Annotated in this window: 33 protein-coding genes; 16 read left to right on the forward strand and 17 right to left on the reverse strand. The window is 59.8% G+C overall.

Annotated elements, in window-relative coordinates:
- Positions 1 to 606 precede the first annotated feature (606 nt).
- The 13 genes from G1C98_RS09390 to G1C98_RS08295 all read right to left on the reverse strand — a co-directional run bounded on the left by G1C98_RS09390 (position 607) and on the right by G1C98_RS08295 (position 28582).
- On the reverse strand, positions 607 to 1638 hold the full coding sequence (locus G1C98_RS09390) for a class C sortase (RefSeq protein WP_417852311.1): 1032 nt from the start codon (positions 1636 to 1638) through the stop codon (positions 607 to 609).
- A 1037-nt stretch (positions 1639 to 2675) separates the two neighbouring features.
- Positions 2676 to 3542 carry a hypothetical protein gene (locus tag G1C98_RS08240; RefSeq protein WP_169080747.1) on the reverse strand — a complete coding sequence of 289 codons (867 nt, stop codon included), beginning with the start codon at positions 3540 to 3542 and terminating at the stop codon, positions 2676 to 2678.
- Positions 3543 to 3872: 330 nt separating this feature from the next.
- On the reverse strand, positions 3873 to 5852 hold the full coding sequence (locus G1C98_RS08245) for an isopeptide-forming domain-containing fimbrial protein (protein WP_169080748.1): 1980 nt from the start codon (positions 5850 to 5852) through the stop codon (positions 3873 to 3875).
- Between the two features lie 131 nt (positions 5853 to 5983).
- Positions 5984 to 11161 carry a SpaA isopeptide-forming pilin-related protein gene (locus G1C98_RS08250; protein WP_169080749.1) on the reverse strand — a complete coding sequence of 1726 codons (5178 nt, stop codon included), beginning with the start codon at positions 11159 to 11161 and terminating at the stop codon, positions 5984 to 5986.
- 805 nt (positions 11162 to 11966) lie between these two features.
- Positions 11967 to 12923 carry a class C sortase gene (locus G1C98_RS08255; protein ID WP_169080750.1) on the reverse strand — a complete coding sequence of 319 codons (957 nt, stop codon included), beginning with the start codon at positions 12921 to 12923 and terminating at the stop codon, positions 11967 to 11969.
- 140 nt (positions 12924 to 13063) lie between these two features.
- The gene (locus G1C98_RS08260) at positions 13064 to 14125 is read right to left on the reverse strand and encodes a Cna B-type domain-containing protein (RefSeq protein WP_169080751.1); all 1062 of its coding nucleotides are present in this window, start codon (positions 14123 to 14125) and stop codon (positions 13064 to 13066) included.
- 351 nt (positions 14126 to 14476) lie between these two features.
- A complete protein-coding gene (locus tag G1C98_RS08265; protein WP_169080752.1) occupies positions 14477 to 16096 on the reverse strand; it encodes a SpaH/EbpB family LPXTG-anchored major pilin in 1620 nt (539 codons plus the stop codon).
- 121 nt (positions 16097 to 16217) lie between these two features.
- Positions 16218 to 20153 (reverse strand): SpaA isopeptide-forming pilin-related protein, encoded by a 3936-nt coding sequence (locus G1C98_RS08270; protein ID WP_169080753.1) that lies wholly within the window; start codon positions 20151 to 20153, stop codon positions 16218 to 16220.
- Positions 20154 to 20941: 788 nt separating this feature from the next.
- The gene (locus tag G1C98_RS09490) at positions 20942 to 22636 is read right to left on the reverse strand and encodes a DUF3027 domain-containing protein (RefSeq protein WP_169080754.1); all 1695 of its coding nucleotides are present in this window, start codon (positions 22634 to 22636) and stop codon (positions 20942 to 20944) included.
- Positions 22637 to 22650: 14 nt separating this feature from the next.
- Positions 22651 to 23040: a cold-shock protein gene (locus G1C98_RS08280; RefSeq protein ID WP_003825066.1), complete on the reverse strand. Its 390-nt coding sequence runs from the start codon at positions 23038 to 23040 to the stop codon at positions 22651 to 22653.
- 577 nt (positions 23041 to 23617) lie between these two features.
- The gene (locus tag G1C98_RS08285; RefSeq protein ID WP_417852308.1) at positions 23618 to 26173 is read right to left on the reverse strand and encodes a sensor histidine kinase; all 2556 of its coding nucleotides are present in this window, start codon (positions 26171 to 26173) and stop codon (positions 23618 to 23620) included.
- Positions 26170 to 26901, reverse strand: a complete 732-nt coding sequence (locus G1C98_RS08290) for a response regulator transcription factor (protein ID WP_169080755.1) — start codon at positions 26899 to 26901, stop codon at positions 26170 to 26172. Before G1C98_RS08290 ends, G1C98_RS08285 begins: the two co-directional genes overlap by 4 nt.
- 190 nt (positions 26902 to 27091) lie before the next feature.
- Positions 27092 to 28582 (reverse strand): TPM domain-containing protein, encoded by a 1491-nt coding sequence (locus G1C98_RS08295; RefSeq protein ID WP_169080756.1) that lies wholly within the window; start codon positions 28580 to 28582, stop codon positions 27092 to 27094.
- A gap of 354 nt (positions 28583 to 28936) precedes the next feature.
- Between G1C98_RS08295 and G1C98_RS08300 the strand changes: the two genes are divergently transcribed.
- A complete protein-coding gene (locus G1C98_RS08300; protein WP_169080773.1) occupies positions 28937 to 29227 on the forward strand; it encodes a WXG100 family type VII secretion target in 291 nt (96 codons plus the stop codon).
- A 303-nt stretch (positions 29228 to 29530) separates the two neighbouring features.
- Here G1C98_RS08300 and groL read toward each other — a convergent pair whose 3' ends face one another.
- Positions 29531 to 31156, reverse strand: coding sequence for a chaperonin GroEL (gene groL, locus G1C98_RS08305; protein WP_169080757.1), 1626 nt, complete (start codon positions 31154 to 31156; stop codon positions 29531 to 29533).
- Between the two features lie 357 nt (positions 31157 to 31513).
- On the reverse strand, positions 31514 to 32200 hold the full coding sequence (locus G1C98_RS08310; protein WP_169080758.1) for a LytR C-terminal domain-containing protein: 687 nt from the start codon (positions 32198 to 32200) through the stop codon (positions 31514 to 31516).
- Positions 32201 to 32443: 243 nt separating this feature from the next.
- Here G1C98_RS08310 and G1C98_RS08315 point away from each other — a divergent pair, with 243 nt between their 5' ends.
- From G1C98_RS08315 to G1C98_RS08370, 12 genes are all read left to right on the forward strand, one after another.
- On the forward strand, positions 32444 to 33142 hold the full coding sequence (locus G1C98_RS08315; protein ID WP_169080759.1) for a uracil-DNA glycosylase: 699 nt from the start codon (positions 32444 to 32446) through the stop codon (positions 33140 to 33142).
- A 140-nt stretch (positions 33143 to 33282) separates the two neighbouring features.
- The gene (locus G1C98_RS08320) at positions 33283 to 34353 is read left to right on the forward strand and encodes an AAA family ATPase (protein WP_169080760.1); all 1071 of its coding nucleotides are present in this window, start codon (positions 33283 to 33285) and stop codon (positions 34351 to 34353) included.
- 116 nt (positions 34354 to 34469) lie between these two features.
- Positions 34470 to 35402 carry a DUF58 domain-containing protein gene (locus tag G1C98_RS08325; RefSeq protein WP_205831957.1) on the forward strand — a complete coding sequence of 311 codons (933 nt, stop codon included), beginning with the start codon at positions 34470 to 34472 and terminating at the stop codon, positions 35400 to 35402.
- On the forward strand, positions 35399 to 35977 hold the full coding sequence (locus tag G1C98_RS08330) for a hypothetical protein (RefSeq protein WP_169080761.1): 579 nt from the start codon (positions 35399 to 35401) through the stop codon (positions 35975 to 35977). The genes G1C98_RS08325 and G1C98_RS08330 overlap by 4 nt, the downstream gene beginning before the upstream one ends.
- Positions 35977 to 37041, forward strand: a complete 1065-nt coding sequence (locus G1C98_RS08335) for a vWA domain-containing protein (RefSeq protein ID WP_169080762.1) — start codon at positions 35977 to 35979, stop codon at positions 37039 to 37041. Before G1C98_RS08330 ends, G1C98_RS08335 begins: the two co-directional genes overlap by 1 nt.
- Positions 37038 to 38120: a vWA domain-containing protein gene (locus tag G1C98_RS08340; protein ID WP_169080763.1), complete on the forward strand. Its 1083-nt coding sequence runs from the start codon at positions 37038 to 37040 to the stop codon at positions 38118 to 38120. The genes G1C98_RS08335 and G1C98_RS08340 overlap by 4 nt, the downstream gene beginning before the upstream one ends.
- The gene (locus tag G1C98_RS08345; protein WP_240944980.1) at positions 38117 to 38803 is read left to right on the forward strand and encodes a DUF6466 family protein; all 687 of its coding nucleotides are present in this window, start codon (positions 38117 to 38119) and stop codon (positions 38801 to 38803) included. Before G1C98_RS08340 ends, G1C98_RS08345 begins: the two co-directional genes overlap by 4 nt.
- Before the next feature lie 100 nt (positions 38804 to 38903).
- A complete protein-coding gene (locus tag G1C98_RS08350; RefSeq protein WP_169080764.1) occupies positions 38904 to 39236 on the forward strand; it encodes a hypothetical protein in 333 nt (110 codons plus the stop codon).
- Positions 39236 to 40852, forward strand: coding sequence for a PGAP1-like alpha/beta domain-containing protein (locus tag G1C98_RS08355; RefSeq protein ID WP_470287746.1), 1617 nt, complete (start codon positions 39236 to 39238; stop codon positions 40850 to 40852). The genes G1C98_RS08350 and G1C98_RS08355 overlap by 1 nt, the downstream gene beginning before the upstream one ends.
- Before the next feature lie 178 nt (positions 40853 to 41030).
- Positions 41031 to 42176, forward strand: coding sequence for an ATP-binding protein (locus G1C98_RS08360; protein WP_169080765.1), 1146 nt, complete (start codon positions 41031 to 41033; stop codon positions 42174 to 42176).
- Positions 42177 to 42269: 93 nt separating this feature from the next.
- Positions 42270 to 43634 (forward strand): bifunctional phosphopantothenoylcysteine decarboxylase/phosphopantothenate synthase, encoded by a 1365-nt coding sequence (locus G1C98_RS08365; protein ID WP_169080766.1) that lies wholly within the window; start codon positions 42270 to 42272, stop codon positions 43632 to 43634.
- Between the two features lie 121 nt (positions 43635 to 43755).
- Complete coding sequence (locus G1C98_RS08370; RefSeq protein WP_169080767.1) at positions 43756 to 44523, forward strand: type III pantothenate kinase; 768 nt, start codon at positions 43756 to 43758, stop codon at positions 44521 to 44523.
- A gap of 125 nt (positions 44524 to 44648) precedes the next feature.
- Here the strand turns inward: G1C98_RS08370 and G1C98_RS08375 are convergent, their stop codons facing one another.
- The gene (locus tag G1C98_RS08375) at positions 44649 to 46112 is read right to left on the reverse strand and encodes an ABC transporter substrate-binding protein (RefSeq protein ID WP_169080768.1); all 1464 of its coding nucleotides are present in this window, start codon (positions 46110 to 46112) and stop codon (positions 44649 to 44651) included.
- A gap of 179 nt (positions 46113 to 46291) precedes the next feature.
- On the opposite strand from G1C98_RS08375, the gene G1C98_RS08380 reads away from it, so the two are divergent.
- The 3 genes from G1C98_RS08380 (at position 46292) to G1C98_RS08390 (ending at position 52038) form a co-directional block, all read left to right on the forward strand.
- Entirely contained in the window at positions 46292 to 48190 is a 1899-nt protein-coding gene (locus G1C98_RS08380; RefSeq protein WP_169080769.1) for a DUF4422 domain-containing protein, read from the forward strand.
- A gap of 84 nt (positions 48191 to 48274) precedes the next feature.
- On the forward strand, positions 48275 to 49297 hold the full coding sequence (gene rfbB, locus G1C98_RS08385; protein ID WP_169080770.1) for a dTDP-glucose 4,6-dehydratase: 1023 nt from the start codon (positions 48275 to 48277) through the stop codon (positions 49295 to 49297).
- Between the two features lie 131 nt (positions 49298 to 49428).
- A complete protein-coding gene (locus tag G1C98_RS08390; RefSeq protein ID WP_417852310.1) occupies positions 49429 to 52038 on the forward strand; it encodes a sulfatase-like hydrolase/transferase in 2610 nt (869 codons plus the stop codon).
- An 84-nt stretch (positions 52039 to 52122) separates the two neighbouring features.
- Here G1C98_RS08390 and G1C98_RS08395 read toward each other — a convergent pair.
- The coding region (locus tag G1C98_RS08395) for a UDP-galactopyranose mutase (RefSeq protein WP_277347569.1) at positions 52123 to 52298 on the reverse strand (176 nt) is incomplete at its 5' end.

The raw sequence follows: 52298 nt of genomic DNA on the forward strand, positions 1-52298 counted from the left end.
CGCGAACGAATGGTCGAACCGCCGCTACCTGGACATGTCCCGGCTCGATGACAACCTCGTGGAAGCGAACTGATCATCGCGCCATGGACGGCCATGATCCAAAGTGCGCAACTTTTCGGGCACTACCGGCGAAAATCGCAACAACTGTGACCCAGTGACAATAACTGTGACTGGAGTGACGGAATCTGTCACCCTGGTCACAGTTGCGGTCACGATCACCTCGTGTTGTTGTCACTCCGGTCACAGTAATCCCCGGCCGCAAAGGCAACCGTCGCAGAGACAACCATGCAACCGCAGCAACCGCAACCCCGCGTCCAATACATCCAGTCGGGACATGTCCGTTACGGGGGGGCACGTCCGTTACGGGGGCACGTCCATTACGGGGCACGTCCATTACATCCAGTCAGGCCATACCCGTTACAGCCAGTCGTCAGCGTCCGTTACATCCAGTCGCCCGCACGCGTCACACACCGCGCTTCACCCGCACGCGTCACACACCACCTGTCACATCCAGTCGGGTCGTACCCATTACAGCCAGACAACCACAACCGCGCGTCCATTACATCCAGTCAGGCCGTCCATTACATCCAGCCGCACCCGCGTCCGTCACAGCCAGTCGGGCCGGCTTCCGGCGTGCTGGATCAGCATCCAGCGGTCGCGGTTCGGGGCGAGGCAGCCGAGCCACAGCCACACGGCCAGCACGCATCCGCCCGCGACCAGCGCCACGCGCACGGCGATCGCGCGCACGTCTTTGGGTGCGGCGTCCGGGTCGGGGATCGGGTGCGGGATTTTGCCGCGCAGCCCGGAGACCAGCAATCGGTGCGTGTTCACGCCGTATGGGGTGCAGGTCATGAGTGTGATGCGGTCTTTGCCGGGTTCCACTTTGAGTTTGCTCACGTCGCTGGGTTCGATCACGCTGATGCGGTCGACTTTGTAGCCGAGGGTTTCACCCATCACGTCGATGTAGATGTAGTCGCCTTTGCGTAGTTCGTCGAGACGGGTGAACAGTTCGGCGTTGACGAGGCCGCGATGCCCGGTGAGTACGGTGTGGGAGTTTTTGCCGCCGGCGGGTAGTGAGGTGCCGTAGAGGTGGCCTACGCCGCGGGCGAGCGCGTCTTCGCTGGTGCCGTGGTAGATGGGGAGGTTGACGGAGATTTTGGGGATGCGTACGGTGCCCATCACGCCTTCGCCGGTGTCGAGCAGGCTTTGGTATTCCTTGTCTTTGGCGGCGAGGGAGTCGTCTTCTTTGGAGGTTTTGCTGCCGCCGCTTTCGCTGGCGAAGGGGTCGTGGGCTTCGCCGATGACGCTTTGGCTGGTTTTGGCGAGCCGCTGGTTGTAGGCGCGGGCGGCGGCGAGGGCTTCTTTGGCTTTGGGGTAGGGCCAGCCGGCGACGGTTTTGGCGGATTGGCTGGAGACGTTGTTGGCTTGGTGTTGTTCGGAGGCGCGCATGGCGAATGGGGTGCCGATGACCAGGGCGGATACGGTGATGAGCAGGATGGAGAGGATGCCGAAGAAGTTGGAGCGGCGGGTTTCGCGGCGTTCGGCTTTGCGTTCGGCGAGGCCTTCCTGGTCGGTGCCGGTGATGTGTTCCCATGTGGTGAGGGTGAGGGGTGTGGTGGCTGCCGGGTTGGGGGTGATGGTGGCGGTGAGTGGGAGTGGCGTGTAGAGGGATGGGAGTATGGGGCCGTTGGGGTTGGGGCTGTGGTCGGGGTCGGGGGTGGTTGGTGCGGCGATGGGGTTGATGGGGGTACCAGGCGCGCTGAGTGTGCTGGGTGTGTTGTGGTCGGATGGGTCAGTTAGGTCGGCCGAATCGGATTCGGACGGGTCGGATTCGGACGGCTCATCATCAACAAACGTTGATGCAGCAGAGGCGTCGGAGCTGGACTCGGCGGAGCTGTGCTCAACAAACGTTGATGCTTCATTCCCAGCGATTCCAACGGTTTTCGAATCGCGCTCAACAAATGTTGATGCTGCGGCAACGCCAACGAGCGGCTCAGCGTCACGTGATTCACCATCAACAAACGTTGATGGTTCGGCACTGCGTTCGGCGTCGTCTGCATCAACAAACGTTGATGCGGCAGGCTTGGAAGTCACATGACCGGCCGCGTCCAGAGCGACCTGGGAAGGCATATCGCCATGCAAGTCATCGCGCAACCCGCCGCGCACATCACCGCGCGAATCAGCCGAAGCGCCCGAAACATCCAGGCCAGCCGAGTCGCCTGAATCAGTTGGCGAATCCGCAGCGGCGGATAATCCCGGCACGAAGCGTGCAAGCAAACCGCACAGGCGAGATGCCACGTCGCCTACGTGGCGCGTACGCTTGCCGCTCATATGCACTCCTCTGCGGTGTGTTGCGCCGCCTTCGCCGGCCGCGCTCCTTTTCCCATGCACCAATCTAGCGCACGTTCCTTGGCGCTCCGGCAGATGGCGCGCACACCCGCGACAAATTCGCCGAGTCCGACTCGGTGCCTACGCCCTCACTTGAAGAAGCACACTGGTGAACACAAAAGCCTGCCTGCATTGAAAGTCGGCTTCATGTCGTCGGGGACTCAGTCCCCTTAGGTGTAGAGCGGGCTTTCGCTATATCTTCTTCCACTCTTCTTCCGCCATAACCAAGCCGTCTAGTCGGCATTACCAATGGCGACCAACAGCAACCTACAGCTATCAGACAACGACTAATACGCTCTGGGAATCGGATTCTCCGTCAGGTTTCTGAATCGTCGAGCGAGAATATCGATTTGCTTGTCCATAGCCGTGGTATCGCACGACTGTTTCGTAGTGCCGTCCCGCTTGGTGTCGCCGCCTCGGCGTCTATTTCTAAAGGAGGCGTCGAAGAAACGCATATCGGTTTTTGTGTAGTCGCTCACGGCCCGCTTTTCACGCAGCAAACTGTATGTACAGAGCAGATCTGCTACTTGGAATAGTTTGTATTGGGATGGGCTGACTTTTTCTTTGAAGACGAGCTCATCTTCGACAACGTTACGGTTGAACGATTCGTGGATTAAATCGCCCAACCATTTCTGCCCGTTATCGTAATACACCTTTATGGTGTCGAAGGTACGCAGGCTGTCACGATTGTTGCAGATGAAATCGTCGAGCCAATCCCGGATTGCGTCCTCCATGGTTTTACGCCCTGATTCCGGCATTTGGCACTCGCCGTTGCGCGCGGGATTGGGGTCGCAGTATTGCCGGCGATCAATAATGCAGATTCTTCCAGATATGCCTACTTTTGCACAGGCATTTGCAAAATCAACGGTTTTGTTGAACAGCTTTCGCCGCTCCTGAAGACTAAGCGGCTGGTACGGGCGTTCGCCTCTGATCAGGTTGTACGAGTGCAGGGCATGGTTCCTGGAAATGCATGGGATTTTCATGTTTTCCAGTCCGTAATTCAATTGATCTACCAAACCGGAGATATCAGCATGCTGGTTGTGGAACACCAAACTGACCACATAGAAGGCGTCCTTGCAACTGTTCAGCTGGCATGGCGCTGAAAGTTCGCCGGACTCATCGATGAAGATGCTAAGCTCGCGGTTTTTAGTCATAGATAGAAAGTATATAGGGCGGGGATATACCCCGCCCTTGGAGGGACCGAAAGATCAGCCCCGGATTCGTAACTTTTTGCAAAAATGAATTAAATGTTCAATAAGCAATAAACAAAGTATACGAACAGTTGCTAATTATTCCATAATTTTGAAATACCGCAAATCGTTCCGGCGAGTCTTTGGTGTTCAGCCGTCTTGCTTGCTCGGGGTGAGAATAGACGCACGTGTTGGTGACTGAAATGAAGCGAGGGGTGGAGACGGCGGTCTCCACCCCTCACGGGTTACTGGTGAGCTAGAGGGGTGCCACCGTGGTGACACGGCTCCGGCTTATCAGATGCGCACGGCCCTGGAGTTGGACTTGCGGGAACGAACCGCAGCAGCCACGCCAGCGCCAGCCAGCAGCACGCCGGCCGCGATCACGGCCACCAGACCCGCACCACCGGTCATAGGCAGCTCGGTCAGGTTCTTAGCGTTCTTCACGTTGATGGTGAAGCTGTTGCCATCTTCTGCCTGATCAATACGGGTATCCGACTTTGCGTCAAGGCTGACCTCTTCTTCAGTCAGCTCATAGTCACCCCAAGTAGTAGCACCATTCGGCTTGCTGGAAGTGTCCTGCTGATACACGGGGGTAATGGTGATGTCGAAGCTCGGCAGGTCAAAGTTGGTGTAACCAGTCGCGGCCGAGGTTTCCTCAACCGTGTAGGTTCCCTGCTTCAGACCGTCGAAGCCGGTGACATTGCCATCCTTATCGGAAATGAACTTGGTCGCCTGGTCTTTGTTTGCAGTTGTGGTCCATTCGCCCGAGTCCGACTTGACGAGATAGTTGCCATCCTTTTCCGACACCACGAAGGTGGCGCCGTGCCAGTCGTCGCCAGCACCTTCAGGCTTGGTCAGAGCGGTACCGTCCATGTTGGTCTTGTTCAGCTTGAACTTGAAGGTGTACACGTTGACTTCGCCGCCGGGAATAGTCTTCGCGTCATTAACATCGTCGAACTTGTTGGAGTAGGTCAGCTCGACCTTGTTCTTGTTCGGCACATTACTGGTCGGAGTGGAGATCTTGGCGTCCTTGTTGAGCTTGGCCTTGACAATGATGGTCACGGTTTTGCCGTAGTTGTTAGCAACAGCATCAGAGTTGACATATGCGCCCAGATCGATAGTGGTCTTGGTTGCATCGGCTGGGTTGCTATCGTCGGCAGTCTTGCCATCATAAGTAACCTTTGTGGAGCTATCTGTGCTGTATTTTTCACTGGTCAGAGGGGTATCACCGACCTTCACGCTTTCCACTCCCTGAATAGTCAAGCCCTTTTCAGCGGTATCGGTCACGATCAGCTTGCGGCAATCCGCATCACCAACGGAATACGTGGAGCACTTGGCGTAGGAAGTGTAGTCCGGGATGACGGTGGTCAGCTCGTAGTAGATGTCGTCACCGATGTTGTAATCCGGATTGTCGACGGACTTACCCTTCGCGTCCACGACCTGCTTGGCGATCTGCGGCTGGCTGGACTTGAGGCTGACCTTACCGACCTTGTCGCTCTTCACCGAATCCTTAGTTGAGTCAAGCATCGCTTCGTTCGGAATGGTGGAGGCGACCAGAATCGGAATGGACTGCGTGGACTTCGCGCTGGACGGGTCAGCAGTGGAGGCGGTTTCACCGGCATTAGTGGAGGCCAAATCGGTGGTCTCAACCAGCAAGTAATAGCCCTGATTGACAGGGTTCGAATATCCCGTCGAAGAAGACTTCAGAGGAGTCTTACCTTCTGCAGTAGCATATTCCGGATTCGTCAGATTCTTCTTCAGCGCGTTGGCCAGCTGGCGCAATGCGGTACTGTCCTGCTTCGACCAGTCCGTCAGCTGAGTCTTGCCACCCGTGGTCTTGTCGGACACGTTCGCCATGATCCAACCCATCGGATTGTTCTCAGCGGTATCGTCGGCGCTGACGAAGTAGTTATTATCCTGCGAATACAGTTCATACAGGCTCTTATCCGTATGCACATCATCCTTCACCTCCTTCATCGCCGCTTCGATTTCACTGGTGTGCGCCGGATCGGTCGCCATCTGGTAGGTGAAGCCGGCTTCGGCCTTCGTGTCAGAAGCCGCGGCATAGAACCAGCCCAAGTGGTAGCCGCTGAACTGGTGTTCAGCGGTATCGCCGCCAGCGTTGGTAATGGTGATGGTGCCTTCAGCCGTTTGGGCTTCACTTGTTATTTCACCGCTGCCGCCACCGTCAGCAGCCCAAGCGGAGCTGGCGCCGAGAGCCATGCCGCTGAGTGCGATGCCCAGGGCTGCGAGCCCTGAGATCACTCTCTTCATGTTCGTGTTCATTTCTTTTTCCCTTTCGTGTACGCCGCGCGTTCAACGTGTTCTGGTCATCGCACGGCTGGTACTACATCTCTTGACGCTTTGGGGGGTACCCCCCGCGGCATCGTTTACTGTATTGCTGTTCATAGACGAGGCTGTGCATGTGGTATTGCCTTCCGCCGTGAATGCTTCCGCGCCATTGCGCAGATGCCGGCGAGCAGAGCAAGCCCGCCGCCCACAGCGAGAATGTCCCTACCTGTCCAATCACCTCCCGTCATTGGAATAGCGGTTGCTATTACGGTCTTCTGGTTCACGATGCCGCCAAGGCCGATCACAAGATTGACCCGCTGCATCGCTCCCGAAGAAGTCTGGTTGTGTGCCGCATCACCGGTCTCGGCCTTCGTTGGCCCAACCGTGAATGCCGTCTCTTCCGCTTTTGGAGTATACCCCCTTGGCGCGGCGGTTTCCACAAGCGTGTACTCGCCCCACGGAAGCTGCCTCAGCGTGAACTTGCCAGGCGTGGGATCCGAGTCGTTCCAAGTGTTTTTGCCATCTGTGCCGGTGTTTGCGCCCGTGCCGCACAGCGATTGCATGCCACTTGTTGTGCAATCGATAACATCATACGTTTGCTCATTTGCAAGCTTTACGTATACGCCTTCCGCGGTATCGTATGCAGCTTTTTGCACAAGTCGCCATTGGGAACCGGCAAGCAGCTTGGTTTCGTCGTCACTACCGACCTTCTGCCACGTGACCGTGCCGAGCGTACGCGCGTTCGCAATATCTCCGATAGCGAACATGAAGACCTGCTGGTCGTAATCGACCTGCTTGGTGGAGATCGTCGCGCCGGCGGTCGTGCCTGTGGCGCCGGTGGTTGTGCCAGCAGTCGTGCCGTCCGCATCGCCGACCGTGTTCTGATACCACTGGCCGGTCGTATCCGCACCTTCTGCGGGACCGAACGTGAACGTGCGTGTGGTGGCGTCAACCGTGTAGCCTTCCGGCGCTGTGCTTTCCTTAAGCTCATACACGCCCCAGCCCAGGCCGGTTACGGTGAACTGGCCCGCCGCACCATCCATATCCACGTATGGCGTGGCCTCTGTGGCCAATTGCGTGGAGCAGTCGTTGATGACGGCGCCTTGTGCGTCCGTGCTTTGCCCGTTCACGCAGTCGGTGATGGCGTGCGCGACCTTATCTGCATCGGCAATCTGCGAATACGTGGCTTTACCGTCCGCACCCCACGCAAACGATTTCACCTTGGTGATCGACCACTCCGTACCGCCGAGCTTCACTGTCTGCTCGCTGCCGCCCGCGGTCTGTTTCACCTTCGTGACCTTGTTCCACGTGACCGTGCCGGTCATACGCGTATTCGGCACCTTATTCACGCCCGACGTGCTCCCCGATTGCAGTGCCGGATCCCATGTTGTGGAGCCGTCCGCCTTGATGGTGACGGTATAGCTTGCCGCTGTTCCCGCGAAACCATTCGGTTCCACGACCTCGGTAAGCGTGTACGTGCCCGCTTCCAGATCCACAATGCGGAAGCCGCCCACGGTGGCGTCCATGTCGCACCGGCCATTGGTGTCACCGCACGAGTAGATGGTTTCCGTGGCAGTATCGCCTGTAGTGCTTGTACTGCCAGTGGAACCCGTGTTGTCTGCGGTGACGGCAGCGCCGGCAGCGCTGGTGCCGCCCTCCCCCGACTGTACGGCCGTGCCCTGCGCCGACTTGCGCTGTTGCGCCGTAGCCTGCGCAGCGGCCTGCGTTGTGGTCTTTGTCGTGGTCTGTGCAGATTTCTTCGCCGTAGCCTTCGCGCGGGTCTTTGCGGCGCTCTTCGCTGTACTCCTCGCGTTGCTCGCCTCGCATCCGCTTGGCGCACTCGTCTGCTTCGTGCTGTTGCTTTCCACGCGCAAGCTCGTGTAGCTGCCGCCCGGGAACTGGAACACGTCGCCATTCGGATCCACACCGTTGGAGCCGTACCACCGGCGATTATTATCCAGCCGCCCGTTGTCGCGGAAGTAGTAGCCGTAGTTCTCCTGCACCTGGTCGCGCGGAATAGTCGCCACCACATACTCGCTGTTGCAGACGGCCTGAGTCATCTTCGCTGTGGCATAGTTGCCGTTGCTCTTCTGCTGGTAGGCGAGCCAATATTCGCCCCACGAATTGTTCACCGCACCGGTTTTGAAATACACGGTCAGCTGCGAGCCGTCACGCACCGTCACCGTGATGCTCGCCGTGGCACCACCCGCCGTGCGCACACGAATAGTGGCCTTACCAACCGCGAGCGCCTTGAGTGTGGCCGTGGTGTCGGTGCTACTGTCGCTGCCTTTTGCCGTGACCGTGGCGACGCTGGTGTTGCCGCTCGACCAGGTGAGCGTGGTGTTGCTCGGCGTTTTGTCGGCCGCGAGCGTGCGCGTCTCGCCTTTGTTCATGCTGATGGACGTGGTGGAAGGATTGATGATCCGTACCGTTTCCTGCGTGGTGGGCGGGGTGATGGAACAGCCGGAAGGCATGCCATTGGTGAGGGTGCCGGCGGAGATATAGCTGTCGTAGTTCACACTACCGCTCAACGTGAGTTCGGCGGCATAGTCGTGGGAATAATTATGCGGGTCCTTGTTGTTGTTATCCCACAAACCATTGGAGGAATACACATCAAATTCAATGGCCTTCTTGTCCGGATTGCTGAAGGTGATCTTCCACCACTCGTTGCAGCCGGAGGCCTCCATGGAAAGACCCTTCACCCACGTTGTTCCGCCGTCCAGCGAATACTGGAACGACGGCGTGGTGTTCTCCCCAAACACACTCTTCGGGTAGTACACCGTGGTGGTGGCTTTGGTTTCTGGCCTGCTTTCACCCGTAACCGTCACCGTCATGCTTGCGCACTTCGTGACGTCCATTACCGAGCATGCCTTGATGGTGGTTGTGCCCGCCGCGATCGGTGTGACCAGTCCGCTGTCCGCGTTGACCGTGGCCGCGCCCGCATTCGAACTCGTCCATGCAACCCTTTGCGGCAAGCCATCCGTGGAACCGTGTGCGTCGGTTACTTCAGCGGTCAAATCGGCGATATCCGTAGTCTTCAGGTCAATACTGGCCACGTCTTTACCGTTGTACTTGATCGTCACCTTCGCCGCGCTCTTGGTGGTGTCGGTGATGTGGTAGGCCACGCTGCTGCCCTGCCTCTGCAGCTTCCACACCGAGCCTGCGAGCGTTTTGCCCGTGGCGTCCTTGTCCACCTTCGACCAGCTGAGCTCAATGCCCTTACTCTCGTTAATGATCTGATCGTTCGTGCCGGCGCTCTGCGTTGTGACCAGCAGCTTCTTGGACACGTCCGTGATCTCCGTGCCATTCGAGTCGTAGACCTTCGTGATCTTGCGCGCAGTAACGCCCTCCATGCCGGCATTGATGGCGTAAATGTTGCTATTGAGCCGATGCTGTGTGTCGTTCGTAGCCACCTCGCGCAGATAATACGTGAGCGTGGCGGTAGAGTCGGACGGGTTGAGACCGCTCACCTCAAAATGGCCGTCATTCTGATTATCCTCGTCGCCATACTGGCCGTCCGTAATCCTCTTCAACGCCTGCGTCGGGTCGTTGCTCTTAGCGGCCTCCAGCGAACCGTACACCGCCCACGTAGTGCCTGCGAGCAGCGTGTGGCTCGTGTCGTCCTGCACCTTATCCCACGCCAACGTGGCGCACTGCGCCGTGTACGAGCCATTCCACGGCAGATTATGACGCTCCTGATCCATATCAATCGCCGACGCGGTGTGGCTGCGCTCGATATTGACGATTGGAGTACCGTTTTGTTCCACGGTCGTCGGGTTGTACATGGAGAAATCCCCGCCAACCCACACGCGGCCGTTCGTGGACACATGCGATTCGAAACTGCCGTTCGGCACGAGAATGCTCCCCAGGAAGCCCGCCGCAGAATCGTCGGTCATGGTCAGGTTGGCCTGACTCCAAATGCCCTCACTCGTCTGTTCATCCAAAGTCGGCGTAACAGTCATATGCCCCTGCGCTTGGCCACCGTAAATGGTAAGGCTCTGCGCATCGGCGAAATTCCACATGATCTGCTGCGCATGCTTAGCGTAATCATTGCTCGTGTATTCGCCGCCAATGTCAGTGTTGTTATCACCCCAGAAGAAACGCCACCCGTTGTGGAAGGAAACAGTACTGCCCGTCACATTGATCACCACGGACGCGGTGTCGGGAATATTCACGAACTTGTAGCTGATGCCCTGATTGCCCGACAGATCACTCGCCGGAACGTTGAACACCTGCAACGCCGCCTTACCATTGCCCGTGAAAGTGATCAGCTTCTCGCTCACACTGCTGGCCGTGAACGTATACGTTTTCTTGTTGGTCTCATAGTCGAACTTATGGCGTTCAAGGTTGCCGTTATATGTTCCCGTAGTAACCGTGCCGATATACCGGTTAGTGTCCGAAGGGTCGGTCGAGCCTTGCCCCACAGTCACCATGTTCTTCGACATGGTCTTGATGGTCTCGCCGAACCCCATGAACGTTTCGCCCGTGGAGCCGATGGAATCATCGGTTTTGCCGTACTTGACATTGGATTTATCCACCGTCGTGCCAGTCGGGCTCTTGCTGTAGTCGTATACGCTAATACGCTGATTCCAACGGATCTTATTGACGTTGCCGGAACGCTTCCCATAGAAATCATTCGACGTGCCGCCCCACAGCGTGGTCGTCGCGCCGGCAATATTGGCGATATAGGACTTGTCGTCATCCTCCATCTTGCCGATCCAGCCGGCGTTGCCCCACGCCTGCACACTGTTGGCATCGCTCAAACCAGTGTCAGTGCTGTCGCCACGAACCTCCAGCACCGACTGGCCCTCCTTCGGGCGGAAATTAGCACCAAAGCCCACCACACCGAAACGAAAACCCTTGTAATTCGTGGCTTTGCCGTTCTTATCATATTCGGCCCACGCGTTCTTAATCGGATGCAACAACAGCTTGCCCTTCACCGCCGTCAAACCCTCGGCCTCCACGGCATACGAGCCATCCGGCCCGTTCGTGGACATCATGTGGTCGTTCTTCTTGCCCACGTACATGTTGCCGCCAACATACGTGGCAATACCATCATCAACAGTGCTGGAACCGGTACTCGGACCAAGCGGCATGGTCTTACCCGTACACAAGCCGGTGGTGGTTTGCTCGTTGGCGGTGGTGACAGTGCCGTCATTGGCAAGCGTGGAAATGGCATTGGCGGCGAGCGCGGGGGCGGCGATCAGCGATGCGGTCACCCCGAAGGCAATGATGGCAGCACAAAGCGAGCGAACGCGCCTGCGCAATGGCTGGCTCGCGTTCGCCGGCATGGCAAAGCCTTTCGGCCGGTCTGCGTGCTTCATGGTTCTCTTCCCGCGCGCACACTATTGTGCGCTGTTGTATACTCCTGGCTGCCTTCCCCACGTGGGTTGCACATGGGGCGCATGCTGTTATGTTCTGCTACTCTGTTGTGCTCTGTCTTCTGTTGTCGCGTCTCTCCTGTTGTGCCTTTCCATGCCGCATCAACATCCCCGTCTCCACGAATCACCACCTTGCAAATTCGCGCCGGCAATGATGTTGGCGCATCATCAAAAAGGCACAATCCAGCTTAAACGCTTTTCCATCTTTTGACAAAACAACATGCGCCACAACGGGGGTGCCGTTCGGGGGTATAAGCAACAAAAGTGCCAAGGCCGCTCATCTGGCCGGTTTTCATGACGCATTGACGAGCACCGCGCGGCCTGCTCTTAGTGCGTTAGGGGGAAGCCTTCGGGGGTGCTCGGAAGAGGAGCGGCAAGCGTGGAATTTGTTGAGGGGCAGTGGGAAGACGATTACTGCGGGTAGCGTGACAAATTCTGTGACGGGAACAACAACCACTGTGACCAGTACGACAAAATATGTAACCTCCGTCACAGAAGTCGTTACTAACCACGCAGAAAACGAATCAAGGGGCCAAAACGAGACCAAAGCGAGACCGAATAATCCGATGATCAGGCAGGATCAACCGGTTCCAGGCCGTCTAAGCCACCCAGTCCAAACAGTCCAAACAGTCCAAACAGTCCAGACAATCCAGACAATCCAAACAGTCCAGACAGTTCAGACAGGCCACCTCGACCCCTCGGACGCTCCACTCACCTAGCGTTTGCTGCGATGCTTGGGACTGCGATGCGTGGGACTGCGATGCTTGGGGCGTGACTTGCGGTAGGCGCGCCCGGAGTTGTGCGATCCGGTGGATTCGCGGGCACCGCGGCTGCGCACGAACCAGGTGCCAAGCGCGATCAGGGCCGCGAGCACCAGCAATGCCACGATGATCGTGGTGAACACCATGGTGGTGGGATCGTCGTAGCGCGTGTTGTCGGGCGTGGCGGGGTTGGGGATGCGATGCCCGCGCACGAGCAGTCGATGCGAGTTCACGCCGTATGGGGTGCAGGTGACGAGTGTGGCGAAGTCAAGCTGCGTGCTGATGTTGAGCGCGGTCAGGTCGCTGGGCAATACCACTTTGATCTGGTCAACCTGGTACGTGTAGGTTTCGTCGAGCACGTGGAAGGCGAAGGTGTCGCCTTTTTTGAGTTCGTCCAGGCCGGTGAACAGGCGGGCGGATGGCAGGCCGGTGTGGCCGGAGACCACGGCGTGCGTGGTGGGGCCGCCGACCGGCAGCGAGCTTCCCGCAAGATGACCAACCGCGACCTGCAGCACGCCTTCGTCGGTGCCGTGGTAGATGGGGAGTTTCACTTTGATGCGCGGCACGGTCACGTAGCCCATGATGCCTGTGCCGGTGATGTCGAGCGTGTTGTTGTACTGCTCTTGTTGGGTGGCGTTCATGTGCCAGCGGTCGCTGGCGGCGGCGAGTTTGAGATTGTAGGCGTGGGCGGCGTCGAGGAGTTTTTTCTTCTCCGCTTTACTCATGTCGTTGGTTTTGGCCACATAACCGGCCACCGCGTAGGACTGGTGCATACGATTCCACCAGTCGGCCACGGATGGGTAGGCGATGAGGCCAAGTCCGCCGATAAGCACAATGACAAGGAAGCCGATAAGCATGTTCAGGCCGAGGTTGTCTTTGTTGCGCTTTTTGCGGCGCTCCACGCGGCTCATGGTCGCTTCAGGAGATTCAGAAGATTCGGAAGACTCGGGGCTTTCCGGGATTCCTGTAAGTTCCGGGGCTTCCGAAATTCCAGTGGGTTCCGTAGGTTCCGACTGGTGTTTGTCTGCGTGGCGGTTGCGTGGTGTGAACATCACTCGCTATCTTGGCTCGAAGCGGGCTGGTTCGCAACCGACTGATCGCCGTTCACGTTGCCGTTCGCACCGTTCACACCATTCACGCTAGCGTCCGCAGCATCGGCGTCGTCAGCGCTGTTCTTCCTGCGCACTACCACGCTGATTGCGATGCCGGCGATGGCGAGCACAATGACGATGCCAGCAATGATGGCAACGTTCGCGCCGGTTTTGGCGGATTCAGGCTTGGCTGTGTTGGTGACGGTGTAATCGTTGTTCTCGCGGTCTACGAGCGCGTTGTAACTGCTGGGCACGCTGGCTTCGACAACGTTGTATTCGTGGCCGGTTTCAAGCTTGGTCCACGTGTGCTTCCAGCCATTGGCCGCGTTGAGCACGATGGAATCGTAGATTTTGCCGTCTTGCAGCAGGTTCATCGTCACGCTTTCGGGGCGCTTGGACTGATCCTTGTCTTTCCACACTTTGGTAACGCTGATGGTGTCGGTGGGCGGGACTGCGCAGTCGGCTTTCGGTTCGATACTGAGGGTGCGCTGTTCGGCGGCATCCTTGTGCACATTCGGCAGGGCGACGAGCATGGCGGCGGTCTGGCAGGTGAGCACGTTGCCCTGGTAGGGGGCGACGACGGCGAGGTAGAGGCCGTCGCTCAGCTGGTTGAAGGTGGTGACGCCGGCGCTGTCGGTCTGCTGGGTGCTGGCTGTGGCGGGCTTGTTTACAGCGATGTAGCCGGCCATGGTGTTGGCGAAGTCGCGCAGGGTTTGCTGGTCGGCGTTGAGGATATCCCAATCCACCGGGTATGCGGTGTGGTTGGCGAAGTCGCCGGTGGGCGTGTAGCCGCCTTTGCTGGACCAGTCGGCCAGTCGGTACAGGCTGATGCTGGCGTTGTTGAGTGCCGCGTCCTGGTACTGGTAGGTGATGGTGATGCTGCCTTCGGCGCCGGATGCCGTGGTGGCGGTGTTGTCGGCGGCGGTGGCGGTGGGCGCGTTCAAGCCGATGGTTGCGAGCATGAGCGCGAACACGCAGCACAACGCCGTGATGATGCGATGTTTCGCCGTTCTGTTTGTCATCTCTGCCCTCTTGGTTTGGCTTGTCATTTCTTTCCCCTTCGTCGGAAGTTCCCTAGTTTTCCTGGGTCAGGGTCCTTAGGATGCGGACAACTGGCAACCGTGTTGGTGCGTTTGCTGGCTATTCGTAACGTAAGGACGTTGCCTCGACGTGTGCTGTTGGGCACTGACGGCCGGATCCGGTGCGTAGCCGGATCCGGGTCATGTGCATGTTGAATTGTGTGGCTTTCGCCGTGGGCTGGACTGTTGCGTGGGCCGCAGCCGCACTGCGATCGCTGGTGCGGTCGCGGCGCGTATGGGCTGCGGCGTTACGCTTGGCTCATGCCCGTGCCTTAGTTGGCGGCATGGCTACGCTCAGCGAGCGTTGCGACGACGGACAGCGAAGGCGATGCCGAAGGCGGCAACCAGGACGATGGCAGCGCCAGCAGCGTACAGGATCGTGGTGCCCATGCCACCGGTGGACGGCAGGGAGGAACCCGGAACGTTCTTGATGACGATGGAACCGGTACCCGATGTAATGTCACCGGTGCCTTCATCGCCATCAACCGTAACTGCAATATCAGTCAGAGCCGTCTTCGGGATTCCGTTCCAGTCTTGGCCATTTGCGGTCTTTGCGGTGAGCTTGATGGAGAAGCCCTTGGCAGGAAGGTTGTATCCTTCAGGAGCCTTGGTTTCCACGAGGGTGTACTCGCCATCATCGAGGCCAGTAACACCAAAATTACCATTCTCATCAGAGGTCAGTGTAGAACCGGCTTCCTGGCTGTCAGCCCATCCAGTGACCTTCTTGTTTGCATCAAAGGTAACCCACTTGCCGGCAGCGTTCTGAAGCTTGAACTCAGCGCCACTCAGCTTCTTGTCAGTATTCGTGGAATCAACCTTGGCACCGTTGAGACCATAGGTAAAGACGATGACCTTATCGTGAGGAGTGTCGTTGGTGTTGTTGTCACCAGTGCCGGACTGATCAGGCTTGTTGGAGTAAGAAAGGAATGCCTCATTCTCGTTGCCAGGCAGACCAATCTCAGCAGAAGCATTCAGCTTAGCAGTGTAGGAGACAATTACATACTGGTTATGAGCGGATGCATTAACGCCCGGAACCGTCTTCAGGTCGTTGGTCGAAACAGTGAAGGAATTAGCCAACGGGTTGGAGATGGTGAAGGAGGAGGTGATGTCGGAATCCGAGTCATCAAGCTTCTGATCGTTAGACAGGTAAACCTTGACGGAAGTCGGTGCGTCGAATCCGTTGCCCAAAGTATCGGAGAACGTGTACTTGTAGGTCTCGTACTGGGACATGTCCGGCACGGAACCGATCAGGTGGAACGGAACCTCATCGCCGATATTGTAGTCGGCCACATCGTTGAAGCCATCACCATAAGTCTTATCGGCAATGTTCTTCTTGTTCTCCTGGACCTTCTTCACGAGAGACGGAACGTCAGTCTTGTCGCTGATGGTGATGTCGCTGGTGATAGCGAGCACGGCCGGGTTGTACACGGTCTGGCCGTCAGCGGTCGAATCGACGATCAGGTAGTAGCCCTTGGCCAAGGCGTTGGCTCCGCTGGCCAGAACGGTGCCATCAGTCGTCTTGTTTGCCAGAGCAAGCTTAGCGACGATATTGGTGTTGCTTCCATTGGGCGGGAAGTTGGCGCTATTACCGAGAGCGGCGACAAACTGGTCGGAGGTCTCCACATTCGTGAAGTACTGGCCAATGGTCTTGTCTGCCTTCAGCGCTGCAAGGAAAGCATCCGCATCGATACCGGTGCCCCAAGTAGTGGAACCAAGTGCACCACCGGTGGTCGCCTGGCTACCAGTAAGAATCTGGTATGCAGTGTAGGTGTGGCCCTTCAGGTTTTCGGAAGTAGGAACTGTGACGTTCACAGTGTTCTCGGCCGCAGTTGCGCTGGCGGCGCCGGCGAAACCGGCAACGGCCATTGCCGCGGTGGCCGCCACGGCAACAAGGCTCTTGAATACCTTATTCATTGTGTTTCTTTTTCCTTTACTTTGTTGGTTATATCTTCCCTGATATGAAGTTGTAAGCCCTGGGAAGGGCGATCATGATAGACCAGCTACGGGCCGCCCTCCCCTCTCACAGAGTCGATATTCATAGCTGCCGCCTCCTGAGGCTCAGGGCCAGACCGGCCACGGCAACCGTCACTGCGAGCAGGCCCGCAGCGTAAATCTTGTTCAGTCCCTCGCCGCCCGTGCCAGGCAGCACGGCGCCGGGAGTGTTGGTGATGGATCCGCCCTCAACGGTGAATGCGGCGGACTCCTTGTAATCGGCGGTAGTCTCCGGCTTGAAACCGGAAGACGTGTACCACTTGCCCTTCACGTTCGCGCCTTCAGCCGGGCCGATGCGGAATACGTGCGGAGTCTTGTCGATGTTGTACCCGTCGGGAGCCTTGGACTCGACCAACTGGTATTCGCCCCAGTCAAGGCCGACGAGCTCGAACTTGCCGGCTTCGCCGTTGCGATCAGCGTACTGTTCCGTTTGAGTAGAGCAGGTCATCTCGCTGGTGTCAACGCAATCCTTGATAGTTGCGATAGGCGTAGTGCTGTCGCCATCCTTGTATTCGGCGTTACCGTTGTTCCAAGTGAAGCTCTTGGTCTTGTACAGCTTCCATTCGGAGCCGGACAGCAGCTTCGCATCGCTCGAATCGTCGGTCTTCTTCCAGGTCACCTTACCGGTAAGACGCGGGTTCTCGACCGCACTGGGAAGGTCGGAACTCGTAATCTGCCCGTTCGTGATGACGATGGTGTAGGTCTTCGCCTTGCTGGCGTCGAAACCATTCGGCGCTCCCGTTTCCTTCAGCGTGTAGGTACCGTCCGTAAGGTTAGAGACCTTGAACTGACCGGCCTTCGGATCTTCGTCCGGCAACGTGCCGGCAGCCTTGGCGGTCGTGTCTGCAACGGCACGCACCACGGGCTGGTCGTAGAACACCGCGTTCTTCACAGCGGAACGACGGGAACCGTTCTCCACGTATGCGCTGGTCGCCGCGCAACCGGAGGGAACAGTCGAACTCTGGTAGTTGTTGTACGCTTCCACTACCTGCACGGAGTTCCCAGTGAACTTAAAGTTAGTTTTGTTCGTTGCCTGATAGATATTGTCTGATGTCAGATTCCACCCCTGGGCATTCCCGAGATAGAACTCATAATTAGCAACAACCGAGCTCTTCGGCAGCTGGAAACGCACGTAGTCCCCGCAAGCGCTGGAACTCTGCACGTCACCGCTCCAGCCAGAACCATCCGTGCTCTTCTTATATTTCAGCCAATACGCGTTCCAAGACACATTCGTCTTCTTGAAGTACACGGAGACCATCGGCTCGGTCACCTTGATCTTCAGAGTGGCTTTCTCCCCGCCACGCGGCTCGGTCGCAGTGATGGTCACGTAACCTGAAGTCACATTCTTGGCGGTCACGGTAACGGCAGTGCCGGTTGCGGGGCTTACGGAAACGTCATCCGTGTTGCTTGACGTCCAGTTCACCGTGTTACCTTCGGGAGCCACAGTGGCGTTCAGCGTCAGGGTCTTACCCTGTTCCAAGCTGATTTCCTGGCTTTCCGTGTACCCGTTGATGCGCACGGAGCTTTCGACGGTAACGCCGCTCACGGTGACGGGGAAGGTCAGCGTCTTGTCACCGGCCGTAAACACGATATTCGTGTTGCCGTTGCTGTACGGACGCAGCGTGCCATCGGCGATGCCGGCAACCGCAGGATTCTCGGACTTCCACTCCACCTTTGTGGCGAGCTCGTTGCCGTTCTTATCCACGGCAACATAGGTAATGCTTACAGGAGATGCATCAGTGAACTTCCACGACGTTGCTTCCTGACCGTTAACCATGACCTTGATTCGCGCGATCTCGCTGTCGGAATCGTCATCGGTAATGGTCCACGACTGATCCGGATTCCCCTGAGTACCCTTCTTGGTCAACTCCCAAGTGGAACCCGCAAGCAACGCGTTCTGGTCTTCTGCATCAACCTTCGACCATGCGATGGAGGTGCCGGCACTCACGTTAACAATGGCGCCCTTGTGCAACTGTTTGGCGGTGTCATCGGTAATCTCAGCACCAGCAGCGGTGTACACCTTGTCGATGGTTGAAACAGTATCCGTGCTGTCTTGAGTAACAATGCGATAAATGTTCGTGTTCAGCGCATACTGGCTGCTGCCAGTGCCGCTTTCCCTCACATAATATGTGGCGTTCTTCGCCAAGCTACCCAGGGTGACACTGCCGTTATCAGCATTATCCGCATCATTCCAGCCGCCATCGGCAACCGTGGTGATGGGGTTCGTGCCGCTTACAGCGTTATCCTTCGTGCCGTATACGGTCCACGAAGTGCCTTTCAGCGCAGTGCCCTCAGCATCGACCTTATCCCACTTGATCGCGGCGCAGGAAGTGGAGTACGAGCCGTTCCACGGCAGGTTATGCCGTTCCTGGTCCATATCAAGAGCCGAAGCGGAGTGGCTGCGCTCGTAATTGACAAACTCGTAGAATTTGCCATTTTGGCCAGTATTACCGACTGCAGCCGGGTTGTACATAGCATAATTACCACCGACCCACACGCGGCCGTTGGTGCTTACATGCGATTCGAAACTACCATTCGGAACAAGAATGCTGCCCAGCATGCCTGCAGCCGGATCGTCATTCGTCGTCAGAGGGAAAGAACCATCCCACACACCATCTTTTTTCTCCGCAGCGGAGTTTGCATCCTTACGTGTTGTTGTGCCCGAACCCTGGCCACCACGAATGGTCACACTGCTGGCATCGGCAAAGTTCCACATAATCTGCTGAGCACGCTTGGCGTAATCACCGTCAGTGTACGAACCGCCCAATTCCTTCGTGGTGTTATTCGTGTCGGTCCACCAGAACCGCCAACCGTTGTGGAAATCCACTTTCCCACCGGTCACGTTAATGACCACGGAAGAAGTGTCCGGAATCTTCTTGAACGAGAAACTAACACCAGTATACGAAGAAGAATCATTGAGCATGTTTGCCGGCAGATTGAACACCTGCATGGAGGATGTGCCATTGCCCACGAATTCGATGATCTTCTCGTGCCCGCTGCTGATCTTGAAGCTATATGTGCCATCGAATTTGGCGCGTACCAGATCGTTGTAGTACTCGCTGCCGGTAGTTGTCTTAGCGTCAGCCACATAGACGCTCTCCGACTGCTGCTTACTGAGGTTGCTCAGGTTGCCCGACAAGGTCTTGATATACGAGCCGAAACCATCGAACGTCTCGCCTGTGGAACCAATCTGATTGTCATTCTGTTCCCAGTTGACAGTGCCTTGTGTACCTTCCGGAACATACACGGATGCACGATCGTTATACTTGTACTTGTTCGTATTACTCGAACCCGAACTGTTGCCGAGAATATCATTTGACGAGCCGCCATATACCGTGGTCTTTTTGCCAGCGATATTAGCCGTGTAATTCGGCTCCTTGAGATTAGTCTGGCCAATCCAGCCGGCGTTACCCCAAGACTGCGCACCGCCAACCCAGCCGATGCTGCTATCGGAGCTGTTGCCTCTCACCTCAAGTGTAGAAGAACCCGTTTTCGGACGGTACTGGCCACCGAAGCCCACAATGCCGAATCGGAAGCCCTTGTAATCCTTGATATAGCCGTTCTTCGCGCCATCTTTATCCGTGTAGTACGAAGTCCATAGACCCTTAAGCGGGTGCATGAGCAGCTTGCCGTTCACTGCGGTCAGGCCTTCGGCTTCAGCAGCATATGAACCAGCAGGACCCGAGGTGTTGTTCATGTCGCCAGAAACCTTCTGACCCACATACATATCGCCACCTGCATACGTGGCGATGCCAGTATCTTCCGTTCCAACGCCGGTGTCTGTCCCCAAGCTCACGGACTTTGGCGTGCAGATCGCACCGTTATTGTGACCACCGTCGGCGTTGGCGGTGGAGGAGCCGAGGACGACGGAACCGGTCACCATCATGCCGATGGCGACGAATGCCGCAGTCAGTGCACGCGCAGGCTTGACCCCCTGTCTCAGCGCTACGTGCTTCAGCCGTTCCACCTGATGCCTCATGTCTAATGCTCCTAGTTCCTGTCCCTATGCCATCGTTCCCATTAGCACCCCTTCGGCAACGCTTTTTCACGTCTTTTGGGGATGACGGCGCTAGTTATCCACAAACTTAAAATACAAGATTATAGCGTTCGTTTGCATTGTGCAAATCGACCAACCGGCAAGTTGAGCGGGTTTACCCTGCATCCTGGTTTATTGCTTGCACCCACCCCCGCCCCACAACGGCACAGCAATGTGTTTTCGTTGGAAATTCGCGGTTTTTACCGCCTTATAAAGCTGTTTAGCAGTGTTATTTTTCTTGGGTTCACCGGAAAAACAATAGATAAATTGTACCTATTTGTCTATATATTCATCACTTGCATCCAACAACTATTGACGTTTTGCCTATTTTTTTTATAGCGACTTTTTACCACCAAATGATAGCGTTGTCATCACCTATCCTCCACCCCCCCCCCACCAATTCCCCCGTCACACACCACCCTTCACCTCCTGCAACAGGTTCGCACTCCCCCGTATTGCAGCACACTCCCCCAGCCCGCACCCGACCACACCATCTACGCTCTACAGCCGCGCCACATAGCCGCATACCTATGCGACGCCTGACCGCCACTCATGCAACGCCTGCCCAGCAACCTGCCCGGCAACCTGCCTATGCCTATGCAAAAGGTCGCACCGAATCATCACGATTCAGCGCGACCCACTACGCCACATGCCACAAACAACGCCAATCCCCGCACGCCAGCAGGCAGAGACAAACCACCGTTACGCGCAGTATTACTTGCTCGCAGTATTTACTTATTCAGCTTGTCAGATTCGCCCGGCTCGTCAGGCTCAGCAACTTCGGCTGGCTCAGCGGGCTCAACAGCTTCAGCCGCAGCCGGTTCGACCGGTTCGGCATCTTCAGCCGGTTCAGCAGACTCAGTCGATTGGGCAACGGCCTCCGCGGCCTCAGCAGATTCCTCGGATTCGCCGGCATCCCCGGACTCGCCCGATTCGGCAGACGCCACAGACTCTTCCGACTCTTCCGGCTTCACCGACTCCCCGGCGTCGCGCGGCTCTCCGGTCTCAGCAGTTTCTTCAGTCTCAACGGGCCCAGTAGGCTCAATAGGCTCAGCAGATACCTCGCCCTCAGCACCCTCAGCAGATTCAGCGGTCTCTGCGGACTCCTTAGCCTCCACAGACTCCTCGCCCTCATTCTCGTCCGAATCGCCATCGCCTTCGCCAACGGCAATCACAGCCTCCAACTCGGCGGAAGCCTCCACGCCGGCAGGCTGGGTCTCGTTCGGCTCATCATCACCGGTGTCCGGCTCGGTGTTGGCCAGAATATCCTCTTCCGTAGCCTCATCCGAATCCTGCGCATCCTCATCCAGCTGCTCGATGGCCTCGACCGCGCCACGCTCGTCACGCGGCTTCTGCGCAATCACATCGATATGGAAATCGTCGTATGCAGGCTTCGACTGCACCCACAGATGGGTCGGCTCCGGCGGTTCGATCTCGGAATGCTCGCCGCACCCATGGTCGATCGACACCACGCGGCCATCATCCGGGCTCCACTTGTTCGCGCACACGCCGAACATACGATTCAGATCGCCCTGCAACGGCACGAAGAACCCGCACGTGGAGCACAGGTTGCCGTCCGCGGTCTTGGTGGACATCGCCTTCGGACCGCGCGGGCCCTCATACCAGCGCTTCGCCACCTGGGCACGACCCTTCGGAGACAGCACATGGCGGCGGGATAGCTGGAATTCCTCGACGATTTCTTCGGTTTCCTCGGCCTGTGCGGCGGCCTTGGCAGCCTCCTCGCTTTCCAGGGATTCCTGAGGTGCCTGGGACTCGGCGGTTCCGGCAGATTCGGCAGTTTCAGCTGATTCAGCGGATTCCGGAGTGTTCTCGGTTCCCTGCGTTTCCGCGGATTCTTCGGACTTCGCCGCTTCCTCGGATTCCGTGGCATCCTGCGTCTGTTCGTCCGTCGATTCAACCGATTCGGACTGTTCTGTCTTATCGGCAATCGGCTCGGACGATCCGGCTACTTCCGCCTTATCGCCCGACTGCTCGGTTTCGCCCGCAGACGCGCCCGCAACCGGTTCGGTCTTACGGAAGCCGCCCTCAAGACGCGGATCGTCGGGATCGGTGCCAATGGAATCGGTCGGTGCCAGATCAGTCGGCTCCAACCTGTCCTTCCACGGAACCCACGCGGGCGGCATCAACGCATCATCCGTAGGCACCAGCGACGACTCGTTCACCGTCCACGTGCCCACTTCAACATCGTGGTACAACGTCACCGACCACTGCCAGCCCTCATATCCGCGCACGCTCGCGGCCAGACGGAAATCCGTCACATTGTCGTCAAGCTCGATGGCATTGACGACCTCGCCCACCTGCTCGGGCTCGTCGGCCACACTCATGGCCACCGCACGGGCAAGATCGCGCGGATCCGGCTGCTCAGACGGCATCTGCGGATCAAGAACTTCTGCAGCTTCGGTCATAAATCAGTCCTCAATCAGTCCTGTACGTCGAAATTGTCGGCCACTGCACGCAGCAACGTCGCCAACTTCCGGCTCTCAGCGGGAGCCGGGTAATGATGACGACGCAGCGTGTTGCCTGCAGAATCCAACATCTTAATAAGGTCTTCGCAGATCGCGGCCATATCGTCCGGCTTCGGGCGGTTGGCCTTGACCATCGACGGACCGGATGCGATCAGCTTCACATCCATGGCCTGCGGCCCCCTACGACCTGCAATCACGGCATATTCCACCTTGGCGTTCTTACGCAGCGTGGTGGTTCCAGCGGGCAAAGCGGCCGCAGGCAGGAACACGTCCTCGCCTTTCTCACTGGCGATGAAGCCGTACCCCTTAGCGGCGTCAAACCAACGAACTCGACCGGTGGGCATTGCGCACTCTCGCTTTCTTACATCCGAAAAAACATTAACCGATTTATTTTAGCGCAAGCTCCGTATGGATACCAGAGTGGGTACGCCCACGGGCAAACGCGGGTGCGGACGCGGACGCGAGTGCGGACGCAGATGCGAGTGCGGACGCGGACGGAGATCCGATACAGCTACGCCAGGGATAAGCCAGTGAAGCTAAAGCAGGGGCTCACCCGCATCCGGCCACACATAAGACGCCCCAGCGTGGCCAAACCCGGACATCACCCGGGAATGGTCACGCACAGGAAACCCCAGCGTAGCTAAAACCGGATGCCAGCCAAAACAAGCCCTGCACAGTATCCCTCAGCGTAGCCGCTCCCGGACCACACCCCGGAACAGCCCTACACAACATCATCCAACGTGGCCAAAGTCGGGGCACATCCCAAAACGGCCCCACTCAGCATCCCTCAGCGTGGCAAAAGAAGGGATGCATCCGAAACAGCCACGCACAGGATACCCCAGCGGAGCCAAACCCGGAATGGGACCGGGAATGGCTACACGAGAGAGGATGACGGGATAGGTGCGGTGCTATTGCGAGGGACTATTTGACGCCAGCCGAGCCGGTCATAGCCGAGCCAGGCACGCCGGCCGAGCCGGCTGCCATACCGGGCCTACCAGCCGAACCGGCACTGCCGACACCAGCCGCACCAGCAGCACCAGCAGCACCAGCACCGCCAGCCACACCGCCCCCGGCAACACCAGTGCCAGCCACGCCAGCACCAGCAGCACTGCCAGCCATACCAGCAGAACCAGCCGCACCAGCCCCGCCAACGCCATCGTCAAGATGCGTCAACGGCAGCACAATGGTGAACGTCAAACCGCCGCCCGGCGTCTCCGTGGCGCAGATGAAGCCCTGATGCGCCTTCACCACCGACAGCGCGATGGCAAGGCCCAAGCCGGTTCCGCCCTTGGCACGCGCACGCGAGGGATCCGCGGTGTAGAAGCGTTCGAACAGCTGCGAGCGCGTCTCTGCCGGCGCCCCCGGCCCATGGTCCTCGAATCGCAGCACGGCGTACGCGGTTCCGGTGGACATGCTTTGCCCGACTTCGGCCGCGTCGAGGAACTGCCGCAACGAGGCGTCGCTGGGTGGCAAGGTGGCCAGCGTGTGCTGGTCGATCGAGGCGAGCATGGTGCCCATCGACACGCGTACCGGCGAATCGGATGGCGTGTAGCGGTGCACGTTGCCGATGATGTTCGTCACCACCTGGCGCAGTCTGGAGGCGTCGCCGATCAGACTGATCGGCTGCAATTGCCCGTCCTCGACTTCCAGCGTGCAGGGATGTTCGCCGTCGGCCGGCTTGAGCACCACGGTGCCGCGCGTGACTTCGCGTTCGGGGTCGAGCGCGTGCAGGTCGTCGGTCGCGTCCGCCACCAGCGAGGTGAGCGACACCTGCTGCGTCATGTCGATGCCACGGCCTTCGTCCAAGCGCGCGAGCGAGAGCAGGTCTTCGACGAGCACGGTCATGCGCTGGCTGGAGCGTTCGATGTGGGCGATGGATTCGTCGGCGCGTTCCAACGCTCCCGGCAAATCGCGCTGCATGGTGTACAGCTCCGCATACCCGTGGATCGCGGCGAGCGGCGTGCGCAGTTCGTGGCTTGCGTCGGAGACGAAGCGCTTCATTTTCTCGGTGGTCTGCTCCTGCTCGTGGAAGCTGCGTTCGATGCGCGCGAGCATGGTGTTCAGCGAGGCGGAGAGCGAGCCGACTTCCGTGTTTTCGGGCGCGGGCGGCACGCGCTGGCTCAGGTCGCCGGCCGCGATCTGGGCGGCGGTTTTCTCGATGCGTTTCAGCGGACGCAGGGTGCGGCGGATGATGAGCGCGGAAAGCGAGCCGCCGAGCAGCACGATGGCGATGCCTACGGTGATGCAGTATTGGGTGAGGGTGTTGATGATGTCGATCTGGTCGGATAGCGACAGGCCGATGAACACCACGCCTTTGACGGTTTCGTTGTTTTTGCTGTCGGGTTCAACCCATTTGAATGCGGCTACGCGCCATGGCGATCGTGCGGCCTGCAGCACGTTGCTTCTGGAGGCGAATCGGCCGCCTTCGCCGCCGTTGCCGCTGTTGCCGGTATCACCGTCGTCGTTCGGCACCGCGTCCACGCCGCCAAAATCGAATCCGCCGTTCGTATCGTTCGTCACGGTGCGCAGCACGGCTCCCGTGGTGAACGGCTTACCGTACATGTCGTCGGTGAGCTGGTCGTTGCTGGGCAGTTTGGGCATGGACACGATGGAATTGCCGGCGAGACCCGCGACGGAAGGCACGAGCGGGGTACTTACTTTGCCGGTGAATTCGCCGTTTTCCACATAGCGCACTTGCAGGAAGTAGTTGTTGCCCATGCCGCTGGATTGGTTGTTGGAGCCGCGCAGCATGGTGGTGTTGCTCAGGATCAGCGAGCGCTGTGAGATGAGCTGGTTGTCGGTTTTCTGCAGCAGGTAGCTGCTGACCAGTTGGCGGATGGCGGTGGAGATGCCGACCGTGCCGACGATGAGCACGACGAGCGTGCAGGCCACGAGTTTGGTGCTCAGCGAGAACCGGTCGAATTTGTAGAAGAAGAGTTTGGCGAGCCTGCGATGCTTGGCTTTGAAGGCTTCCGCGCCGGCCGTCGCTGTGGCTTTGGCTTGGCGCGTGCCGGCCTGGCCTTGTTTGCAGAACCATGCGAATCGGCTCTTTTTGGGCGGATTGGAGGTTTTGCCCTGATCGGAGGGCACGCCTGGATTGTTTGGATTGGCCGGGTCGACCGGATTGGCGGGATTGATGGGATTAGTCGGATTGGTCGCTGCACCCTGGTTGGCGAACGGAATGCCGACCGTGGGCATGCCGTCGCTGGCGGGAGCGGCGGTTCCCTGCACGTTCCGCATAGCAGGGTCGGCAGAGCCTGCACCCGCAGATGCCGCATTGGCGGCGGCACCGGCTGGGGCACCACCGCCAATGGGAGCATCCGACGCCGCCGGAACGGCCGCCGCAGCGGTCAGGCGCGTATCGGCATCGTTGGAATCATTCGAATCGTTCGGAACATTTGAGCCATTCGGCTCGACTGAAACATTCGAATCGTTCGGATTATTCGGAACGTTCGGTTCGTGTTGCGGTAACGTCATGAGCGCGGCTCTCGAATCATGTAGCCGATGCCACGCTTGGTTTCGATCAGCGGGGTCACCTTGTGCTTCTCGCCGTTCTCGTCAGTCACCTCGATTCCGTCGACCTTCTTGCGCAGATACGAGATGTAGCTTTCCACGATCGCGGCGTCCCCGCCCCAGTCGTACTGCCACACGTGATCGAGAATCTGAGCCTTGCTCAGCACACGGCCGGCGTTGTCCATCAGGTAACGCAGCAGCTTGTATTCCGTGGGGCTCAGGTCGATGGACTGGCCTGCGCGGGTCACGTCGTGCGAATCCTCGTTGATTTCCAGATCGCCCACGCGAATGATCGGATCCTCTTCGGTCTGCTCGCGCGTGCGGCGCAGAATGGCGCGGATACGGGCCACGACCTCTTCGAGACTGAACGGCTTGGTAACGTAATCGTCGCCGCCTACCGTGAGCCCCATCACCTTGTCCTGCGTATCGTCGCGGGCGGTGAGGAACAGGACCGGGGCGTTGATGCCTTCCTGGCGAATGCGACGGGTCACGGTGAATCCGTCGATATCCGGGAGCATGACGTCGAGCACGATGAGATCGGGCTGGACTTTTTCAATGACTTCGATGGCTTCCGAGCCGGAGGCTGCGGTAGAGACTTCGAAGTTCGCGAAATGCAAGGATGCCACCAGCAGTTCGCGGATGGACGGCTCGTCGTCAACAACAACAATCGATGCTTCAGTAGGCTTGCTCATGCCTCCAGCATGAACCGCAAGTCTGTAGGTTTCCTGAATGTCTTCTGAATTTTCATGCATCTTTTGCGATTGAATATATGGACGCGCCAATGCGGCGACAGGTATGGGAAAGCCCGTGGCTGACCGCACGGATGCGGGTGCCACAGGACTTTTCTATTGGCTGCCTGATTGGGCGGGAACCTGAGAACGTTCAGTCCTCGTCGCCGGGCCGTTGCGTTCCGGGAATGAACGGACGCGCGAACATGGCCTCGATGTCGTCGGACACGGACTGATCCACGGAACCGTCGCCCGGCATGAACGAGTCGCCCGCGTGGAACAGCGGTTCGGCGGTGCCGGTGGAAGCGGGCTCGGCATTCTCGGAGCCCTCGCTGCCGCCGTTGTCGTCAACGCTGTCGACGGATTCTGCGGCGTTCTTCGGCTCTTCGCCGCTGCCGGCACCTCCGTGCCTGCGCTTTCTGCCGTGCCGCTCGCCGCCCTGCTCATCATCGGCCTTGCCTGCCTTGCCGAACAGGTGGAAGCCGGAGTGCTTCTTCTTTGCCTCGTGGGATTCGGCGGGCTGGGATTCGGCGGGCTGGGATTCGGCTGGTTCGGAACCGGCTGGTTCGGATTCGGACTTGACGGGTTCCGGTTCGGCTATTTCAGACTGCGCATCCGGCTCGGGCTGCGCATTGGACTCGGATTCCGGCATGAATTTGGTGTCCGCACCGGCGGTACTCAGAGGCTCGGCGAAAACAGTGGCCGTTTCGCCGGTCGCAGCATCGGCAGCACCTGCAACAGTCGTGTTTTCGGCGGCATCGACGTTCTGTGCACTCGTGCCCTCATCATCAGCTTGCGCAACCGTATTGGTTTCAATGGCCGGCTCATCGGCCTTCTTTCTGCCCTTGTTGCGCCTGTCGCGGGAACGCTTGGCGGGCCTGTCTGACTTGGGCGAAGTCCCATAGCCGACCGCATGCCCCCTGCGGTTCGCCCTGGTGCGCTTGCCGGCGGCCGCACGCGCCGCATCCTGTTCGGCTTCCTTGCGCCTGCGGCTGTTGCGAACCACCACGAACACGATCGTGCCCACAATCAGCACCACCAGCACGCAGATCAGGGCGATTATGCCCCACTTCGACAGCGACCACGACGTGGAGGTCTTCTTCAGCAGCATGATCTGGTCCATCATGGCGATCGCGGCACCGGACCAATCCTGCGCGCCGCTCTTCGCCAGCTTGTCGGTCGCGGCCTCGCTCAGCGAATCCACGGTTTTCGTGTTGCTCAGCCATGCATCGGAATTCGACGAGGCGACCACCACCAGCTTGCCGTCGCCGGAAGCCACCGCCAGCAGCACAGTGTTCGGCTTCGGGCTCAGCGATTCGAGCACGCCGCTCGCCCATTGCGTAGGCTTCACCTCGGTGCCGAAGCTCTCCACATACAGCAAGCGCACCGTGACGCCGGCCTGCTGCTTGGTTTCCTTGATCTTGTCGGTGACCGCGGAAACGTTTGAACCGAGCAGGTTCTGCGGATCGGTGATGTTCTCCGTAAGCGTTCCCTCGCCTTCGGCGAAGGCGCACGGGGTTATCCACAACGCGCACATCAGCGCAAGAACCATGCAAACAAGCCATTTCGCGGCCTGCGACACGCCGATGCGGGGAGTTCCGACCACAGCACCTGATTTTTCGTCGTTCAACGCTTCGAATGTCATACACTCCACCATACCGACCGGCTCGGCTAAACGTCGACCGGCTCGGCAATAACTCCACAATGCACGCCAGATTGTCCGTATTTGACGGGTAGACAACGGCCCGTCAGGCGATTTGGAGCATTGGCCCGGCTTCCGTAGGTGGTTTGACCGTTCCGTAGGTAGTTGACCAAGTACACGGTGTTCGGAAAGCCGCTATTGTGCGGCTTTCTGAAATGCCGATATCCCGGCCAACCACCTACAGAAGCCAAAAACCACCTACGGAACCGGCACGGCGGGCGGACCCGCCGTGACAATCACCGCAACAACCCAAATAACCAGACAAAACCTATACAACTGACACATAAGGAGACAATGATGCCTCAGTATCAAGTCGATTCCGAACAGATCCAATCTTCCAGCGCGGCGGTGCAGGCCTCGGTGAGCCAGATCAGACAGGCGGTGGCCGGCATGTATTCCAATCTCAACACGTTGCAAGGCGTATGGCGCGGGTCGGCCGCAACGCAATTCAGTGCGGTCGCAGCGCAATGGCGGGCCGCGCAGCAGCAGATGGAGGCCTCGCTCGAATCGATCCAGCGGTCGCTGACGCAGGCCTCCACGGTGTATGCCGAGGCGGAGACGGCCGCATCCCGCCTGTTCGCGCAGTAACAGCGCGAATGCATCGAAGTACTGCGGACTTAGTGACACGTTCTGCAGTGAAAGTGACAATCTCCGTGACTGAAGTGACAGAATCTGTCACTTCAGTCACGGAGATTGTCACGAACCCCGCAGTATTTGCACCAGGCGCGGGCGGTTGCAGCATCACGCCAGTCGCACAACAACGGCCGCACAACAACGACAATGGGCCTCCCGTGCACAATGCACGGGAGACCCATTCGTTAGCTTTCAGAGTCCGCTGCGAGCGGTCTGAGCTGTATCAATCCCTACGCGGGGCGTTGCCCAGCTGCGGGATCAGTAGCCCATGTCGGCGTTCTGAGCCGGGGCAGCTGCCGGCGGTTCCGGCTTGTTGGCCACAACGGCTTCGGTGGTGAGGAACAGGCCGGCGATGGAGGCGGCGTTCTGCAGAGCGGAACGAGTCACCTTCACCGGGTCGGTCACACCGGCGGCCAGCAGGTCTTCGTACTCGTCGGTCGCGGCGTTGAAGCCCTGGCCGTCAGGCAGTTCACGAACCTTGCTGAACACCACGTCACCGGACACACCGGAGTTCTCGGCGATCTGCTTGATCGGGGCTTCGATGGCGCGGAACACGATGGCGGCACCGGTTGCCTCTTCGCCGGTCAGGGAGGTCACAGCCTCGTCCTTCTCGGCCTTGGCGGCAGCCTGAACCAGAGCCACACCGCCACCAGGCAGCAGGCCTTCCTCGATAGCAGCCTTGGCGTTACGCACGGCGTCTTCGATGCGGTGCTTGCGCTCCTTGGCCTCGACCTCGGTGGCAGCGCCAACCTTGATCACGGCAACGCCACCGGCCAGCTTGGCCAGGCGTTCCTGCAGCTTCTCGCGGTCATAATCGGAATCGGTGTTCTCGATCTCGGCACGGATCTGAGCCACGCGAGCGGCGACATCCTCGGAGGAGCCGGCGCCGGACACGATGGTGGTCTCGTCCTTGGAGACGATGACCTTCTTGGCGGAGCCCAGCACGGACATGTCGATGGAGTCGAGCTTCAGACCCAGCTCCTCGGACACGACCTGGCCGCCGGTCAGGATAGCCATATCCTGCAGCATGGCCTTGCGGCGATCGCCGAAGCCCGGAGCCTTGACGGCGCAGGACTTGAAGGTGCCACGGATGTTGTTCAGGATCAGGGTCGGCAGCGCTTCGCCGTCGACGTCCTCAGCGATGATCAGCAGCGGCTTGCCGGTCTTCATCACCATTTCGGCGATGTGGACCACGTCCTGCTGGGAGGACAGCTTGCTGGAGGTCAGCAGGATGTACGGCTCTTCGAGCACTGCGGTCTGATCGTCGGCGTTGGTGACGAAGTACGGAGCGATGTAGCCCTTGTCGAAGCGCATGCCCTCGGTGAAGTCCAGATCCAGGCCGAAGCGGTTGTTGTCCTCAACGGTCACGACGCCGTCCTGGCCAACCTTGTCCAGAGCCTCGGCGATCTTCTCGCCAACCTCAGGATCGGCAGCGGAGATCGTTGCGGTGGCAGCGATCTGATCCTTGGTCTCGACGTCCTTGGCGGCTGCGACGAGTTCCTTGACGATGGCGTCGGTGGCCTTCTCGATGCCGCGACGCAGCGCGATCGGGTTGGAGCCGGCGACTACGTTCTTCAGGCCTTCGTGCACGAGGGACTGGGCCAGCACGGTTGCGGTGGTGGTGCCGTCGCCTGCGACGTCATCGGTCTTCTTGGCGACTTCCTTGACCAGCTCGGCGCCGATGCGCTCGTACGGATCGTCCAGGTCGATTTCCTTGGCGATGGAAACACCATCGTTGGTGATGGTCGGTGCGCCGTAGGTCTTGTCGAGCACGACGTTGCGGCCCTTCGGGCCCAGCGTGACCTTGACGGTGTTGGCCAGCTTATCGAGGCCCTGCAGCATTCCCTGACGAGCTTCCTCGTCATACGCAATGATCTTTGCCATGGTGTGTTTGTCCTCCAAATGGCTAAATATTCCAGTTTTCCACTGCATGGCACGATGCATGACCCGGCCGTCAGCTGCCGTTTATCACTCTCGCACCTTGAGTGCTAACTGTGAGATTAGCACTCTCGGGGCGAGAGTGCCAACACGAATCCGCGATTGCGCTCTCGGCGAGACGCGGGAAGCCGTGGCCCGGTACCGCAGCCAGGCGGTAATGGCGAAAACATGAAACGGGGTCTGCGATCAGGCAGCCCCGATCACAGACCCCGATACGCCATGGCTACCGCAACCGCAGCCCGCCGCCACACACGTCGTCAACACAACGGCCAGTTCAGCTCAGTTCGGCTGCCGGTCCAACCGTCAGTTCAGCAGAATGACCACGATCGACGCACCCAGGCCGGCAGTCTGCTGCACGTTGGAGATGCCCAGCGCGTTCGCCACGTCCTCGGCGGTGGCCTTATCCGCGTCGTTCTGGTACCAGACGACCGTGGAGGCGGGCAGCGTACCGCTCGGGTTCGAGGCCGCGACATTCGCATACCCGGCCTGGTTCAGCACGGCCTGCTTGGTGGCCGCGTACCCGCTGATTCCAGTGCCGTTGATCACGCGCACCGACAGGGAACGATCCACCTGAGCGGCCTGTTCCTGCTGCTGCTTGGCGGCCTCGTCCTCCTGCTGTTTCTTGGCGGCCGCTTCTTCCTGCTGCTTCTTGGCCGCTTCCTCCTGCTGCTTCTTTTCGGCGGCCTTCTTCGCCGCGGCCTTCTTTTCGGCCGCCTTCTTCTTAGCGGTGGTGGTCGTCTTGGTGGAGGTCTTGCCGGAAGTCTGCGAAGAGGTGGGAGACCACGGCCAATGCACCTTGCTGAATTCACCGGAGAGCAGACCCCAAGCCATGAATCCGCACAGCGCCGCGACGACCACGACGATGACGAACGGCGCATACCGCGCGACGACCGACCGCCTGCCGCGGTGCACGCCAGCGGGCCCCTTCGGCGGATTGTCGAACTCGTCCATCGCGTAAGACTCGATGCCGTTTCCACCAGTGCTCGTCATAACCGTCTTTCCTTCCGTTTCACCATTCACCACCGAGTGTAACGGCACCGGCACCCACGTAGGGAACGTGCAGCGCAGCATGCACCGCATATGCACGAATAATCGTAAATAAGCGCGAACAAGCGCGGGGCCGAGCCTGCGCAGCGCTGCGGACGGAGGCGGACGGCAGACGACAGACAAGCGCACCCGGCATACGCGAATGCCGCGGGGTGCGTGCGGACGCATGCAGGTACAGTGGGCGGTATGACCGAAATCAAACCGTTGCGTGATTTAGTGGAAGCCGGCTGGGCGGATGCGCTGGCCGACGTCGAACCGCAGGTGCACCGCATGGGCCAGTTCCTGCGCGAGGAAACCCGCGCCGGACGCCCGTGGCTGCCGGCAAGCCGCAATATTCTGCGCGCCTTTACCATTCCCTTCGATTCGATCCGCGTGCTGATCGTGGGTCAGGACCCCTACCCCACGCCCGGTCATCCGGTGGGATTGAGCTTCTGCGTGGCCCCGGAGGTGAACCCGCTGCCGCGCAGCCTGGTCAATATCTATAAGGAGTTGACCGACGATCTGGGTGTGCCGATGCCGAGCAACGGCGACCTGACACCATGGACCGAGCATGGCGTGATGCTGCTGAACAGATGCCTGACCGTGGGCGTGGGCAGGCCGAACAGCCACCAGGGCAAGGGCTGGGAGGAAGTGACCGAGGCCGCGATCCGCGCGTTGAATGCCCGTACGGACGAGAACGGCAAGCCCAAGCCGCTGGTCGCGATTTTGTGGGGCCGCAACGCGCAAAGCCTGGAGCCGCTGCTGACGAATGCGTTCATCATCAAGTCGCCGCATCCCTCGCCGCTGTCCGCCTCGCGCGGGTTCTTCGGTTCGCGCCCGTTCTCGCGTGCGAACGAGGCGCTGGTACGGATGGGTGCCGAGCCGATCGACTGGCAGTTGCCCTGAGCAGTTACGAGCGGCTGCCCTGACAGCGAACGGACGAACACGGTCGTGCGGCCCCGGCTGCGAGACCGCCCGCCCAGCATGAACGGAATCCCCAGCCCGCACCCAGCCAAGCGTCACCGCGCTTGGCTACCATGGGGCGCATGGCTATTTTCCCTCCGAAACCACAGATGCCCGCTCAGCCCGCACCGGCACACATGCCCGCGTCTGCCGCAGCACCAACATTGGCCGCAGACGACGTCAAGCAGGCGAAGGCTCTGGCGGATCGCATCCGCGCACGCTTCTCGCAGACCCTGATCGGCCAGGAGCATCTGCGCGAGTCCCTGATTCTCACCATGGTGGCCGGCGGCCACATCCTCATCGAATCCGTGCCCGGCCTGGCCAAGACCACCGCCGCACAGACCCTGGCGACGTCGGTTTCCGGCACGTTCAAGCGCATCCAGTGCACGCCCGACCTCATGCCGTCCGATATCGTCGGCACGCAGGTCTTCGACTTCGCCACGCAGAAGTTCACCACGCAGGTCGGCCCGATCCACGCCAACTTCGTGCTGCTGGACGAAATCAACCGTTCCAATGCCAAAACCCAGTCCGCCATGCTTGAGGCCATGGCCGAAGGCGCCAGCACCATCGGCGGCGAGCGCATCGCCCTGCCGAAGCCGTTCATGGTGATTGCCACGCAGAACCCCATCGAGGAGGAGGGCACGTTCGCGTTGCCCGAGGCGCAGATGGACCGTTTCATGATGAAGGCCGTCATGACCTATCCCACCGCCGACGAGGAAAAGCGCATGCTGGCGCTGCTCACGCGCCGTGGTTCCGACATGATCGACCCGATGCAGCTGCAGGGCGACCGCCTGTCCATGCGTGATGTGGAGTTCCTGCGTGCGGCCGCCAAGCGCGTGTACGTGTCGGACGCGATCATGCAGTATGCGGTCGATATCGCGGCGACGTCGCGTGGTGCCGGCTCCCACCCCGTGCAGGGCCTGGGTTCCCTGGTGCGTTTGGGTGCTTCCCCGCGTGCGTCGATCGCGCTGGTGCGCATCGGCCAGGCGAACGCGCTGCTCAAGGGCCGCGAGTATGTGATTCCGGAGGATGTGAAGTCCGTGGTGGCCGACGTGCTGCGGCATCGTCTGGTGCTGACGTTCGAGGCGCTGGCCGACGGCGTGACCGCCGATCAGGTGGTCGATCGCATCGTGCAGGCGGTTCCCGTTCCGTGATCGACGCGATGACTGCCGGTCGAAACGCCCGTATGGCGGCGCAGACGCAGGCGGATCAGCCGTTGCCGTTGCGTGCCGCGGCTTCGCCCGATCCGATCAGGGCGAAGATCGAGGCCATGGGCAATCGGCTGAATCTGCCGACCGTGGCCAAGGCGCTGGGTGTTATCGAAGGCGAACATTCGTCGCGGCGTTCCGGCGGCGCGGATGAGCTGATGGACGTGCGCGCCTATGAGGCGGGTGACGAGGCGCGTCTGATCGAGTGGAAGACCAGTGCGCGTCAGGGTCGTCCTATGGTGATCCGGCGTGAGCGTCTGGTCACGTCCCGCGTGTGGCTGCTGCTTGATGTGGGCCGTGAGATGACCGCTTCGTGCGCTTCGGGCGAGCTGGCGTACCAGGTCGCGGCGAATGCGCTGCGCATGTTCGCGGCGTTGTCGTTGCGCCGTTCCGATGAGATCTCGCTGGTGTTCGGCGATGCGGCGAGTATTACGCGCGTACCGTTCAACGGTGATTTCTGCCAGTTCGAGCGCACGTTGGATGGCGCGTTGGATCGCAAGTGGGAGCATGGGCGCAATATCGACGCGCTGCTCACGTATGCGCGGCGTATCAAGGATCGTAATGCGCTGATCGTGCTGGCGACCGACGAGCATGCGCTGACCAAGGATCATCTCAAGGAGATCCATCGCATCACGCGCACCCATCCGCTGACGCTGATCGACGTGGCGACGGCGAACCCGTTTGAGGTGGGGCGCGGCCGGGCTGTTGTCGACGCGCGGTCGCAGCGCCGTCTTCCGGCTTTTCTGCGCGACAGGCGTGCCGCCGTGGAGGTGAACACGCACCGCGAATATATGGCCACGGCGTTGGAACGTGAGCTGTCGCATATGGGAGGGCATATGATCCGCGCCGGTTCCAGCGAGGCGATGTTCGATGATTTCGTGCGGCTGGTGTCTCGTGCGCTGGCCCGCGATACGCGCAATCTGGTGGCACCTGCGGCGGGTGCGGCGTCTTCCGCGTCCGCGTCTTCCTCCGTGCTGGCGGGAGGCGACCAATGATGCTTCATACCCCTTTGATTTCGTCCGTTCCGCTGCGCTTTTCGGTTGTGACGCTGGCCTTGAACACCGACGGATTGCAGCCGGTCGGCCAGGTCGACCTGTCCACGCCGCTGATTGTCACCGCGGTGCTTGCCACGCTGCTTGCCGTGGCGCTCATCGTGGCCGTCGTACTGCTGTCACGTCCTCGACGCACCCGCGAGAAGCCGCAGCCGCGCGGCGCGCATCTGGACAGCACCGCCAAGACGTCGTGGCACCGGCGCATCGACGATGTGGTGCGTCGCTACCATGACGAGAAGATCGACCGTGAGACCGCGTTCATCGAATTGGCGGCGATCTGCCGTGGCATCGCCTCCGCGCACACCGGCCGCGACCTGCGCGCGCACACGCTGACCGATATTCGACGCGAGCCGCGCAACTCCTCGACCCGTACCGGATTGGACACGCTGCGCATGACCATCGCGGCCCTGTACCCGCCTGAATTCGCGGATGAGACGGTGGACACGCATGCCCGCGAGGTGAGCGTCGACGACGCCGCCGGGTGGGCGTCTACGCTGGTGGAAAGGTGGGGACGCTGATGCAGCTTTCCTGGCAAAGCCCCTGGGCCGCGCTGGTCGGGGTGATGGTCGCGCTGGCGATCATCGTTCTGGCCCTCGCGTTCGCCCGCAAGCATGACGCGGATGACGCGCTGCACGTGTTCTCCATGGCCGACGATCTGGCCACCGAACGCGCCTCGCAGCTGCTGCGCCAATGGCGCATCCTGAACCGTGTGGCCGCGGCCTTGCTCGCCGTGGCGCTGCTGCTGACCTTCGTGCTCGTCGCGCGCCCGGCCAGCGTCGATCAGGGCGAGGAACGCTCCAGCAGCCGAGACATTGTGCTGTGCCTTGACGTTTCCGGCTCCACACTGCCCTACGATCGTGAGGTCATCGACACCTACCGCGACCTCGTCTCGCATTTCCAGGGCGAGCGCATCGGCATGAGCATCTTCAACTCCACGTCGCGTACCGTGTTCCCGCTTACCGACGATTACGATCTCGTCAGCCACCAGCTGGAACTCGCCAGCAAGGCGCTCAGCGGCGTGCAGTCGCAGGACGACATCGACAAGATGAGCGAAGAGGACTACCAGCGCATCTCCGACTGGCTTGAAGGCACGCAGAACCGCAAGGACGCCACCTCGCTGATCGGCGACGGCGTGGTCTCCTGCGCGGCCATGCTGCCCGGCTTCACCTATGGCTCCGCAAGTTCCCAGGGCAGCACCGAGCGCACGCGCGCGGCATCCATCGTGCTCGCCACCGACAATGTCGTGTCCGGCACGCCCGTGTACACGCTCAAGCAGGCGCTCAACCTGACATCCAAGGCGAATATCACCGTGGACGGCCTGTTCTCCGGCCCCGAGGCGAGCGAGAAGGACAGCACCACCACGGATATGCGCAACCTGATCGAATCGCATCACGGCACTTTCCTCACCCAGTCGAGCGGCACCACCGTGAACGAGCTCGTGCGCGACATCGACACGCGCCGCAACAAGGAAAGCCGCGCCACGTCCAAGGCCTCGATGGTGGACGATCCCGCATGGTGGGTGCTCGCGTTGGCCGTGGCGGTGGCCTTGTGGCTGCTGGTCGTCTGGAGGTTGAAGCGATGAACACGTTCACTTTCTCGCCGCTGCTCGGCTGGGCCGTGGGCGGAACGATCGCGCTGGTGATGCTGGTGCTGGCGATCGTGGAGGTCGTGCGCCATACGTTCGGCGATGCGGGTGACGAGACGATGCTCGCCTGCGTGCGCCGCATGCTGATCTGCCTGACGGTGGGCGCGATGGCGCTCGGCCCGAGCATGGTGGTTTCGACCACCAGCCGTGCGGTGAACAACACCGATGTGGTGATGGCCGTGGATGTGACCGGTTCGATGGCCGTCAAGGATGCGACCTACGGTTCGGCCGAACTGACCACGCGTCTGCAGGCCGCCAAGCAGGCAGTGAACGACGTGACGAAGGCGTATGCGGACTCCAGCTTCGCCGCGGTGCGTTTCGGCGCGTCCGGCACGCTTGATGTTCCGCTCACGCCCGACGCGGCCGCGATCCGCAACTGGGCCGCCACGCTGGCGCCCGAAGCGACGAGCGTATCGTCCGGCTCCTCGCTGGACGCGCCGCTCGACCAGCTCATCACCACGCTCAAGGACATCCGCACCGCGCATCCCGACGATGCGATCGTGCTGTATGTGATCACCGACGGCGAGCAGACCTCCGCACAGTCCAGACGCACGTTCTCCACGTTGCGCCACTACATCAACGATGCGATCGTGGTGGGCGTGGGCTCCACGCAGGGCGGCAGGATCCCGCTGATCAAGGACGGCGTATCGTCCGACTCGTCTTCCGGCTCGTCTTCTGATTCTTCGGATTCTTCTGATTCTTCCAATTCCAAGGATTCCGACACGCAGCAGTGGGTCACCGACCCCGACACCAAGCAGCCGGGCGTCTCGAAGATGGACGAGACCACACTGAAGAACCTGGCCGACGAACTCGGCGGCAGCGTGGTGACGCTCTCCGCAACCAACACCATGGCGAACGGGCGTTCCGCCGAGGCCTCGAAGAAATGGAGCGTGGGCACGACCGCCAAGCAACGCACCCGCACGAATCCCGTGGTCTGGCCGTTGGCCGCCGTGGCACTCGTGCTGATCGCCTGGGAGATGGGATCGATGATCGCAACATCGAGGAGACTGCTATGAGCAAGAAGACGAAAGCCCGCGCACAGGCCCGAACCGCGGCCGACGCGATTGCAGATGCCAAAACCGCGAACGCAGCCGGCAATGCGATAGTCGGATCGGAAATCCCCCTCGACCCGCACGCGCACACCGTCAAGGCGCGCGCATCGCTCGCCATACGCGTGATCATGGCGATAGTCGCCGTGGCGGCGCTCGTGTTCGCGGTCCTCGCCGGACTGAACATCTCGGCCTCCACACGATTCAACCAGGCGACGGCATCATTGAACCGGAACCTGAAACAGGCCACCCAAGACGACGCCGACCTGGACGCGCTGAACGCCAGCCAACAGCAAACCGACGCACAGTTCGAAGACGCGGCACGGCTCAACATCGCCCTGCTACCGCAACTGCGGCAGGCAATCGCAGCCAACGCAGCCGTCTCCGCCGAACTGACCAAACGCATCGGCCAGGAACTCGCCGCGCAAAAAGGCACCGACACCAACAACGGCAACAGCGGCAACGCCGAAATCGAAGGCGCAACCACCAAGGATTCCAAGAACAGCAACGGCAGCGGCCTGACCGACGAGCAGAAAAAACAGGTGGAGGAACTGCTCAAGGCGAACCAGCAATCCACCGACACCAACCCGTCCACAAACACCCAGACCGACAAAGCCAACAAGAAGCAGCAGACCGCCAAGCCCTGGTGATGGTGGTTCTTTGTGACAAACATGTGATGACCGCCGGAAGCTCCGTCCACATCCCCCGCACAGCTGGACAGCGCCCCGGCACCTCCCGTTCAATGGACGCATGACCATCACATCACTCTCAGGAAACAGCACACAGCCGCTCTTCAACACCACGGCACCGACATTCGGCACCACCTGCCCATGCCTCACCGTCGCGGCGAACGGACGCCAACGCATCACCGCGCTCGCCGCGAACAGCGCCTCCATCCACGGCTCCATACACGAGACCCTGGCGACGGCGCACGGCATCGACTGGAACGGCAAGGCCGCCAACCATTACCGCGACCGCATCGCCACGGTACGCAACTCGTTGAGCGCGCACGACGATGAGGCACGTTCGACCGCGCAGGTGGCACAGGTATCGCAGGTCGCACTGCCGCAAGGAGGCGCATGATGGGATGGCAGGTCACCTCATACATATACGGCGGGCATCAGTCAGCACCCGCCACACAGGAGGACTACCGCCGCGTGGCCACGTCGTTGGACGACGCGGGCGGCAAGCTCGTCGCACACGGCATCGCATGGCGGCAGGCGGCCATGGACCTTGCCCGCGATCGCGCCAGCGTACCGCTCTGCCCGGTGATATCCGGCGAATCGGCGGTTCCCGTGGCCTCGCGTTCCGTGGCCGTCACCGGCTGCGTCGCATCCTCTCCGACCACCGGCGCGATGGCATCCTCGCTGTCGTCTGGAAGCATAGGCACGGCAAGTGCCATGGGCACGGCAGGCACGACCACGCACGGCACGCTCCCCTACGAACGGCTCATCGCCTTATGCAACGAGAACGCCAGGAACTGCGATGCGGACGGCATGCAGCTGCGCAAGATGGCCGATCTGCTGGTCCGCGCCCACAGTCTGTACAGCGAGGCCGAATGGAAGGCGCGGCGTGCGTTCAACGAGACCGGACAGACCGTGACCAAGGCGTTCCCAGGCTGGACGTCGCTGGGCATGCTGGGGCTGATTCTCGGCGGATTGGGCGCAAGCTGGATCAACGAGGGCAAGCCGAAACCATCCGCGGCGTCATGGGTGACGGCACCGTTCCAGGAAGGGTATCTTTCCGGCATCGGCTCGCTGATATCAGGAACATCGTTCGCCAAGGGCCTGTTCTCCACCGACGAGGTGAACCAGTCCGCAGGCAAGATCAGCAAGTATTCCGCTCCGCTGAAGAACGTCGCGCAGGGCAACACCCTGACCGTGCGGCGCGTGCGCTCGACCGTCGATATGGTCGGTCCGAGCACGTCCGTGGCGGAATCGTTGGAGAACCTGCGCAGACTCGGCGAAGACAAGTACAAACTGGGGTCGGGACTGCAATATGCCACCATCGCCGTGCAACGGTATAAGCGCGAAGACGGGACGAATGCCTGGCTGGTGACGATTCCGGGCACGGACGGGCATGCCGATTCACCGTTTGGTTGGGAGCAGAACATCGAGCTGATGAGCGATGACCCCGAGCAGCGCAAGCAGGCGGACAGTTCGCGCATGGTGGTGGAGGCGATGCGCAAGGCCGGAATCCGTTCCGACGAGCCGGTGGCGCTGATCGGGCATTCCCAGGGCGGTATTGTGGCGGCTCAGATCGCCGCCGATCGGGCCGATGAATACAACATCAGCCATGTGGTGACCGCCGGATCGCCGGTGGCGAATCATCCCATCCCTGAGAAGACGTGGGTGACCAGCATCGAGATGAACGACGAGCTGGTGGCCGCGCTGGATGGTGCGCAGAATCCTCAGACGGAGAACTGGCTGACCGTTCGCGCCACAGTGGAGCCCAGCGCGCCCCAGGTGGTGGAGGATGGCGTCATCATCCCCCGTTCCAACCCATATGCCGCGGCACAGGTGCCGACCGCCTCGGAAGGGCAGGAGCTCAGCCATTGGCTGAAGTACCATCAGGCCGCATACCAGAACGCCAGCGATCTAGGCTCTCCCGCAGTGGAGAAGCATGAGCGGCATTTCGCCGGTGTGATCGATGGCAAACTGCGCGAGACCTTGTATTACGAGGGGCGTATGTCGTACTGACCGCGTCGGTCGCAGCCGTTCTCAGCATGCATTGGCGTCTCAGCACCAGATAATGTGCAACGGTACGCATCGGTACACATTCGTGTACATCGGTGTACATTCGTGCACATTGGTACACATTCGTATACAATGGTACGCATTCAGTCAGTCGAAGCTCGATCCAGCAGAAAGCACCATTATGGCCATGAATCCGTTCAAGCCAACCGCGGGGAAAATGCCCCCCATCCTCATTGGTCGAGAGCCGGCAATCCAAGCGTTCACCGAGGGACTCGACAACGGCACAGGAGCGCCCGGGCGCATTATGCTGGTCACCGCCCAACGCGGTTTCGGCAAAACCGTACTGCTCACCGAATTCAGGAAAATCGCAGCGGAACGCAAATGGGAGACCATCTCCGAAACCGCATCGCCCGGCATCGCGCAACGACTTATCAGCGCCATCGCCCCGTCAGGCATGCACCTCAGCCAAGCAAACGTAAGCCCCTCAATCAGTATTCCGGGAATCGCGAGCGCAAGCCTCGGTCAGCTCAGCCTTTCGGCATCCAATGCGCCGCTCACCCTGCGCAATGCCATAGAAAAACGGTTGGAGAGCAATAAAATCGGCAAAGGGAAGGGCATCCTCATCACCATTGACGAGACGCAGGCCGCCAGTCTTGACGACCTTATCACCATCGCAACAGCCGTCCAGCATGTCACTACGGCCATTGACGAAACCGACGTTCCGGACGAGGACAAGAAGGGCGTCGCCATCGTGTTCGCCGGCCTGCCCTCTACGGTCAACGATCTGGTCAACGATAACGTCACTACGTTCCTGCGCAGGGCACTACGCTGTGAGCTCGATGATGTTCCCCTGTTGGAGGTCAAGAACGCATTTCTCAAGTCCGTTGCGGATTCAGGGAAGACCATAAGCGATGAAGAAGCGTGGCGTGCGGCACAGGCCACCGGAGGCTACCCGTATATGGTGCAGCTTGTCGGCTATTACATGTGGCAGTCGGCGCAACGCAGAAATGCGCAGACCATCACCGCGTCCGACGTGGATTCCGGCATACTCGATGCACAAATCGCCTTCGATGATGCCGTCTGCGCGCCGGCGCTGGATGAATTGAAAACCGCCGAGCTGCAATTCCTCAACGCCATGGCCGTTGATGCGCCGAACGCTTCCAAGGTCAGCGATTTGGAGCAGCGGACGAAACGCAGCCGCAGCTGGGTGAACAAATACCGCACATCGCTCATTCGGGACAAGATTATTCGGCCGGCCGGGCATGGCCTGCTGGAATTCGCCATGCCCCAATTGGGTTCATACCTCAAGACCCGTCTGGATCAATAGCCACTCCCCCCGCAGCAATCCATCGCCTCATACCAGCCAAGCGAAAAGCGGGGCCTGGGCGGCTCGTTTGCAACGGTTTGTATACTGGCGGGCATGGCGCATATTCTTCTGGGAGTCACGGGATCGATCGCAGCGTTCAAGGCATGCCACCTGACATCCGACTGGACCAAGGCCGGCAACGAAGTACGGGTGATCGAAACGGCAGCGGCGGAACAATTCGTCACCCCGCTCACCTTCACCTCGTTGACGCACGCGCAGACGCGAACCGCCATGTTCCCGAACATCACGGCATCCTCCATTCAGGGCGACGTGATCAGCAACCCTTCCAGCCCCGCCTCCATCAACCACATCGCGGACGCCGCATGGGCGGATGCGCTGGTCATCGCGCCGGCGAGCGCCGACATCATCGCGCGCATCGCCGCCGGATTGGCGGATGACACCCTCACGTCCACAATTCTCGCCTTCCATGGTGCCGTCAAGGTGCTGTGCCCGGCCATGAACGTGCACATGTTCGAGAATCCCGCGACCCAGCGCAATCTGCGCATCTGCAAGGAGCTTGGCTGGTCGATCGTGGAGCCGGAGTCCGGCAATCTGGCATGCGGCGACACCGGCAAGGGCCGTATGGAGGAGCCTGCGGAGATCGAACGCATTGTGGACGGACTACTGGAACAGGCATCGCAGCAGACCGATACCAATGCCCCGGCCTCGGTCCCTGCCCCGGTCTCGCCCTCGCCCACGAGCCCCGAAACAAAGCCTCTTGACGGCCTGCATGTACTTATCACAGCCGGGCCTACGCAGGAACCGTTGGATCCCGTTCGGTTCCTCACCAATCATTCCACCGGCAAGATGGGGTATGGCTTCGCGCACGAGGCGGCGGCGCTGGGAGCAACCGTCACGCTGATCAGCGGCCCGGTGAGCCTGCCGGAACCCGGCGAGCCGACTATCGAGACCGTTCATGTGACCACCGCCCAACAGATGTTCGAGGCGGTGCAGCAAGCCTACGAGTCGGCCGACATCATTGTGATGACCGCCGCGGTCGGGGATTTCCGCGTCAGCGAGGTCGCGGGCGAGAAGATCAAGAAGGCCGGGCGTTCCAGCATTCAGATCGAGCTGGTGTCCAATCCGGATATTCTCGCGTGGGTCGGCGCGCACAAGCGCACGGACGGCTCACAGGTGCTGTGCGGATTCGCCATGGAGACGCAGCATCTTATCGAGAACGCGGCGAAGAAGCTCGCTTCGAAGCATTGCGACATGCTGGTGGCGAACAATCTGCGCGATGCTGGCGCCGGTTTCGGCACGGATACGAATGTGGTGACCGTGCTCACTCCTGCCCCTGCCGATGCTTCAGACAGCCAGGCACCAATCCAGCCGCGTGTCGAGAAATGGCAGAAAATGGGCAAAACCGAGCTGGCCCACCAACTGCTGCTTCGTCTTGCCGCGCTGCGCACAGCCGCGTGAAACCATGCCTGGAACTGCGTGAAATCACTGCCACCCGCCGCAAAGAGGCGTACACTCGCAATAGTGAGTAGCGCAGCGTGGCGTACGGCTGCGCGGCAACCAGACAAGGGGGAACACTGCCATGCTGATGGCTGTAGATATCGGAAACACCAACATCGTCATCGGCTTTCTGGAGGGCGAGCGCATCGTCGGATCCTACCGCATCACCACCAAGGCCCTGCACACGTCGGACGAATACACGGTGATGCTTTCGCAGTTCCTGCAGATCAGCGGGTATACGAGGCATGACGTGGAGGATGTGATCGTGTGCTCGGTGGTGCCGAAGGTCATGCATTCCTTCCGCGCGTCGATCATCAAGTTCCTTGGCTATGAGCCGATGGTGGTGGGTCCGGGCATCAAGACCGGCATCAATATTCGTATGGATAATCCCAAGACCATGGGCGCGGACTGCCTGACCGACTGCGTCGGCGCGTACTACACGTACGGCGGCCCGGTGCTGGTGGCCGATTTCGGCACGGCGACCACGTTCAACTACGTTGACGGCACCGGCACGATCCGTGCGGGCTATATCACCACCGGCATCCGCGCCGGGGCCGAGGCGCTCTGGGGCCAGACCGCACAGCTGCCCGAGGTGGAGATCGTGCGGCCGCAGTCGATTCTCGCCACGAACACGCGCACCGCCATGCAGGCCGGCCTGTATTACACGTTCCTTGGCGGCATCGAACGCACCGTGCAGCAGTTCCGCAAGGAGATCGGCGAGCCGTTCACCGTGGTCACAACCGGCGGTTTGGGCCGGATTTTCAAGGACGATACGGATGCGATCGACATATACGACCCGGATCTGATCTTCAAGGGCATGGCGCTGATCTACAAGCGCAATATGAAGTAGCGGGTGTGCGGCCGGCGTCGAGCCCGACACCAAACCGCCAAGCGCACCATACCGCACAGCCGCGTTACCGCACAGCCGCCCTACCGCACGCTATTAGCCAGTTCACCGCACGCCTGCCAGCCGCTTTACCGCACGGTGAAGCCCTGGTTCGTGCCGTATTCCTTGATGTCCTTCTCCCACAGGGCGATGCCCTGCTTCAGAGTCACCTTATCGGTCGGCTTGTCAAGCGGCTTCAACGGCTTGCCGTCATCGTCAAGCAGCCCCTCCTTCACGGCCTCCTGCCGCTTCAGATACGACTGCCACGAGTTCGCCCAACGGTACGCCGTGCCCACGGTCGCGCTGAAGTCGCTGCGCGCGTACACCTCGAACGGCAGGTACTGGTAGCCGGTCGACACGTTCTTCGCGGCCTGGGCCAGCACACGGTTGAACTGCTGCCCGCCGAAATATGGGATATCCAGTCCGCGCGAATCCTTGATGGTGGTGCGTTCGAGGAAGCTGGAACTCGTCAGCGTGGGCAGATCCGCGGGGAAAGCACCACCGTCCACACGCGCGCCGATGCCCTCGGCATCATGCGCCACGAATTCGGCGAAACGGTATGCTGCGTCCGGTTTGCGTGTGGATTGGAGCACGCATATCGCGGAACCACCGTTTTCCGCATTGACACGCGTGCCGTCCACGGTGGGCATCTGCGTCACGCGCCATAGTCCTGCGCTGCCGGGCACGTCGGATTGCAGGAGCGAGGGCATCCATGCGCCGGAGAATACGGAGGCGATCGTGCCTCTGCCGAGCCCGCGCTTCCAACCGTCCGACCATGTGGCGTTTCGGGTGTCGATCAGGTCCTCGTTGATCATTTTCTGCCAGAATGCGGTGAATGTCTTCACGCCCTTGTCGCCGGTGAGGTTGACGGTCACGTTCTTGCCGTCCTTGCTGGTGGAGAACGGCTGGCCGCCTGCGAGCCAGATCATGGCGTCGTAGAAGCTGGCATCGCCGGCGTCGGCGGTGATGTAGGCTCCGGTGGCTTTGATTTTCTTGGCGGCCTCGTAATAGTCGTCCCAGGTTCTGATCTTGGTGGCGTCCACGCCCGCGTCGTCGAACACGGTTTTGTTGTAGAAGAAGGCCATGGGGCCGGAGTCCATGGGCAGGCCGTACACCTTGTCGGCCAGGTGCACGGAGGCCCATGTGCCAGGCGTGTAGAAGCTTGAGAAGTCGGAGCCGACCCTGTCGGTCAGGTCGAGCAGCTGGCTGGATACCGCGTATTGCCGCAGGGCGTGGTATTCGATCTGCGCCACGTCCGGCATGTTGTAACCGTCCTGGATGGCGGTGTTCAGGTTGTCGTAGCCGGAGATGCTGGTCAGGTCAACGGCGATGTCGGGGTTCTCAGCTTCGAAACGCTGCACAACCGTTTCCATGCTTGGCTCCCAACTCCACACGGAGATGTGCGCGCGGGTGTCGGTTTGCTGGCCGCATGCAGCGAGCCCTGCGATGGCGGCGATGCTTGCGACCGCGGCGATGACCCGGCGAACAGTAGCGTGAAACGTCTCGTGAAACACCCCTCGGGGCTGGTGACGGGACTTTCGGAACGAATGCATGGTTATCAGTGTAGCGACAGGCGGCGGCGTGGGTGGGAGGGATGCGAGACGGCACACATGGCCAAACGACATGTGTGGAGATTCTTCAGAGGGCAAGGTCTCGCGGCACAACAACCACCGTCCGCGCTAGGCTGGTATGCAGTCTGTTGTTTTGTCACCTCGCAAGGACGGGAGCACCATTGCCTACGGAAAACCCATCGCAGCCATCACGTATCAAGATCTTCGTTTCGGCCCATAAGCCGGCCGTCTTCCCCGATTGCGCCAGCATCCTGCCGATTCAGGTCGGAGCCGCGCAAGCGGAGTCAGCGGGCAAACCTCTGTTCGAGAACACGTTGCATGACAATACCGGCGACAACATCTCCAGCAAGAATCCCATGTACTGCGAGCTCACCGCACAGTACTGGGCATGGAAGAACGCCGACGCCGATTATTACGGGTTCTGCCACTACCGCCGTTACTTCGATTTCACCAATACCGAGCATGAACAGAACAGCTACGGCGAGATCATAGACACCATCATCAATCCCAAATCCATCGCCGAATACGGCCTTGACGACGGAACCATCGCGCAGGCGGTGGAAGGCTGGGACGTCATCACCACGCCATTGAACAATGTGCGCGAATTCGATGGGTTCACCAATCTCAAAGACCATTGGAACGCGGATCCGCATCTGCGCATCAAGGACCTGCGCCACATGTACGACGTGCTGTGCGCAATGCACCCCGAGTATCGCGAGGATGCCGACGCCGTGCTCAACGGCACCCGCGCGGCCTTCTGCAACATGTTCATCATGAAGAAGGCGATCTTCCAGGAATACTGCTCCTGGCTGTTCCCCATCCTTGACGAATTCACCGCCCATTGGGACCATTCCGCCGCCGACGTGCAGACGCTGCGCACTCCCGGCCATCTTTCCGAACGCCTGCTCAACATCTTCCTTGTGCACAAGCAGCGCACCGGCGCGAACTGGAAGATCAAGCGCCTGCAGTGCGTGCACTTCACCAACCCGGAACCGTTCACGCCGCTGGAACCGTTGAACTCGAACCCGCGTTTCACTGTGCCGGTGCTGTTCGCGGCGGACGACAACTATGTGCCGATGCTGACCACCACCATCTATTCGATGCTGAGGAACGCCTCGCCCGAACGGCATTACGACGTGATCGTGCTTGAACGGAACATCTCGGCGGAGAACAAGCAGAACATCACCGATTTCCTTGCTCAATTCGGCAACGCGACCGTGCGCTTCTACGACGTGAGCCGCGCCATCGACGGTTTCAACCTCACCACCAACAACGCGCATATCAGCATCGAGACCTACTACCGCTTCATCATCCAGGAGGCACTCCCCTTCTACAAGAAGGTGCTGTACCTCGATTGCGACATGGTGGTGAACGGCGATGTCGCGGAACTATACGACACCGACCTTGGCAGCAATGCGATCGGCGCCGTGCCGGATATCGATTTCATCGGCAATCTGAATATGAAGGACGGCGCGTGCGCGGAATATGCGAAGCACCGGCTGCATATGAAGGAACCTTACGGCTATTTCCAGGCCGGCGTGTTGGTGATGAATCTGGAGAAGATGCGGGAGATCCATTCCGTACGCGAATGGCTGGAGATCGCGCAGCAACCGGGCTTCATCTACAACGACCAGGACATTCTGAACATGGAATGCGAAGGGTCCGTCACGCATCTTCCATACGAATGGAATGTGATGCACGACTGCGACGGACGGGTGCATGACGTATTCGATTTCGCCCCGGCGCACATGTTCCAAAAATACATGGATTCGCGCAGAGCCCCGAAGATTGTGCACTATGCCGATTACGACAAGCCTTGGAAGAACCCGTGGTGCGATTTCGGCCCGCTGTATTGGATCTACGCGAGTCAGACACCGTTCTCGCTGCAGATGATGGCATTGCTCGCCGGCATCGAAAAGCCCGAACCGCCGCAGCACCATGAACGCGCCATCGCCGAAGACAGCCCGATCCGCAAATACGTGGACGTGCTGGCACCCGTAGGGTCAAAACAGCGCGAACTTATGAAGGTGGCCGCGCGCAAGATCCAGGGCAAGCACTGATTTGTCAGTTCCCGTTTCGGATTGGCGTAGATACGCGTGAAAAGTCGGCGTCTGCGCCAATCCAAACCCGCACAACCAATACCCATGGCTGAAGAACTTTTCACTCCCCATAACATCATCGTGACCGGTGGCTGCGGCTTCATCGGGTCGAACTTCGTACACTACGTGGTGGAGAACCATCCGGACGTGCACGTGACCGTGCTGGACAAGCTCACGTACGCGGGCAACCCGGAGAACATCGCGGGCCTTCCCGAGGACCGCGTGGAGCTGGTGGTGGGCGACATCTGCGACGCGGACCTGCTGGACCGGATCGTTCCGGGCCACGACGCGATCGTGCATTACGCGGCCGAGTCGCACAACGACAATTCCATCGCGGACCCGGAGCCGTTTCTGAGGACGAACGTGGAGGGCACGTTCCGCCTGCTGGAGGCCGTGCGCAAGTACGGGATCCGCTACCATCACGTGAGCACGGACGAGGTGTACGGCGACCTGGCTTTGGATGACCCGGCCAGGTTCACGGAGTCCACCCCGTACCACCCGTCCAGCCCGTATTCGTCGACGAAGGCCGCGAGCGACATGCTCGTGCGCGCCTGGACCCGCACGTATGGGATCCGCGCGACGATCTCGAACTGCTCGAACAACTACGGGCCCTACCAGCACGTGGAGAAGTTCATCCCGCGCCAGATCACGAACATCCTCGACGGGCAGCGCCCGAAGCTGTACGGCAGGGGCCTGAACGTACGCGACTGGATCCACACCGAGGACCACAGCTCGGGTGTGTGGACGATCCTCACCAGGGGCCGGATCGGCGAGACGTATCTGATCGGCGCGGACGGCGAGCGGAACAACATCGACGTATTGCGCATGATCCTGAGGATGATGGGGCAGGCGGAGGACGCGTTCGACTGGGTGAAGGACCGTCCGGGCCACGACCGCCGGTACGCGATCGACTCGACCAAGCTGCGCACCGAATTGGGGTGGGCGCCGAGGCACACGGACTTCGAGTCGGGCCTGAGACAGACGATCGAGTGGTACACCGAGAACCGCGCGTGGTGGGAGTCCGCGAAGGCCGCGACCGAGGAGCGCTACAGGCGGCAGGGTCAGTGATGGTCTGCTTAACGCCCCCCTCAGCGGACATTAAGCATTTGTTCAGACATACTCGTCCAACCTGAACGACTACTATTGTGTATTCGATTGACGGAGTACAACCCCGGAGAGCAACGGGACATAACAGAGGGATGCCAATGATGTTCGATGATTCGCAAGCACTGAGTCCTGAGAATGAACCTGAGGACGTGGCTGCGACTGCAGAATCTGAATCCTCTGAAAGCAACGATACCCCCACTTCCGTTCCTTCGCCCAGCGAAGAAAACGAGCTGGACGCGCAGGTTCTTGCCGGGAGCGAGAACGACTCCGAGGACGGAGAAGACATCGACGCCACGCAGGAAGACGCAGAGGAACCAGACGGCATCACGGAACAAAATGCCGTAAACGAAGAGCAACAAGCCGAAGAGCAAGACGACACCGAAGTCGAATCGGAAATTCCTGCCAGCCAAGACCTCACGACCGAACCGGAAGCTGCGGAGAGCCAGGATTCCGCAGATGAGCCGGTAGACGAGTCAACTGACGAGCAAACCCCAAGCGGTTTTGCATCACGCGTTCGTGCCGCCACGGCTCCTGTACGCACCGCATGGCGCAATCTTACGGCTCCTGTTCGCTCTGCATGGCATTCCTTCACCAATCTCAAAGCGGTGTGGTTCGTCATCGATTTCTTCCGGAATCCCGATTCCCTGTGGAAGAAGCGCATGAGGTTCTCCTATGCGTTCTATGCCATCGTGTTCTTCGTACTCACCTCCGCCGAGGTCATCTTCCTGCAGTGGGGCATGTACTCCGAACCCACCTATGACAAGGACGCCGTGGTCGATGACACCACCAGGGCCCTTCAAAGCGTTGCCGGACAGGTCACCAGATTCATCAGCCAGATGTGGGTTGAGCAGAAAAACGTCTGTCTCGTCAGTTTCGTTGGCTTGGCTCTGATCTATCTCGCGATGATTTTCGTAACCAATAGGTTCTGGATCGCGACACTTGTCTTTGGCGTAGCGATAACCGCTTTTGGCGTGGCCAACAGCATCAAGATCAAGCTCCGCAACGAGCCCATCATCCCGGCCGATCTGACGTTCATTTCCGGTGGCGATACCGGAAGTATCATGTCATTCGTGCCGGATTCCAGCCGTCCATTTGTCGATGGCGCCATCAAATTCGTGATATGGTTCGCGGTCATCGTCCTCATCCTGTTCGTGCTGGATAGGCGTAGGCGTTTCATTCATTGCTCCTGGCGTCATCCGATTGCGAATGTCAAGAATATCGTCGGAAACGTGTTCCGCATCCTTGCCGCAGTACTCAGCGTCGCTTTCCTGACCTCTTATGCCGTCGGTCTGGGAACGCCCGGCTCGCAAACCTACAAGTGGGCGGAAGACAAGGGCTATGTTCCCCAGCTGTGGAACGCTTTGAGCGACGCCCAGGCCAATGGTCCCGCCACCACGTTCCTGAGCCTGTCGAAGGTCAAGGCCATGGATAAGCCGAGCAACTACAGCCGCAGCACCATGGAAGCCCTTGCGAAGAAATACGCCAAGGAAGCAGCGACCATCAACCAGACCCGTCAGAACGAGCTCACCGACAACACGGTGATCATGATCCTGTCCGAGACCTTCTCGGATCCGACCCGCGTGCCGGGAGTGACGTTCAACATCGATCCGATCCCGAATATCCGAAACATCAAGAACAGCACGACCTCCGGTCTTATGCTTTCCCCCGGCTACGGCGGCGGCACCGCGAATATCGAGTATCAGGCACTGACCGGTCTGAATCTTGCGAACTTCAATGATTCCTTGATTGTTCCTTACCAGCAGTTGGTGCCGAACCAGTCCGACCCGTACTCGTTCAATCAGATTTGGACGCAGAAGTACGGGACGAAGGGTTCCACCGCAGTGCATCCATTCCAGCAAAGCATGTATCTGCGCAACATCAACTATAAGAAGTTCGGCTTCTCGTATCTGTATACGCTTGACAGCAAGATTCCGCTGAAGCATACCGATCGCATCGACAGGTCCCCTTATGTGAGCGATAGCGAGGCATACCAGAACGTCGTGGATCTTCTTAATAAGCAGAAGAACTCGAAGTCCTCGCAGTTCCTGCAATTGGTGACCATGCAGAACCACATGCCGTATGGTGACTATTACGACAATAACCAATTCGTAGATGCCAACACATCCGAAAACCTGTCCGATACGGAACGCTACTGCATCAACACCTACACCAAGGGCATCAACTGGACCGATCAGGAGACAGCCGATTTCCTCAATCAGCTTGATCAGATGGACAAGCCCATCACGGTGATTTTCTACGGCGACCATCTGCCAGGCATCTATGCCACGGCAGATGAGGATAAGAACAACAAGACCGTCCTGCACGAAACGGATTACTTCATCTGGTCGAATTCCGCTTCCGCGTCGCATGGGGCCAAGGTCGATTCCAGTACGACCGCCTATACTTCATCGAACTATTTCATGCCGTTGGCCGCCGAGCATATGAATGCCAAGGTCTCGCCTTATCTTGCCATGCTGACCGACCTGAAGCAGCAGATTCCAGCTATGAGCCGAGTCATCGATTCGAACGGTGGCATCGGCCAGGGCAAGGCAACCTATCTTGACCAGAACGGCAACAGGGTCAAATACACCAAGATGAGCCATAAGGCGCGCAAGCTACTTGAGGATTACAAGCTGGTCCAATACGACCAGACCATCGGAAAGAACTACCTCAAGAGCATGAATTTCACACAGGTTCAGTAGTGCGAATGAAATAGTGTAATCGCATGAAAATGGGCTGTCGGGAAAACCGGCAGCCCATTTTCATGCTTGGAAATTACTTCGAGCCTACTTCTTGAGGAGTGGTTCGACCTGCTCGGCGTACGCGGTCAGGGCCGTGTCGATCACCTGGTGCATGTCGTAGTACTTGTACGTGCCCAGACGCCCCCCGAACACGGTGTTCGGCTCGGCCTTCGCGAGCTCCTCGTACCTCGCGTACAGCTCCCTGTCCGCCTCCGTGTTGA

This window comes from Bifidobacterium erythrocebi, assembly GCF_012932675.1.
Taxonomy (GTDB): Bacteria; Actinomycetota; Actinomycetes; order Actinomycetales; family Bifidobacteriaceae; genus Bifidobacterium; species Bifidobacterium erythrocebi.

Excerpts from the sequence above, each read along its gene's own strand:
- G1C98_RS08250 (WP_169080749.1), bottom strand. The coding sequence starts at position 11,161 with ATGCCGGCGAACGCGAGCCAGCCATTGCGCAGGCGCGTTCGCTCGCTT.
- G1C98_RS08270 (WP_169080753.1), bottom strand. The coding sequence starts at position 20,153 with ATGAGGCATCAGGTGGAACGGCTGAAGCACGTAGCGCTGAGACAGGGG.
- G1C98_RS08375 (WP_169080768.1), bottom strand. The coding sequence starts at position 46,112 with ATGCATTCGTTCCGAAAGTCCCGTCACCAGCCCCGAGGGGTGTTTCAC.
- G1C98_RS08255 (WP_169080750.1), bottom strand. The coding sequence starts at position 12,923 with ATGAGCCGCGTGGAGCGCCGCAAAAAGCGCAACAAAGACAACCTCGGC.
- G1C98_RS08290 (WP_169080755.1), bottom strand. The coding sequence starts at position 26,901 with ATGAGCAAGCCTACTGAAGCATCGATTGTTGTTGTTGACGACGAGCCG.
- rfbB (WP_169080770.1), top strand. The coding sequence starts at position 48,275 with ATGGCTGAAGAACTTTTCACTCCCCATAACATCATCGTGACCGGTGGC.
- G1C98_RS08340 (WP_169080763.1), top strand. The coding sequence starts at position 37,038 with ATGAACACGTTCACTTTCTCGCCGCTGCTCGGCTGGGCCGTGGGCGGA.
- G1C98_RS08315 (WP_169080759.1), top strand. The coding sequence starts at position 32,444 with ATGACCGAAATCAAACCGTTGCGTGATTTAGTGGAAGCCGGCTGGGCG.
- G1C98_RS08310 (WP_169080758.1), bottom strand. The coding sequence starts at position 32,200 with ATGACGAGCACTGGTGGAAACGGCATCGAGTCTTACGCGATGGACGAG.
- G1C98_RS08330 (WP_169080761.1), top strand. The coding sequence starts at position 35,399 with ATGATGCTTCATACCCCTTTGATTTCGTCCGTTCCGCTGCGCTTTTCG.
- G1C98_RS08285 (WP_417852308.1), bottom strand. The coding sequence starts at position 26,173 with ATGACGTTACCGCAACACGAACCGAACGTTCCGAATAATCCGAACGAT.
- groL (WP_169080757.1), bottom strand. The coding sequence starts at position 31,156 with ATGGCAAAGATCATTGCGTATGACGAGGAAGCTCGTCAGGGAATGCTG.
- G1C98_RS08280 (WP_003825066.1), bottom strand. The coding sequence starts at position 23,040 with ATGCCCACCGGTCGAGTTCGTTGGTTTGACGCCGCTAAGGGGTACGGC.
- G1C98_RS08260 (WP_169080751.1), bottom strand. The coding sequence starts at position 14,125 with ATGACAAACAGAACGGCGAAACATCGCATCATCACGGCGTTGTGCTGC.
- G1C98_RS08245 (WP_169080748.1), bottom strand. The coding sequence starts at position 5,852 with ATGAAGAGAGTGATCTCAGGGCTCGCAGCCCTGGGCATCGCACTCAGC.
- G1C98_RS09490 (WP_169080754.1), bottom strand. The coding sequence starts at position 22,636 with ATGACCGAAGCTGCAGAAGTTCTTGATCCGCAGATGCCGTCTGAGCAG.
- G1C98_RS08300 (WP_169080773.1), top strand. The coding sequence starts at position 28,937 with ATGCCTCAGTATCAAGTCGATTCCGAACAGATCCAATCTTCCAGCGCG.
- G1C98_RS08345 (WP_240944980.1), top strand. The coding sequence starts at position 38,117 with ATGAGCAAGAAGACGAAAGCCCGCGCACAGGCCCGAACCGCGGCCGAC.
- G1C98_RS08355 (WP_470287746.1), top strand. The coding sequence starts at position 39,236 with ATGGGATGGCAGGTCACCTCATACATATACGGCGGGCATCAGTCAGCA.
- G1C98_RS08325 (WP_205831957.1), top strand. The coding sequence starts at position 34,470 with ATGGGCAATCGGCTGAATCTGCCGACCGTGGCCAAGGCGCTGGGTGTT.
- G1C98_RS08320 (WP_169080760.1), top strand. The coding sequence starts at position 33,283 with ATGGCTATTTTCCCTCCGAAACCACAGATGCCCGCTCAGCCCGCACCG.
- G1C98_RS08390 (WP_417852310.1), top strand. The coding sequence starts at position 49,429 with ATGCCAATGATGTTCGATGATTCGCAAGCACTGAGTCCTGAGAATGAA.
- G1C98_RS08335 (WP_169080762.1), top strand. The coding sequence starts at position 35,977 with ATGCAGCTTTCCTGGCAAAGCCCCTGGGCCGCGCTGGTCGGGGTGATG.
- G1C98_RS08265 (WP_169080752.1), bottom strand. The coding sequence starts at position 16,096 with ATGAATAAGGTATTCAAGAGCCTTGTTGCCGTGGCGGCCACCGCGGCA.
- G1C98_RS08365 (WP_169080766.1), top strand. The coding sequence starts at position 42,270 with ATGGCGCATATTCTTCTGGGAGTCACGGGATCGATCGCAGCGTTCAAG.
- G1C98_RS08350 (WP_169080764.1), top strand. The coding sequence starts at position 38,904 with ATGACCATCACATCACTCTCAGGAAACAGCACACAGCCGCTCTTCAAC.
- G1C98_RS08370 (WP_169080767.1), top strand. The coding sequence starts at position 43,756 with ATGCTGATGGCTGTAGATATCGGAAACACCAACATCGTCATCGGCTTT.
- G1C98_RS08240 (WP_169080747.1), bottom strand. The coding sequence starts at position 3,542 with ATGACTAAAAACCGCGAGCTTAGCATCTTCATCGATGAGTCCGGCGAA.
- G1C98_RS08360 (WP_169080765.1), top strand. The coding sequence starts at position 41,031 with ATGGCCATGAATCCGTTCAAGCCAACCGCGGGGAAAATGCCCCCCATC.
- G1C98_RS08295 (WP_169080756.1), bottom strand. The coding sequence starts at position 28,582 with ATGACATTCGAAGCGTTGAACGACGAAAAATCAGGTGCTGTGGTCGGA.